The sequence below is a fragment of the Candidatus Zixiibacteriota bacterium genome (genome assembly GCA_040753875.1).
Taxonomy (GTDB): domain Bacteria; phylum Zixibacteria; class MSB-5A5; order GN15; family FEB-12; genus DATKJY01.
The window spans coordinates 1-54,431 of the sequence record JBFMDV010000015.1 but is presented as its reverse complement, the minus strand read 5'-3'; the positions used below and the strand labels follow the sequence as shown (position 1 = coordinate 54,431).

Here is a 54,431-nt window from a genome sequence, read left to right as displayed (position 1 = left end):
AAACTCTGCTTGTGCAAATCAACGCCAACATAGACATTACTCATGGCCGCGTCTCCTCTCCTTACGGTTGGTTTGAGTTACCCGTAAGGTACTGTAGACGTCGGCCTTTTCATAAAGTCAATCTCGGAAATGGACCCCTGGCCTCATATCGAGATTGCTTCGGCGAAGCGCCTCGCAATGACTTGAAGAGAGGTTTTTGGCCACGGGAAACCGCTGCATGCGATCAGACAGACGCCACCGGCATCGTCTGGGGGTCGTCAATCAGGATGCGCTCTTTGATCGTGTAGGCCTCGGCGTAACGGACACCAGCCAATTGCCCCAATTGATGCGCGCGGGTGTGCATGAGATCGTAGATGTTGATACCTGGCGAGAAAATGTTCCTGCCGCCGGTGGAGATGAGATCGTACAGGTTAGTCGTCCCTTTAAGGATATCCTTGAACGATGTGCCACTGCCGAACTGCGACTGGTAGGCGGCCACCGCCTCGCATTTCTGCTCGAATTCATCGGTGATATCGACAAGGAACGAGTAGTCGGTATTACGGAAATATGAGACGTAGATGATTTTTCGCGGACGGAACGGCTCGCCGTCGATTTTCAGCTTCTTCAAGCCCGCCAGGAAGCAGGCATCGTAGCCGAGACGGCTGCAAGCGTTGTGGTCCGGATGGCGCTGTTCCCAATGCGGCAGAATGACCAGTTCGGGCCGCGTGGCGCGGATAGCCTCGGCAATCTTGAGTTTGTTCGGCTGGTTGTATTCGACGGCGGCGTCTTCTATCTGGAGATTGTGTCGGTAGGCTAACCCCATTACCTTGGCCGCGGCAGCCGCCTCGGAGGCACGGCTATTTTCATCGCCATGCGTCCCCGCCTCACCGCGAGTCAGGTCCAGCGCGCCGACAGCTCTCCCCCGCTTGACCATTTTGATAAGCAGACCGCCACAGGTGATCTCAGTATCATCGGGATGGGCGGCTATGGAGAGAACGTCGAGTTTCGGGGCGTCAGCCACGGATGACTTCCTCGTAGTATTGTTCGTACTCGGCGACGATCTTGTCGGCGTTGAATTTCCGGTGTGCCGACTCGGCGGCTGAAGCCTTGAATTCCGCCAATCGCTGTTTGTCTCGAAGGAGCGCAATAGCAGCACGAGACATCGAGACGGTGTCTCCTACCGGCAGCAGAAAGCCATTGCGGTAATCATCGACGACCTCCACCAGGCCTGTTCCGGACGTGCCGATAACCGGCACGCCGCAAGCCAATGCTTCGAGAGCAGCAAGGCCGAATGACTCTTCTTCCGAGGGAAGCAAAAACAAGTCGGCGCACGGCAGGACTGCTTCCACCCGGCTCTGGTTGCCGAGGAAATTGACTTTGTCAGTCAGGCCACGCTTGTTGATCTGGCGTCGGGCGAGAACGGTGTCCGGGCCCTCACCGATCAGCACCAGTTTGGCCGGGAGTTCGGCGGAGATTCGCTCGAAAACATCGATGACGTCCATGGTCCGTTTCACCGGGCGGAAGTTGGAGACGTGCATGACAAGATACTCGTTATCGGCGGCAAACTCGGCCCGTTTGCACTGACTGGAATGTGGTTTGAAACGGGAGGCGTCGAAGAAATTGTGTACGACGCGGATCTCTTTGGTGATTTTGAACACATCGCGCGTCTCGGCGGCAAGATAGTTAGAAACGGCCGTGACGCCATCGGACATGTTGATGGAAAAGCGTGTGATGTCGTAGAAGGACGGATCGGCGCCGACCAGCGTGATATCGGTACCATGAAGCGTGGTGATGATTTTCGGCAAATGGTTGTTCTCCACCGCCAATAGCTGCCGCGCCAGGAACGCCGACGTTGCGTGCGGAATGGCGTAGTGCACATGGAGAACATCAAGCTTGTACGCACGGGCGACATCGGCCATTTTCGATGCCAGCGTGAGTGTGTACGGGGGCTGCTTAAAGAGCGGATAGGCGGTCGTCTCGACGCCGTGGTAGAAGACGTTCCCCTGATACTTGTCCAGACGAAACGGCAACGCGTAGGAAATGAAATGGACCAGATGCCCGCGGGTGGCAAGCTGCTGGCCGAGTTCGGTGGCAACAATGCCGGAACCGCCCGGAACCGGATAACAGGTGATACCGATGACCATCTATTTCTTGAACTCCGCTAATGAAATGAGTTGATGTGCGGTCTGGTTGGCATCCATCCGCTGATGGACAAAAGATACTATCTCCCGACCGTGTTTGGCAACGAAATAGGCGACATTGAGGGTTCGTTCCTGCAAACCGCGATTCGGATACAGGCTTCGGCCGAGTCTATATAGGCGGTCGCGCATCTCTTTCTGCTTTTTCTTATGTCCGGCGAACAGCTTGTCCTCGAATTGCCTTAAGGAGAAGTCTATTTTGCCGAATGTCTGTTTGGCGAACTCACTAACGGAGGGGTCGAATTGGAGTGACTGACTGCTGAATTCCTCGAAGCGTGAAGCCACATCGGCGCGAAGCTGTGAGTACCGTTGCTCCAGATCGGCGGGGAAACTGGCGGTAAGGACCCGGTTGACGACCAATTCGATATCGCCGGTTAACTCGTCGAACGTTATGCCGAACTCATCCATCATCTTCTCGTAACGCGATTCCACGAGTGTCAGGGTTGGACGAGCGAGGCGGACCGGAGCCGGGAGATCGAACAAGGGAAAGAGGGAGGACATTTGAGCGAAATAGGCGATTTCCGATGGCCCACCGAGTTGACCTACCACAGGCAGTAAGTATGACTGCATGACCGGCCGCAGGAGCGCATCGGGTGAGAGGCGCTCGGGTTCCGAATCGATTATCGAGCGCAGTTCGTGCTCGTCATAACTTCGGTCGCCGGCCCGGAATTGACCGCTGTCGCGCGTGACAGGCGTGCGGGCATTTTGGTCAAGGAACAGATGTGTGGCCTGCTGGTCCTTTTCCACCTGGACATGGTAGCCCGATTCCCGAAGGAGTTGGTTGGCGCCATGAATAGCATCCGTGATCGCTACCTGCCGGTCGAGCATCGAGCCGAAAAAGGGAGCGGCGAGGCGTTTGACCTCAGGGTCGGAAGGGTCGAACAGGATCAGCCCGGTATCGGTTGTCAAAGCCGCCATGAACCGACCGAAGGCCGAGACAAATGTCTCGCCGGAAGTGTAAGAGCGGTCGAGCAGGTCATAAAGCCATAAGGTGAACTCGGTCTCGCCGAGACTGGCTCGATACGCAGATATTGCCCGATCGAGCGCCTCCTGGTCCGAAAAACGCGTTTTTCCCATAGAGAGCGCCGATGCGGGGGGGGTGTCATACGATACTCGGACCAGTTCCGATTCTCGGTTCAGGAGCCAGGTGTGATTGGCTTCGGCGAAGTCGTGGTCATCGGCGGCGATCCAGAAGATGGGCACAACCGGTCGCCCGAGTTCCTGGGAGAATTGCCTGGCCCGATTGACAGCACCGAGCGCTTTGATGAGTGTCATCATCGGGCCGCCGAACAAACCGGCTTGTTGACCGGCAAACACGCAGAGAGCCTTCGGATCGAGCAGTTGTTCGATAGCGGCGAGCGTGCGCTCTGAAGCCCCGAAGGCAGTGTTCTGACATCTAAGAATATGGACCATTGAAGGGCGGTGGGCTGCATGCCTGTCCAATTGCTGGGCGACGGCCGGCAAGTCGCCTGATCCATACAGACGTCTGGCCGACGGGAGGTCGGCCAGGAAGTCCAGATAGAGTTTGGAGTAGCCGAGCGCCTTATTTGGGGCGATCAAGTGATTCACCAACGGCAGGTTCCTTTCCGGTTACCGAAGCTGTAACAGCGGAGCGACGCCGAAAGAGCCCGACAAAATCATCAATTAACGTGTAAACCACCGGTACAACCACGAGCGTTAACAGCGTGGAGGAAATGACACCGCCGATAACCGCACGGGCCATGGGGGCCCGGAATTCGCCGCCAGGACCCAGTCCGGTTGCCAGCGGGAGCATACCGAACACCATGGCGAAAGTGGTCATCAGGATGGGGCGGAGCCGGATCGGACCGGCCATGAGAATGGCCTCGGTCCGTGGAATACCTTTGGCGCGTTGCTGCTTAACGAAATCTATCAGCAGAATGGCGTTTTTGGTGACCAGCCCCATCAAGAGGACGATACCGATCAATGATTGAATGGACAAGGATGAGCCCAGCAGTCCAAGAAACGCGCCGATAAGCGACAACGGAAGAGATAGCATAATGGAGAACGGGTCAAAGAACGACTCGTACTGTGAAGCCAGCAACAGGTAGATGAAAATCACCGCCAGGAAGAGTGCCTTACCAATTGCGTTGAATGATTCGCCGCGGATTTTCTCCATACCGGTCGGTTCAATGATGTAGCCGGGCGGCACCTGCATTTTGGCCACTTCGGCCAAGACCAGATTGGAAGTAGTACCAGTAAAAGCGCCGCTGGTCACGTTCCAGTTGACCCGCACTTCACGCTGACGATTGAACCGATCGTACTGGCCAATCTCGGATCGTTTGGTTATGGTGGCGACGCGGTTCAGGGGAACAAGCAGCTTGCCGTTGTCCGGTTTGTCCTTGTTGCTTTCGACAAGGATCCGTCCGATATCTTCGGCAGAGGCCCGGTACGGCTTGTCGAGCCGCATGCGAACATCGTATTCCTCGTTCCCCTCTTTGTATCGCGTGACCACCTCTCCCTCCACCAGGGCGCGGACCGTCATGGGGATGGCCGCCAGATTCAGACCAAGATCATCGGCGGCCTTTCGGTCCACTTGCACGTGCAGCTCAGGTTTTCCCTCGGCCATGCTGTTATCAATATCCACGGTGCCGGGCACACCGGTGACAATTTTCTGTACCTGCCGCGCGAGCCCGCGAACGACGTCCAGATCCTCACCACGAACCGAGAATTCGACCTCTCTATTACTTCCGCCGCCATGCTCACCGCTTGAGACCGATGTCTCGATGCCTGGGATATCCGCAATAAGCGCGCGAACGGAGTCCATCATCTGCTTGGCCGACAGTTTTCGTTCTGCCCGGTCCACGAGCTTCAGCAGAATCTGGCCTTCGGTGACCGGGTCATTGCCGGAACCGATGGTCACATAGGTGGAGGTGACCTCGGGCATTACTCGAACGATTCTTTCGATACTGGCAATAGCATCTGAGGTCTGCTGTAATGTGGAGCCGGGTGGTGTGGAGACGCCAATCGCAAACTGGCCCCGGTCCGATTCGGTGAGGAACTCACTCCCCAGAAACAATGTGGTGCCAAGAGCGCCGGCGAATGAAAGGACGGCAACTACCATGACCACCCATCGTCTGCGTAGAGATGCCGCGAGGAGACCGTGGTATTTGGGTTTGAACCAGTCGAAGGCTCGGTTCCAATAGCCAAGCGCACCGTGAAACCTGCGCCAGAAACCTGACTCCAAGTGTGCGCCAGGTCCGGCGTCACCATGCTTGTGCAACCACCGGGCGGACAGCATCGGTGTAAGCGTAAACGCTACAAACAGCGAGATGATTACCGCAAATGCTACCGACATGCCAAATTGGTAGAAGAATCGCCCGATGATCCCTTCCATAAAGGCGACCGGAATGAACACGACCACGATCGAAAACGTGGTTGCCATCACCGCCAGGCCAATCTCCTTGGTGGCGGTAAAGGCGGCGCTCCAGGCAGCTTCTCCTTCATCGATGTGGCGATAGATGTTCTCGATGACGACGATGGCGTCGTCGATAAGCATTCCGACCGCCAGCGACAGCCCGAGCAGGGTCATGAAATTGACCGTAAACCCGAGCATCTTCATAACCGTGAATGTTGCGATCAACGATATCGGGATGGAAAGTCCGGCGATGATAGTGGGACGAAAATCAAGCAGGAACAAGTACAGTACAATGACGGCCAGCAACATGCCGAAGATAATATTGAAGTTGATCTCGGCGATCGATTCCTCGATGAACTCGGAATCGTCGGCGACAACTTCTATCTTGATGTCGGGCGGCACTTCGCTTTTGAGTTCAGCTATGACCTTACGAGCTTCGTGCGCCAGATCGACCACATTGGCTCCGGATTGTTTGCTGAGGCCGAGTGAGACGGCAGGTTTATCATTAAACCGCGACAACGAGCGCTGCTCGACGGTTGTGTCAACAGCACGGCCGATGTCCTGTAATCGCACCTGCACGCCCTGCCGGTTCTTGATGATCACATTATTGAACTGCGAGACATTGTCGATTCGGCCCATGATTCGGACAAGATACTCGCGCGACTTCTCGTCCACTCTGCCCCCCGGCACTTCGAGGTTGGCAGCACGAATGGCGTCCTGAACATCGGCAACGCTGACATCGTACGATTCCATCCGTTCCGGATTGAGGGCAACGAGCACCTCGCGTTCGGAACCGCCGATGAGCAGCACCTGGCCGACACCGGTAACGGTCTCAAGCCGCTTTTTTATCAGGTTCTTGGCGAGTTCCGTTATCTCGCGCGCCGGGCGAGAGCCGGACACCGTGAGCGACAACACCGGCCTGGCCTGCGGGTCGTACTGGCTGACGACCGGCTCCTCGATCTCTTCAGGAAGGTCCCCTCGGATGCCGGCCACCTTCTCGCGAACGTCGTTAGCGGCGTCATAGACGTCCTTTTCGAGCTGGAATTCGATAAAGACCAGCGAGTACCCCTCCTGCGAGCGCGAGGTGATGTTGCGGACGCCGGAGATCTGGTTGACGGCATCTTCGATCCGCTTGGAGACCTCGGTCTCGATCGTCTCAGCCGCAGCACCGGGATAGACTGTTTGGACAGTTACGTAGGGAAAGTCAACTTTCGGCATCTCCTCGACGGCAAGAGATGTCAGCGCCGTGTATCCAAGCACCACGAGTGCAAGCATCATCATGGTGGTGAAGACCGGACGCTTGATAGCAACTTCTGACAGTGTCATTTGCCTTCGTCTCCAGCCGCCGCCACTGTCACTTTGAAACCGTCTTCAAGATACGTCTGACCCAGTGTGACGAGCGTGTCACCGGCAGTAAGGCCGGACGTGACAACCACCCGGCCATCCAGATCCTCGCCAAGGACGACATCCTGACGCCTGGCCGTACCATTCTGGACCGTGAACGCGACGGTGCGATCGTCCAGAGTTACGACCGCAACTCGCGGTATAGCGATCACATGTTCGAGTCGTTTCTGCACGATATTGACCTTCACAAACATGCCGGGCTTGAAGAGGCGTTCCTGGTTATCGATGAGCGCTTCGACCTGGAAGGCGCGGCTGAACGGGTCGGCCGACTCGGCCACCGACACTACTTTGCCGTGCCCGGTCTGTGAGAGAGCATCTGAAATGACAGTGACATCGGCTCCGACGGAGATGAACCGGATATCATCGGCGTTGACACCGAACTTGATGCGCAGGTTGCGAATGGTGGCAACCGTGGCGACTTTCTGCCCGACCTGAACGAAATCGCCGGGTGATACCGGGATGGACGTCACGGTACCCTCAATTGGGGACGTGATGTCCACCAGCCGTTTGACGGCGTCGAAATTGGCTCTGGCCACCTCGTAGCCGGTCTTGGCCTGATCAAATTCGGATTCGGAGATCGCCCCTTCCTTGAAAAGATATTCCATCTTGGCGAAGTTCTTTTCGGCATTCTGATACAGCGATATGGTCTCGTTGTAACGAGAGCTTGGTCCGAGTTTGTCCAGAGAGATGATAACCTGATCTGTCTGCACAGTCTGCCCTTCGCGGACGTGTACTTTATCGACAGCTTCGGCCAGCTTGGCGTACAACACAGCCTGACGTTCTCCCTCGATTGAGCCGGTGAACGTCTTCACCATGTCTTCGGTGGAAATCCGGACTACCTCAGCGCGCACGGCGACGGTTCGCTCAAGCGTGGTCAACTGTTCGTTACGGCTGCAGGAGGTCAGAGCCAGTCCTGTCAGCACGGCGAGTGTGAGTATTGGCGTTTTCATGGTCACTTCATATCCAAATCAATTGTCGTTGCTTTCTTGAGACCGGCTCTGGCCTGGCGGAAGAAATTGAGCGCCAGGGCATGGGCGCGACGGGCATCGGTGAGTGACGCCTGCGCGGAGAGGACGTCGAGCTGAGTGCCGACGCCGGAAGAATAGCGAAGATTGGCAATGCGCAGGCCTTCCTCGGCCTGCGCGATCGTCTCTTTCTGAACATCGAGAGATTTTTTTGCCTGCATCAACAGGTCGTACGCCTGCTCGACCTCGAGGCGGACGTCGTCCTTCATTTGCTGGTCTGCCAGCAGTGCCTGGTTGTAGTCTGCCCTGCGATAGGCCACTTCCCCCCTGGTTTTTCCTCCCTGGAACAGCGGAATCGACAACGTGAGACCGGCGGTAAGAGAGCGGGTTTGGTTATCGAATTGAAAATCATTTGACTGCGCCTGCCAGCCATAATGAGCGTTGGCGTCAAGGGTCGGCTGGTAATCCCCCTGGGCCACTCGAATCGCCCGCTTAGTCATTTGCGTGAGGTAATGCGAGCGCTGCACCTCCGGTCGATGAGCGAGAGCGGTATCGAGCAGACGGTCGAGGGGCGGGAGCTCGACCAGCGAGGTATCCCCCGCTTCTTCAATGATGACAATGCTGTCCGACAGGTTGAGTCCCAGGAACGATTTCAGGCGCTTCTCCGCCAGGGTGACATCCGACTCAGCGGCCAGAATTCCGGGCATAAGATTGGCCTTCTCCACACGGGCACGGAGCAGTTCAAATTCGGAGGCCATACCTTTCGCATAGAATTTCTCAACAACATCGAGATTGTGGCTGTTGGCTTCGAACGCTTTCTGCAAGACCTCCAGATTGGCACGTTGGAGAATGGTGTTGAAGAACAGCAGTTCAGCGGTGTAGAGGACCGATGCCTCGGTCTGCTCCAGGCCGGCTTGCGTGTACTTGTGGTAGAGTTTTGAAATGGCCCATGCGTTCAGGACTTTGCCTCCCTCCCAGATCGGCTGGCTGACGCTGATACCGGCGCCAAAATTGTTGTCTGAGCCGGTCTTGAATGCAAGTGTGCCGGAATCCGAGAAGATATAAAAGGTTGGCACTAAGAAGTTGCGCGTGTAGCTGCCTTCAGCGCTGATATCAGGAAACAACCCGGCGCGTGCCTGCGTTATCTGCGCACCTGCCTTTTTGACATCTTCTTTTGCCGACAGGAATTGTCTGTTGAAGGTGATGGCGCGGGTACGGGCATCGGCCACAGTAAGCGGGACGGTCTCGGCTGTCGAAGAGACGCCGGCAGCACAAACCGTCAAAAAACAAAACACAGGGAACAGTCTGTTCATGGAAATCATTGTCATCTCGTCCTTCTTGTTCGTGAAGCTGTTCTGTGGGTGTAGGCTGCCCGGCCGCCGTTCTTCGCCCGGGCATGACTTGCCAGGAGCGATTCGAAAAGTGCAATCTGTTGAGGAATCTGGATGGTTCCCGGGTGCAGTACGCGATGGACCGCCAGCCCATCGGCGATCGCTAATACCAGCACCGTGAGTCGCCGGAGTTCCTGCCGCGTGTACCCCAGCGACGGATCGATGAGGTCGCAGAAGTAAGTGACCATCCGACGGTGCGTTTCAGTGATAAACCGGTGTACCCGCGGTATACGGATGGCTTGAACCCAGATATCCATAATGCCGCTGAACTCGCGAATCTGGGTACATTTTTTGTTTTGCAGCACAGCATGTATGATATCCTGTGGTCTGGCTGGTCGCGGCAACACCCGGTCCAGTTCAGCACGATACCCCTCGGTAATGTGTTTGATGAGCGCCAGGAGTATCTCTTCCTTGCTCTTATAATGAAAGTAGAGGGCTCCCTTCGTGAGTCCCGCGTTTCGGGCAATGTCCTCCGTGGAAGTGCCGCGGTAGCCCTGCTTCACGAACAACTCGTGGGCCGATTTGAGAAGTTGTTCACGTCGCAATTCGGCCGGAAGTTTCGGGCTCTGTTTGATCTTAAGTGCGTTACTCATATTCAACCTCTTCAAACCTACCGGGTGGTATGTTGAAGATACCTACCGGTTGGTATTTAACATATCGCCTCATGCGGCGACGTCAAGGCCTTTAACGATAAAACACGACAAAAGTTTTGATCCGTAGGGGATTCTTAGCGAAAAAAATGAAGGCGGTCCAAAATAAGACTACCTAAATAGTATGGATTGATTGTTGTACCCGGCCCGGTTATCTTGGGCACGTTAGTCCATGAATAGCTTGACGTTACGGCGGATAGACAAACCGGGTGCATATCCTCTTTTAGATGAGTGAACCTATGATGGGGCAGTTTACGGTCGCTCTTCTTCGATGAAAGTGCCGTCCTCGGCGATGCGTTGGAAAATCATCTCATCCTCGTGACCTCGTTTGATCTCTTTCAGGGAGACTTTCTCGAAGTGAAAGAATGCAATGCCGAGCAGGATGACGGGCAGGAGGTCAAGCAGGTGCAGAGCGAGGGCAAACAGGACGGCGTCGGTTCGCCCCTGTGAAAAGGCCCCCAAGGAGGCACTGACGGCCACCTCGAACGTACCGGCGTTGCCGGGCGTGATGGGAACCATCAGGACGATCGTATTGATGATCATCACGGCAGCAGCGGCAGCGATGGGGAGTTCGAGCCCAAATGCTTTGAACAGGGCATATATGACGAACATGTGGCAGATCCAGGAGGCAAGCGAATACAGGATGGAGCCGGCCAGATGCTGGCTGGAGCGAAGCAACTCGATCCCTTTGGTGAAGGAGCGCATGAATTTCTTTACGGTGATATAGACGCCCGGCCAGCGCCCAGCCATCCAGCGACGGCCGCACTCTTCCAGCGGCCGCTGGTAATGCAAAATGAGATAGAAACCGGCCAAGACTATCACCGTGATGCCTGCGACTACGAAACTTACCGCTCGGTATTCGCTTGGGAAGACGAACGCCGCCGAGGTGAAGAACATGAAAATGATCAGGCTGACGGCATCGAAAAGAACTTCGAGCACCATAGTGGAAAAAACGAATGTCTTGCGGACGCCGAGTTTTCGGGCGAATAACATGAGCCGACCTACCTGACCGGTCAGCATCGGCATGATCATGTTCACGACCTGAGCGGCTGAATAGAGAGCCACCGCGCGCGGTAGGATGATAGGAGCCTGTCGTTCGACCATGAGTCGCCACCGGAAAGCCCGGAGGACGATGTACGAAAACGCCATGCCGATGGCGAGTAGCAGGTAGTCGTATTGGACGCGTGCGGAGAGTTCGCGGATCTCGCCCGGTTTGATGTCCTTCAGGCAATAGGCCAGCAGGAAGAGTCCAATCAGGGCGCCCCAGAACTGTTTCTTTTTCAGTAATCTCAGCACGAAAAGACGCACTCCGACCGAAGCTTGGCCGGCAAGATAGGACTCATCTCAAAGTGTGTCAATCAAATAACATGGCTGGAACCGACCATAACCGGTCAGACTTCCGCAACCAGACTCTTCTTAATCCAGCCGCGGCGCATGTTCTCAAACACAACGTTGTAATAGTCGTTCGATTCCGAGACAATCTCAACCACCAGACCCGGTGCACCCTGGAGCTCAAGGTCGGACTGGTCGGTTGGTCCGGTACGGACCGGACATTCCTGCGCGACGATGACAGCATGCCGGGTCTGGAATTCGGACCGATATTTGAAGGTGGTCAGTGCCGAGGCGAGAACAAACAATGACAGAGCGACTATCGCCAATGGTCGAATCCGATCATCGATAATACCGATCCCGAATCGGATGATGAGCAGGGAGATGAACGACAAGAATAACAGCGACGACAACCAGGCCAGCGTGGAGAGCCGGAATCGATCGACGATCGATGTGAGCAGACCGCGCACCGGATTCAGTTGGACACCTTCCATCTGCACGCTCGTGAACTTGCGCGCAAACGCCAGGTTACTCTTGATGTCTTCGTCACCGGGGCTAAGACGCGATGCCTTGAGGTAATTGACGATGGCGTGCCCGAGATCCCCTTTCTTGAAATAGGCGTTGCCGAGATTGAAATACAGGTTTGAGGACTCAAGCCCACCGGCGAGAACACGAGAGTAGGACGCGATGGCATCGTCGTATAACTTATTCTCATAGGCGTTGTTGCCAAGCCGGAAATCGTCGTCGAGAGATGCGGCGACCAATGTCGCGCTGAGGAACGAAAGAAACAACACTGAGCAGATGAGCAGGCACCTACGCATATTTGAGCCCCTCCATCTGCATCATGACCTGCTCGGCGCTCTCCAAGGCTTTGGTCAGATCGGTTTCGGTCAGTGAGGCCGGTGCAAACCGCGCGAAATCGCATGTCTGCAGGAAGCCGGAGGCATCGGCAATCAACTTTTCCCCTGCCCCTTTCTCTTTCAGCAGTTCTGTGATGCGAGCCGAAGTGAGGCCATGCGGCGAGATATTCAGTTTGTCGGCAATGAACGAGGTCACAGCCAGGCTGAGCTCGCCGTAGAATTCGCCGGCGGAGTCGAGTTTGGCAAGCGACCGTGCTTTGGCCAATCGCTTCCGAGCGAGGCGCGACGCGCTGCGCGAACGGGCATAGCGGATATCAGTAGCCAGTCGTTCACGGCGTTTGCGCGCGTAGATCAATCCGCCCAGGATCAGTACTGGCACGCCGTTGACCGCCATATAAAGCGGAGTCAAGAGGATTATCCGCCCTGGTCGGCGAAGGTCGCCGGGCGAATCTTTGATATAGCGAATATCCTGCGCTTCATTTCCCACGGTCAATCCGGTACTGGCGTACGGCACATCGGGCGAGCCCACATATCCTTCCGGTTTCTTTACGGTGATGTTCATGGCCCGGGTCGTGGCGGTCTCGTATTTCCCCTTGGACGGATCGAAGTAATTGAACGTAAGGGCGGGAATCTCAAGGAGGCCGGGCCGCTTGGGAATGAATACCTCTTCAAACAGCTTGGTGCCTCCCATACGGTCGCTGTCCTTGGCCACGTTTTCGCTACTTGAGGCGCGATAGACCCGGAAGTCGACCAAATCAGGGATGACCGGCTCGCCGACCGACTTGACATTGCCCGATCCGCTGATCCGCACCTTGACAGTCACCGGCTGATTCACCTCGACTTCGGTCTTGTCGGCATCGGCAGTGATGGCGAATCGGCCAACTGTCCCGGTGAAATCGGCTGGCCGGCCGGCCTGGGGCAACTGACGTACATTGATGGAGATCGACTCCGAATGGGTGCTGACTTTCATTCCCTGAGGAAAGAGGTCGCCGAACATGTCGAAGGGGTCGCGACGCTGTGCGCGCGCCGCCACGGTGGTCGAAATGGTGGCGCGACCAATGGTCAATTCGCCCGTCTGAGTAGGAAACAGCGCGTACTTGCGTTCGATCACCCGATAGTTGCGACCGTTAATCTTCTGAAAATACGGTGTGCTGTTGCCGAGCAGTTCGGTCCAGAACCCGGTGGTGGTCGGTTCATCGAGTTCGGGACTGCTGTAGTATTGGACGCCAATATAGAAACGCAGCGTCAATGTCACTTGTTCGTTAACATAGGGGTTTCGTTTGTCGACAGCCGCTTCCAGAAAGTAATCGCGTGCGTTCCCCTGGGTGTCGGCAGCTCGCTGCTGCAGCTGCGGCGAGGTCGACTGTCCCTTATTGAGGACCGTCAGTGTTACCGCATTCCCCTCATAGCGTTTGTTGTCCTTGACGACGGCGATCCCCTGGATCGGGTAAACGCCGGCCTTGTGCGGGACGATCAGAAAGGTCGTGGTGACGGACGAACTGACTTGCCCATTGACGATGCTGATGTTGCTCGAATGCCCCTGTGAATAGATCTCGAATGCCGGCAGCGACGGCATCTGTATCTCGGGCAGGCTCTGCGATGATCCGGTGACGGTCACTTGGAGACTGGCTTGTTCGTCGAGCCCGATCGTAATCGGGCTGAGACTGACCGAAACGGCGATTTCATCGGCGGCCACGGCAGCGGATGCGGCGAACAGAAGAAACAGAACGCCGACCGCAACCGTCTTGATGTTACCAGTCTTTGCCGGTGTAATCACCCGCCACCACCTCTCGCTTGGCTTTCTTCTGCAGTTTTTGCTCATCATCACGCAACGAGTTCAGTATCCGCTCGGCGTCCTCTTTGGACATTTTCTGTTCCTTGGGGTTATTCTGTTCACGCTGGTCCGGATTCTGACTCTGGTCTTTGTCCTGCTGACTTTGCTTGTCCTGCTGTTGCTGCTTCTGTTGGTCCTGGTTCTGTTTCTGGTCCTGCTTATTCTGCTGATCCTGCTGCTTCTGTTGCTGCTGCTGCGGCTTGGTCTGCTCTTTTAGTTGTTTACGCGCCAGCTCCAGGTTGAATTTGGCATCCATATCACGCGGATCGTCTTTGAGCGCATTCTCATAGCTGGTGATTGCCTTCTCATAATCTCCCATACGGTAGAACGTGTTGCCGAGGTTGTACTGCGCATGTGCTTCCAGGCTGATATCGGTCGATTTGAGCGCTTTTTGGTACTCGGCGACCGCTTCCTCGAACCCTTTTTGCTGGTGCAGTGCGCCGGCGATATTGTAGCTCAGTTCGGGGGATTCGGGAATATCGGTCTCGGCATCGTGGTAATAGTCAAGCGCGGACTTGCTGTCGCCCGTCTTGAGCGCCTCATTCCCCTTTTTCACCTTGGCCACGTATCCTTGCGCCGTGGCGATCTGTACCGATGCGAGGATACAGAGCAACAGACAGCTTATCCGCAGTTTACTCATTGCTACTATCCCCGGCCGTCTTTTTTCGCTCCGACACAAAAAACTCTCCCACAATAAACAAGAGAGCGAACAGGAGCGGCCACTGGTACCGGTCATCATACCGGGTCACCAGCGCGCCTTCAAGTTCCTTCTTTTCCATTTTACCGATATCATCGAAAATTCGATCCAGCTCCATCTCACCGGCTGAAGCGTTGTAATACTTGCCACCAGTAGCGAGGGCGATCTTCTGGAGCGCCATTTCATCGAGCCGTGAAACGATCACTTCACCGTTCTCGTCTTTCTTGAACCCGACCTGGTTGCCGCTTCGATCCAGGATCGGGATCGGCTCGCCGTTCGGGTTGCCGATGCCGACGGTGTATATTTTTATGCCATCCTTGCGGGCTTCTTCGGCGGCGTCCTCGGCGCCCCCCTCCAAATCTTCTCCATCGGTAAGTAGAAGCAGAACCTTGTGTTTTTTCTCACGCTGTTCGAACGATTTCTCGGCCACTTCGATGGCCGAGCGGATCGAGGTTCCCTGTACGGAGACAGAGGTATTGTCCATGACGGACAACAACATCCGGGCGGCGCCATAATCGAGAGTCAACGGACATTGTACGTACGCCTCGCCGGCGAACGCAACAAGCCCGATCCTGTCTCCTTTCAAGCGGTCGATGATAGAGCGGAGTTCCTGCTTTGCCTTCTCCAGACGATTCGGTTTCATATCCTGCGCCAGCATAGAGTTGGAGACATCAAGCGCCACAATGATGTCGATCCCTTCGCGTTTCAGCATCTCCATGTGGGTGCCGAATTGCAGGCGGGCCAGTGTCAGCACAACGAATGTGAGGCCAAGAAGCGTCAGCAGCGCTTTGCTCCGCTGGCGGGCAAACGAAATATAGGGCGCCGTCTTGAGCAGAAGCGGCAGGTCGCCGAATCTTGCCAGGAGCCGTTTCTTGCGTGCCAGCGCCCAAAACATAAAACTGCCCAGCATGAGCACGCCAAGCAACAGGGCGAAATGCAGCGGTTCGGCGAAACGCATCGTCTAATATGCTCCTACGGCAACTTCCTGAAATAGGTGTTGGTCAGTATTAACTCGAGCGCCAGCAGGATGAGCCCGGCATAGGTGAATAATGGGAACAACTCATGATACTGAATGTGCGCCGAGATGTTGATCTTTGTTTTCTCCAAGGCGTCGATCATACTATAGATTTGGTCGAGCTCTTCGCCCGACTTGGCGCGAAAATAGCGGCCACCGGTCTTGGCGGCGATCTCGCGAAGCGAGGCCTCATCGATACGCACCGGCTGGTAGATGTATCGCTTGCCGAACAGCGGGTCCTGATACGGGAACATGGCGTTCCCCGGCTTACCGACGCCGATCGTGTATATTTTGACACCCATAGCGGCCGCCAGATTCGCTGCCGTGAGCGGATCGATCTCACCGGCGTTGTTGTCGCCGTCGGTCAGGAGCACCATGACTTTCGACTTGGAGTCGGACTCGCGCAGCCGGTTTACACCGGTGGCAATCGCCATCCCGATCGCGGTGCCGTCCTCAACATCGCCTACATTCACCTGATCGACAAAATTCATGAGCACACCATGATCGACTGTCAAGGGGCATTGGGTGAAGGCGTAGCGGGAAAAGATTACCAAGCCGATGCGGTCATTCGGACGCTTAGTGACGAATTTCTTGAGCTCCTCTTTAGCCACGGTGACGCGGTTTACCGGCTTGAAATCCTCGGCCAGCATCGAAGAGGAGATATCGAGCACCATCATGATGTCGATACCCTCGGAGTCGATATCAGTGACCTCGGTGCCCAGGCGCGGGCGCGCGAAGGCAAGGACGAACAACGCAACTGCCATGAGCCGAAGGGCCGGCAGCACAAAGCGGTACCGTTGGCGGTTGGACCGGGCGGCACGCTTGACGATGCGGATGTCGGAGTACTTGAGCGTTGCGGATCGAAACCGTTTTCTCTTGAAGTAATACGCCAGCATGGCCGCCAGCACCACGGCGCCGATAAGGAAGATAATCCAGGCCGGGATCACGCTGGTATCGGGGCCGAAGAGATTAAGTCCAAGGCCTCCGAACTCGAGATTGGCCATCATGAGGCACCTCCGGAAGCAGCGGCTCCTTGGGGCGTGCTCGCGCTGTTGTGCACTTGAACCTGATTTTGACGCTCCTGGTCGGCACGGACGATCTCCACAATATCGTGGCCGAGTAGGAAATCTTCATCAGCCTGCTCCCGCTCCGGCTGGAGTTTGGCAAATTTCACCAAGTCGGCGTGATGTAGCAATGTCTCGGTCTTTTCCAGAAGCCCCGTGGGCTGTTGCATGTCGCGGCAACCGGACAGGAATTCTTCGGTGGTCATGTCCAGCACGGCCACGCGGTATACACGCCCGAGATACGCGCGGATGATCTCGGTGAGTTCGATATAGAACTGCTTGTGCTTGCCGTCATCGAGCAGTCTGCTTTCGCGCAGAAAGGCGAGCTTCTCGAACGCGATCTCCCACGGCGCGCGCAGGTCGATTACTTCGGCCACCCCTTTCCCTTTCCGCAGTCGCCTTAAGACCAGAATGGCAATCACCAGAAGCAGCAGGCTGGCGGCCCCGGCAATATAGTAAGGCGTCAGGTTCCGCTTGAATTCATACTGCGGTTTGAGGGGACGAATATCCATCGAGTCACCGGCGTTCTCCAGCAGCGATTTGACTTTGATCGGAACTGCTTCGGAAAGCATGACCTTGCGTGTACTGTCTCTGAGTTCGAACATCATCGGGAGCGGTGGAATGATGTAGTCACCGGTAGTAAAGGTGCTGAGCACGAATTTGGTTTCGCTCTTGATACGTCCGTCGGGAAGCTTCGTCTCGACATCTGGCTCATAATCTTTCACGTCAAAAGCGCCAAGATTGGCGCCGAGTGGCGGCGGGACCAGTCGGATATCGGAGTCATGAATGATGGAAAGCCGATACGTGATCAGATCGCCTACAAATGCCTCGGCGAGGTCGACCGATGTCTGTATTTCGATCCCCGGCAGCGAACCAACAGTATCGGCCGGGTCTTGCGCCGAGCCCGATGACGCTGAGGCCAGAGCAAGTGCCAGGTACAGTGCACTGCAGAGTATGTTGCGTAGACTTAACGGCATCGATCTAATCGGTCATTTGACGTTCTGATCCAGAAACTCAACTTTCTCACCAGCTGCCAGACGGCCGATGTAGTCGTTGAATGCTGTCTGGGCTTTTTCGCTCTGGTAATCCAAGAACACCTGTGCTTTGACGGAATCATACGGCGCCCCCTGGTACCGGGAGCTCTTATTGGCGAGGTAAAAGTTACGCACGTCGGCAGTATCGATATGCACTTCCGGTATGACTTTGTCGACCACATACTTGTCAACAACAAGGCTCTTGAGTAGTTCGTCCCGCTTCTGCTGGATATTGGGGTCCCGGTCGTAGCCTTCGCGTACCGCGGCACGATACATGAGTTCAATACCCACATACTGGCGCACGAACTGGCGTTTACCCTCTGTCGAAAGGAACTGTTGCTGCGCCTTGGGGGGGAGACTCTGCAGTTGCCGTTCGACCTCCGATTTCCAGATCGGGGTGCCATCGATACGCGCGACTTCGACATCGCCGGACTGATGCGGCGCGGCATCGACCGACGTGGTCGCATTCAGCTCCCGCTTGGCATCCGCCAGGTGCCCCATCTTCTCAAAGCAGGCGACCAGGTTACGAGACGCTTCGTCGTTATACGAACCCTGCGGGTCATACTCGCGCGCTCGTACAAAGTAGGCGGCGGCACTGCTGAAATCCTTGAGATCCTCGAAATACACCCGCCCGATGAGATAGCTGATCGTGCCGCGCTGCTTGTTATCCAGATCATCACCGTCAAGAAGCGCCGTGTATTCCTCGATTGCTGCCGTATAGAGCTTGTTGTCACGCAGTTCGCCGGCGATCTTCTTGCGTTGATCCACCGACACGCCGGTCCCCTTCTCACCGCACGAGCCGAACAACGCCACTATCAGGATAGCATAAGCGGCTGCGCCGACGATACCGCCGGCCCGACTGCTGCGAAGTGCCATCAGTGTCTCCTCTCCCTCATGCGGAAGAAATTGATGAGCGGCACGATGTACGACTGGTCGGTCTTGATATCGATGAAATCGAGATTGATCACCTGGAATCCCTTTTTCAGATTGATATAATCTTCCTGCGCCCGGGCAGCAAACTCGCGGCGGAACGCCCGGGAGCCGGTGTCGACCAAAAGCACCTCGCCGGTCTCAGTGTCCTCGAGCTCCAGGAGGCCAAAATCATCGAATACAGATTCCCGCGGGTCAGTGATCTTCATGGCGATGACATCATGCTTGTTATTGGCGATTTGCAACGGCTTGTAAAATCCGGTGGAAAGAAAGTCCGAGATCAGGAACACGACCGACTTGCGCTTGATGACGCGACTGAAATACTCAAGGGCGCCGGCGATATCGGTGCCGATACCGGTGGGCCGGAAATAGAGGATCTCTCGTATCAAGCGCAGCACGTGGGCGCGCCCCTTTTTGGGGGGGACGAACATCTCGATCCGGTCGGTGAAAATGATCAGGCCGACTTTGTCGTTGTTCTTGATGGCGGAGAAGGCCAACAGCGCGCACAGCTCGGCGGCAGTATCGCTTTTGAATCGGTCCCGGGTGCCGAATCGGCCCGACGATGACGCATCGAACAGCAACACCACCGACAGTTCGCGCTCTTCGCGGAACTTCTTGATGTACGGATGGCCGGTGCGGGCGGTGACATTCCAGTCGATCAGCCGAACATCATCCCCCGGCTGATAGAGGCGTACTTCCTCGAACTCCATGCCGTGTCCTTTGAACGTGGAATGGTATTCGCCCGAGAAGAGATCGTTGACCAGTCGCTTGGTCCGGATCTCAATACGCCGGACTTTTTTGAGTACCTCCTTGGGTATCATGGCTCGCTCTTACGGCACCTCGACGGCGTCAAACAGCTTCTTCACAATATCATCAGAGCTGATCTCTTCGGCCTCCGCCTCGTAGGTCAGCAGAATGCGGTGGCGCAGAACATCGGCCCCGATCGCCTTGATATCCTCCGGTGTCACGTAGCCGCGTCCCTTGAGGAACGCATGCGCCTTGGCGGCCAGGTTCAAATAGATGGTGGCGCGTGGCGAGGCGCCGAACGCGATCAGGCTGGTCAGGTCGTTGAGACGATACTTGGCCGGCTCGCGCGTGGCAAAGATGATATTGATAATATATTCCTTAATCTTCTCGTCGACATAGATCGACCGCACCACCTCGCGGGCGTGCACGATATCTTTGGGCGATATTACCTGCTCCACGACGATCGTCTCGACGGCGGTGTTGCGATCCATGATAATGCGTTCTTCGGCGGGGCTCGGGTACGTGATCTTGAGCATCAGCATGAACCTGTCGATCTGGGCTTCCGGCAACGGATAGGTGCCCTCCTGCTCGATCGGGTTCTGGGTGGCCAGGACCAGGAATGGTTCATCCAGCTTGTAGGAATGCTCGCCGATTGTCACTTGGCGCTCCTGCATCGCCTCAAGCAGTGCTGACTGCACTTTTGCAGGAGCACGGTTGATCTCATCGGCTAATATGATGTTGGCAAACACCGGGCCCTTCTTGACCGTGAACTCCGCCTTCTGCGGATTGTAAATCATGGTGCCGATCAGGTCCGCGGGAAGCAGGTCCGGTGTGAATTGGAGCCGCTGGAACTTGAGCTTGATGGCATCCGCCAACGTTTTTACGGACAAGGTTTTGGCCAGCCCCGGTACCCCCTCGATGAGAATATGTCCGTTCGAGAGTATGCCTATCAAGAGCCGGTCGATCAGGTACTTCTGGCCGACTATTACGGAGCTGATCTGGCCGGATAACTTCTCGACAAAGGCGGCTTCTTTTTCTACGGTGGCCTGTATCTGTTGGATATCGGTATGCATCAATCCTCCACATTGCGGGTGGGCGTTATTGTCTCAAAGAAGCGGCGAATCTCCGATTCGAGCCGGACGGTCTCCCCCGGCGCCGGTTCGACCGGGCTGAATTTGACGCGATCGGCCTGGAGCAGCCAATTGCCGATCGCCGCTTTCTGGGCGGTCGGCATGCCGACAGATTCACATCGTTTCACAATCTCTTCTACCGGTTCGTTAGAAAACTGAAGACCAAACTGAGCTGACAAATACCACAACAACTGCTTGTACAGGCCGGTTTGAAACTTCTTGAGGTCGCCCGACGATTCGGTGCGAAGCTGCTCCAATCGTTCCAGAAACAACTCGGCCGGAGTTTGTACAACCGGTTTGGGACGTTTGTTTCGCGCCCGAATAAACAATCCCAACCCTACGCCACCGACCACCACGATCCCGGCAGCAACGGCCAGGAGAATTCGCAGGTTTTCGGTCAGACTGGCCGGTTTGGCGACCTTCCTGGCCGGCGCAATGCTTAGTGTCATGGCTTCGGTCACCAACTCACCGGGCAGGCTGTCCGGCCAACTGGCATAGTTGATAACCATCGGTTCGATGCGGCCAGTACCTGATGAGGTGGGCACCAGTGCATATCGGAACCGCTTGGTGGTTACCTCGTCCGTGCCGCTCCCTTCCGAACTGATAGTCGAGCTGAACTCTCTGACTCTGAGTTTATCGAGTTTCGGCTGCAGTGGCCGGTCGAACCGATAGGCCGCCTGGTTCCCGTGCCAGCTCACGACGATTTCGAGGACTGCTTTCTCTTCGTACGGTATTTCCGAACGATCCAAAGACTGGGAAAGCGATATGTCCCCTGCCTGAGCCGCCCGGTAAACGCCGGCCGCGACCAGTAGGACAAGCCCCAAGAACTTACCAACTCTGCTCACATTGAGTCCCTATCGCCAAGTGGGCAGACAAACTAATTCGACGTAACCTTTTGTCAAGTGTTTAGTTAGCCGCAAGTGCGGACCGTCGGCAGATTATACTTGATTCAATCGGAATTGTTTCAACCCGCTACAATGTTCCGACCACGAGGGCGGCCATCCCAACCGCCATGGCTGTCTTGAGCACCGCAACCGTCAATCGTAGTCTTGCTTCATTGGGACGAAACCATACCAGGTTAAGCATGCCCAATAGCGGGAGGTCTATGAGAACGAGTACGATCACCGCGAAGTACCAGTTGAACCAGTTGGCGAGGACCGGCACAACTGTGGCGGCGACCAGCAGAATACCCAGCCCAAGGCAGATCGCCAACGCGGCGGGCGTTCCGATGAGCTGTGGGAGAGTGCGAACACCGGCGGCCTTGTCCCCGGGGATGTCGAGGATGTCTTTGACAATCTCCCGAACGAGATGCACCAGGAAGGCAAACAGGGCGCCCGCCAGGAGCCGAAACCAAGCGATCTCATCCAGCGTCGTGGCGACCACGCCTCCGGCCAATATGGTGAGTCCGGCCAGAGCGGCGATAATCAGATTTCCCGCCCCAGGCATTCTCTTGAGTAAAGAGTTGTATATGAGCAGAAGCAAAATCGCCCCAAGCGCCATGAACAAGACCGCTGCGTTGACGAGCGACGCCAACGCCACTGCGGCCAGATCGCAGATAATGACGACTGTAATCGCCAATCTGGTGGAAACAACACCCTGCACCAATACGCGATTGGGGTGACTGATACGGTCAATATCAATATCCAGAATATCGTTGTGTGTGTTACCTGCAGCACACACCAGGAAAGTCCCAAGCGCCGCAAACAGCCCGGCTGCCGAAAGAACCATCGCACCGCCAAGATGCACGCCGATCAATACCGCAATAGCAGCCATGATGCAATTGCCAACCCGTGTGAGGCGGAGGATGGCGAGGATAGAATTCACAGATCGACTATACACACTGTCGAGAGAGTTCACAACAACTATAGATCGGTGGCGAGGTCAACCGAGAGGCGAGGCTGGTCAAACCGAACGTCCGGATTCCATCCGAGCGAAATCCTGATGGAGCGTGTCAAGTCGCGAGCACCAAATCCGATTCCGTAGCCGTACCGAAACAGTTCCTCCGTACCGTTGGCCGTGGGCCTGTTCAGATAAGCGAAGTCAATGAAGGTAAACAGATGCCCCGCTGCGAACCGGTAGCGAGGCTCCAGTGTGGCGAGCGCCGTCCGCTGAACGGCGAACTGTTCGGTGCGGTAGCCACGCAGGGTTCCCGGACCACCGACAAATTGAAGCTCCGACATTGGCGGCAGCGACTCTGAGGTTTCGAAGCCGCGATACGCCAGTACCACGCGTCCAACCATTCCCCCCCAGAGCGGCTGAACCATGTCTGCCTCGAATGAAGCGTGTGTTTCACTGAAGTTTGGACCTCCGACGATGTTGGCGGAATCATCGGTATACCGCCGGAACGCATACGAAACAGACGACCGGAGGTTGAGACCGCGCGAAGGGTTTTGCGGGTCATCAAATCCTGCGCGAGTCAGAGTAAGCCCGGCCGCGTAGCGACGGTATCGGTTGGGGCCGAGCGACGGTTCAACCCGTTTGAAGCCGAGATCGAAACCCAGACTCAATGCCTCACCGCTCTGGGCGGTATAGCCGACCAACGCCCCGAGTTCATAGAATTGGTCTCGATAGTCACGAGATTGAACGCCGGCGTTCAACCAACCGATTCCCGCCAGAAACAACGGCTGGCCATAGACAAGGTGCAGAGTATTGCGGTTGGCGTCGCGATGGTCGGCCAGAAAGGAGACAAGTCTCCCGTCGCCGAACAGGTTCCGAAGCGTCATGTCCAGATTAAATAACACCCGACGGTCGTCGTCCGGTTGGTACGCCAGCCCGCCAAACAGCGACACCTGTGGGCGTTCTCGAAAATGCAGGGTGAGGTCAGCCTGGTTGTACCCCGCCCGAGGTCTCACGGTGACAGGAGGCTCGAAACCAACAAACGGCGCACGGGAAGCTCGCGCCTCGGAATGTCGAATATAATCATCAGTGATCGTATCGCCGGCTCGCACACTGACATATCGATCGATAAGGGATGGTCTGCTTCGGGTGAGCCCTTCGTAGTGTATGTCGGACACCGTAACCACTGGACCCGGTGTGAGATTTAACACCACAGTCACCCCAAGATGATACATGTCGACCGAATCTACAGACGCCCGCGCGTAGTAGTGCCCCTGAGAGCGGAAATGATCGAGCACCGAGTCGATCGCCGATTCCAGGTTTTCGCGCGTGAATGGTCTGGCAAGTTCGCAAATCGCCAACGTATCATTCGAAACCCGAACGCACTCGAGCTGAAAACAGGCCCCGGGGTTGATGGCCAATGTATCGGCGGTAGTAGCCACTTGGGCTTCCAGATAACCTTGGCCTACCAACCAGCTCTGAACCGAATCAGTCAACATGGAATCAGGCATGGCAGATGGGGACAGCGTGCGGAGATACCGATCTATTTCGTCGCGTATCGCCGCATCACTTCCGACGACTCGTACCGGTATCTTTGAGGCATCACTGCTTGCGTAATTCAAGAGCGTGAAGAAAATGAGAAACGCGCGTACCATGGTCAGAATCCCGCCACCAGTTCCCCGCGGCTCGTCACGCGCGCCGTGCGATCGTCGGCGTGCCTGCCGGACATCGAGACGTTGATGCGAACACGTTCGCGCGCACCATAGGTAAAGAGGATAGACCAGAGCACGCCGCGCTTCCCAAAATGGTTGTCGATCAGTTGGTACGACGGCACGTCTGATGAACTAATCAAATCCTGGCGATAAAACTCAATTTGTGTCCGGAGCTCGCCTCGCGAATACTGCCGCCAGAGGTGGTCGATTGTAACGGTATATATACGAGACCGTTCGTCGAGCGCTGAGCTTGCATGCCTGAAGCTTCCGCCGACACCGAATTCGACTTGCCGGGTAGTCCGGCGGACGCTGGCCGCCAGGCGGTAGCCATTGACAACGCCTCCACCCGCAAAATAGCTGTCTCGATCATAGCGGAATAGCTCGCCCGTTTGTGTGTAATAATAGTCGCCAGATACCTGCCGGAGAGCGAGACTCCCTTTATGGTCGTTCTTGATGCGGTTGATTCCCACCACCGAGCGCCCTTCCCGGTCTTCAGAATAGGCGAAATTCACCGCGTAGATATCACGCCAGCGAATGAGCCGGAGATCGCCGTTGTACCGACGAACATAGAACAGATATGGCTGCGCGGGATCAGAGTAAAAAGGCAGCGCCCAGAGCACGTTCCGCTTACCGTCATCGAGCAGTTCTTCCTGAATGTCGCTGGAGAAACGAGTTTCCCCCTGCGCCCATCGCTTGCTGATCTGAAAGGACTTTTGGCCTCGGCGCACTGAGGCGCGGTCAGACAGTATCTCCTCGACCTGGATATAGTTGCCGTTTTGGTCCGGTATATAGCGCCCTTCTTCAAGACCGTAATTGCCGCGGCCCGGTTCCACTTCAAGATAGGCGATCCCTCGCGCGCTGCGAAGTTCGTCGGAGATCGAATAGGCGGCCGTCAGACTGAGGTTGTGACGCGAATCCGAATAACCAAACGTCCCGCGCCCGAGAAAACTTCGCTGTTCCCCCAGCGTGTCTGCGATTTGCTGGAGCGACGTTGTAAGACTGTATGTAAAGTTGCCAATCGTGCGGCCGGAGCCCGCCGTAAGACGATCCCGAATGAACAACCGACGCCACTTGTTCACGAGGGTATCTTCGAGATGCCGCTCATATCTGACCGATTCTCCCGCGAACGTTACGGCGCCGAATCCCTGCCAGTATTTGGTACCTCGTTCAGCGATACTGTAACGATTCTTGCGAGAGTCGTATTCAGCGCCCAATTCCACAGTGAGTCGGTCATGCGGCAGAGAACGGAGAGTAGTTGCGTAGGTGTTGGCGACACCGCCGCCGACTGACCGAAGGTCCGAGCTGATATTCTGCGCCTGGGCAACGAAACGCAGCCACGATACTGGTTCGATCTCGGTGGACAGGCGGCCACGGCTGGAATGAAAGCTGTCCCGATAGTCGAGGGTGCCGTACTCCGGCATGAGGGTAAGTCCGGATATTGGCGTTTCGCGAACCATTACTTCATGAATTTTCTCAGTAGCTGATACGATGTATCCTTCGGGCAGGAAGTACGATCGAGCAAGATCGGGTTGCACCAGGCGGTCGCGTTGAAGGAACTTGGCATCACGCGACAATGTCGAGCCGCGAACATAGTTCTCGGTGCCGCGGCTGATCCAGGTCCGGTTCAACCGGATCTGGTAATACAAAGCGTCGTTGTCGTCATCATCGATACGTGAAAACAGATTGCGATCGTTTCGTGATTGCCTGATGTCAGTTTTTAGCTCACCAAGCCAGACCTGACGAATACCGAAAAGGCTCTGATAATAAACGGTTCGCTCAGGACGTGCTACCAGTATAACCGGAAGATAATCGCCCGAATCTGCACCGACATATCGATAGTTGCCGTTGCCAAGAAAACGATACGTTCCGCGCCGTCGCCCCACGAATGAAAACGCGACGCGATAATCGCCATTGGGAGCGCCGACAAACTGAAACACTGAATCGGGAAGGCTGTCGGTGATGAGAATATAGTCACCCGCACTGTCCGGCGTCACGCCGGAGCGAAACAGGTCTGAGTCGCCGGCCATCGCCAGAGTTTGTTCGTCGGCATCGGTGAGTTGGCCGGAGAGCGGCTGCCCCTGGTCGTCCCCCTCACGAATCGCCTCGACGGAGCCAAAGAACAGCGAATCCGCAGAAGCTATTCCGCCGCCCGCCACGAGCAGTTCCTGGCGATAGGCGGCGGCCAGCGGTTCGTAATCGATCTCAACGCGGCTGCGTCGGTCGATCGGGTGATTCACGTTAAATGTTATCTGTCCCGAAGGGTAATCGACCGTGTAATCCTTGTCGGCGCCACGGTCCATCAAGACACCGTCCAGCCAGACCCGCTCCGAACCAGGCACGACCGGTACGGCCCGGTTTTCGTTTCCCATTTGATATGGCCCCTGAAATCCGGCGAGCCCGCTCAGTTTGACCGAGGCGAAACGTCCCTGCGGACGCGCCGCGGTGGCGTGTGTTTCCCATTTGGGAAATGTGAGATTAAAGGTCGCGCCGGAGAGCCGCGTGGACGGCCTTGAACGGAGTCCGGAAAGTGTGATGTCACCAACCTGTGCGACCAACCGGCGAGAGTCCAGCCGAAGATACAGTTTGTCCAGTTCGTTGAGACGGCTGTTGAGGCTCCCATACGACGGATCATAGCCGCGATCCGACACCGCTCCCGTGAGCGTCACGCCGGGTGAAATTTCACCTGCCACTTTGAGGTCGAGCGTTTGGCCAAAATCGGTCTCACCCGAAGTCCCGGCAGAAACGCGAAATGACTTGTAGCCGGAGATCTTCATATTACCGGGAAAAGGAGTTCTTGGAGGCGATGTGGTCAGCGGTGCAGCAGCTTGTATTGCTGCGGGCACGTTTGTCTCAGGGATCGGGCGTCCAAATGACTGATTCAACCAGGCCGGCAACTCAATGAACGTAATGCGAAGCGTGTCGGTGGCATCGACCGGCAAGCGACTCAGATCGAAACAGCGGGATGTGATGTTGTACGAGTATTCAAGACCGCGCGTTACCGGTCGTCCATTGAGAAACAGAGAATCCGAGCCGCTGATCATGCCGGGAGGCTGAAGACAGACTCGGTCAGGGATTTCGGCGCCTACATACACGCGGGCAGTGTGACCACAAAGCGCGGCCGGAGTGATGAAACCAATGGTGGCGGCAACAAGGATTCCAAAGGAATGCCGAACCATGTATGCACCGCCTATGGTTGCTGGTAGACGATTCGGCAAAGAAGCAGGCGGTCGTTGCCAGTGTCGACGATGAGCAGTCGATCATCGTTCAGCAGAGCGATATCCGAGGGGCTTTTCAACGGCACGGCATTTCCCGTAAGCAACGGGCCGGTTTCAAACAGCTTATGCCCTGACGCAGAGAAACACGCCAGAATCCCCCGGCGGTCCAATACCCACAGATCGGCGCCGACAAAAGCACAGGCGACCGGAGTCTTGAGAGCGATGTCCGCGACCTTGCGCAGAAAATTGCCGTAAGAATCGTATATGGCAACCCGCCCATTGCCGGCATCGCACACGGCATAATTCTCCCGGTCAAACAGGACGACCTTCACAGGCTGCGACAACGGTCCGCCACTGGATCCAAAGTCCCCCACGAACTGCTCGAATGTCCCTACGTTGTTGAAGACGGCCACCCGGCTGCGGTCCCGGTCGGCCACCCACAGAGTACCATATTGTGTCGCAGCCACACCGGCCGGGGTGCCGAACTTGAGCAGATCGGAATCGTCGGTGAACTCCAGCGCATCGACAAAGTTCAATTCGCCGTCGAACCGTGAGAGCCGACGGTTGCCGGTCTCGCTGACCCAAAGATTGAGGCTGTTGTCGATCGACATATACGCCGGTGCACTGAAGAGGCCGGGGGCGGCGCCAAACCCGCCATGATCCTTGATCGGTTTGAGCTTGTTGTCGAGCTTGATGATCCGATTGTTGCCGGCATCGCAAATGTAGACGGCACCCCGAAAATCAACGACGACGGACGATGGTCCGCGAAGCGACTGCGACAGCATCGGCCCCGCAATTTCTTGTTCGACGATGAGCGCTTCGGGCACCTGATCTTTGACCGCGCCGGCAGCCTGTCGTGCGATTTGCGGAGGACGCGAGCAGGTTGCAAGGACGGTGGTCAGGCTAACGGCCACAAACAGGCGAATCGTGCGGGACATGGTCAGAACGGTGCGGGCACAGTGACCACAACCTGGCGGGTGGTCGAACCGGGGTCAAGTTGAACTCGAAGGCGATTGGACGATTCCATGGAGCCGGATTCCTCGAACCCCCGTTTGGAACGAATGAGAATCTGGAACACATCGATGACAGAAACGAGGCGATTGACAATCATGGCGCCGATCATGAAATCGGACCGGCGGTACGCCTCGCGACTGCGGTTTTTTATCGCGCGATACGCCGCCTGATCCTCAAGATTCTGCCAACGCCAGTGGTTCTCCGGCGAATCGAACAAGTACGGCCGGTCCGGATCCGCTACTCGGCCGAATGAATTGTACTCGTCAATATCGGTATAGAAACCGACCATATCCTGGAAGAAATCGGACTTGCCGTCGAGCTGTGCGTTGGCCCTTTCCCGGGCAAAGCGGATGAGATCATCTTCGCGCCAATGACCGTACATCTGAAACGACACGTAGCCGATCCAGGACAGAGCCTCGCCCGTGAAGAAAATCCGGGCGCGACCACGGTGGCCGAGATAATACTCTCCTGCTCCGGGAACAGCAGCCGAAAATAGAACGGCTTTCCAGCCATGCTTGCGACCGGGCACGTTGGACTTCGTCCTCGTTTCTTCCTCGAAAGGCGCGGCGGACAGCGCGAACGAAGAAGTGCTCGGTGGCCCACCCATCAGTATCTGGCTCCGAAGTGCCTCCTGGACGGGAGTGGAACGCACCAGGTTCGAACCGCTCGCAGATGCCGTCACAAGCAGCACCATGGCGGCTGGACGAAATAATCGAATGGCGTGCCTGACTCGCATGTTAGAACCTGTATGCAATCCCGACAAAAGGCGTGTCACGGCGAGCGTGGTACGATTTCAGCGACGTTCGAACGCTGATCCGCGAAAACTCTTTGGACCTCTTGCCCGCCTGGGAATTGTGGTGCTTGGCCGCAAACAACGCCTCGAACCCGGATATCATCCGGTTGGCCAGCGCTGCGATCACCATCGCCCGAGCCTGATCGTATTTGTTGTTGGCGTCGTGACGCATGGTCTCATAGGCATTCCGGCGGGCCGATGTGGGAGCAAAGACGGCGTCGGTGATCCGGAGCGGCGGATCATTATTAGGAGGCGGACCGTAATCGTCGATGGTGTTGCCGTTGTACTCGGCATCATCCCAGCCCCAGGCGAACTGGTCGTATTTGCCCGTCATTTCATAGTATTGTTGGGTCTTGGTGTTCGGCAGACGGTGGCTGATCTCCTGTTCGTCAATCAGCTCGTCGTCATTCACTCCGTACGCCCATTGCAGATACTTGTTTTCGTACGTATCGCGGCTCCAGTGCGCGTCATTGAAGGCATTAAATGCGTCCGTCATATCGTCGGCATCGCTCTGCCACTTGAAGTGAAGTACCCACGCGGCGACATCGGCGGTGAAAAACGCCGCGGCTTTGAGCTTGCTGCCGTTATAGAACTGTCCGAGTCCCGGAACTGCCGCGCTCAGCAGGAACGCCTTCGCAGGGCTCTTGTGCCCGGTTACGCGAACGTCGGCATCCGACTTGGAACCGGCCCCTCCGGCCGGCCCTTCCTGGAATTGGGACAGACTCGATGAATATCTGATGCTCATGTGCTCGGCTGTCAGGATCGAGATTCCCTGGGGCGGCTCGGAAGAATTCGACGCCACGGACATGGTCGAACTCGCCAGTATTATGAACAGGCTGACACTGCATTTTGTCACAATTGACAACTCCTTCATCGTATAACCGCCACGTCGGTAAAATCAGTTTTGGCATCGCCGCCGAAATCGACCTTGATGCGGCAACGGTAGACACCCGGGGTAACGTTACTGCAATCCCAGGGCTGCTCGTTGTCGCCGGCTTGCGTCGTACCGGCCAGTGATGCAACCTCCCTGCCGGAAAGATCATACACGGTCAAGGTGACTTTCTGAGCCGGACCGCCAAGAAAATATCTAAAAAACGTGCGGCCATCGGTTGCGGGATTGGGATAGTTATAAAACTGCTCGGCAACGTAATTGTCCGGCCAACTTTGCGGCGCGCCAAGGCGCGCAGACTTCAACTCGTATGAGCCCTCTGGATCGACCCCTCCCATGGGCCAGAAATTATGAACGCTGTCGGCATCGACATCCCACAAGTAGAACCAGCCATCGGCGCCCAGAAAGCCGAGCTTGCCGCCGGTGGAATCACGCAGAATCACCGGTGAACCTGCCCCCTTCTCCCCTGCTGAAAGCGGAAAACCGGATGTCAGCAGATAGCGGGACGAAGGAATGGCGGCGTCCGATTTGCCAAACGAATACAGATTGCCGACATCGGTCGGAAACACCGTCTCAGGCGCAACACCGCGATCGATATCAGCACTGACAGGAGATGCTATGATGTCGGTAGACGGGTAGCGATCATCGACCGCGATTGGGAAATTGGATTTGAGGATTAGATCATGGCCAAAGGCATATATGGTGTTGGGACCAACGATTACAATATCCGGCAGGCCATCGAGATCGACATCGCTGGCTATTGGATTATCGGTGAACTGGTCACCGGTAGCAACGCTCCTGACAACCCCGAACGAGGGAGTCGCACCGGAGGTATCCAACGGCACCGCCGCAAAACGGCCATCGGTACTGGCCACAATAATATCCGCGTTGTTATCTCGGCCCAAGTCCACGCTGATCGGGCCGAGCGTGTAGTAGCTACCAAGCGAGACAGAGTCTATCGCATCGCCATAGACATACAGCTTGGATTCGGTTGAGGTTCCTGCAAATACGAGCAGATTCTCTCCTGCGCGACACAGTCCATGAAATTCAGGCTGGTGAATCGTGTCAATCGGAATGAGCGGCGCCGCCAGATTGTCCAGCCGGTACAGCAGTCCCGTGCAGGAACCGGATGAACCACAGGATGTGTCAACGGTGAGTATCCAGAGTCGCTCACCAAAGCTGAGCGCGACAGGAAAGCCGAACGTCACCAGAGTATCAAGCGCCAGGTCCGCCATACCGTCAAAGTCGTTGTCGGTCGGCGTCAGCACCAAAACGCGCCCGCCGGTAAGGCCGAGACCATAACCAAAAGCCACGAACTTCGACGCAATACCGGCGCCGAAATCACCGGTGACAGGACTGGCGGTGATAGTGGCAGGAGCCAGAAAATACAACGGGACCGCATATGGGACACCGGGGCTGGTGGATGATCTGGCGGTGTCTTCAAAAATCGGACAGGCCAGACAACCGGTCGTTTTGCGGAGGAAGTTCTCGCCGCCAGTTGTAATAGCCGACAACATACGGCCGGACGCAACGACAACTTCATCAGTGCCGTCACCGTCAAGGTCATCGGCGACCAGGTTGAGTCCATACACGGGATAGCCGGCCCGCACCGGAAAGCCGTTCACCAGACCTCTGGTCTCGACGTCAAAGCGCATCACGCTGTCCAGGAAGATCGGGGTCCGCTGACCCGGAAGTGTTATCGTGTCCCGCCTGATGTCGGTGACATAGACGTGCGTGTTATTGCCGCTGTTGTCGATCGATTGCGGGTTCGTGTTCGGCGTGAACGCGGTGTTACGGTCATCGCGATACATATCCTCAGGCCGGCCGTAGCCGGACCGATAATTGCCGCCGAAATTGATCACGCCATCCCCCTCGACCAGACTGATAAATCGCCGTTTGGGGTCCCACTGGAGATCGTTATCGTCGAAATTGTTGAGACCGTCGCTGTCGTAATCCAACCCGGCCACTCCCTCATCGACATGGTAGATGAGCATACCGGAGCCGGGGCAGAGAAAATCGTACTCCCCGTTGAGACGGCGGCTGGCATCGGCCGGACCGAGAATGACATTGGTGTTGGAGTCAACTCGGGCAAACGCCTGCAAACCATCGATATCCTCGATGCGGTTCTCGATGAGATAATATTCGTTCTCGGAAATGGGAACGCGTGCGATCCGTATCCCGGCTGAGGCAACCTCGGCCGCCACCAGCCGGATGTCCGAACCCTGGCGAAAATCGACCACCGGAACATATCCGAGATACGCCCGCGACCAGGCTTCCGCATAGATCGGAATGGCGCCGAATACTTTGCCGACATTAAAGCCGAAATCGATACCGGTGCCGAAGCCGTTGTTATCCATCAGCGCGAAATCACCGAGCTGCGACATGAAGTTGTACGTGCTGTACAGATCGACAAGTCCCAGCTGGTGGCCGAATTCGTGCGCCATGACGGCGTTCAAGGCGGTGGCGCGACCATCCTGACTCGATGTTTCCGGCATCATGACGGCATCGCGCACATACGTAGCGCCGTTATCCACGGAAATCGAATCGCCAAACCGGATAAATCCGGTGAACAGATCGGCACAGGTTTCGGGGAAACCGATATCGTTCTGTCGATCCGAGCCGGCGTGGAAGAGCATGATGGCGTGATACTGCGAAAAATCAATGGCGTTGTCGGTATCGGCGGTTTGGATGCAATCCACAAAGAACCGCTCTAGTCCGACAACCGGCGAATCGCACAGACCGTAGTAGTTCATCGGCTGCGGCAGTTGATAGATCACCTCGCGGCCCGAAGGGAAGATGTCCCACGAGAGAGTTACTTTCTGATCCGAGACAAACTCCCAGTACGTGCGGAGTGCCCTGAGTTGCGCATCAAAATATTCGCTGTCGTGCGGCGGCGGATCGATCCAGTGCCCCACGGCGTTGTAGTAGTCCGCCGAATCCTGTGCCGTCGCCCTGGGCTTCGACAAATCCATCGTGCCCCGGCCGGTGGTGTTGGGATCATCGGTGTTCTCGTACTGGAAATTGAAACGCAGGACAAGGATATGAATAGTGGTGTCAAAATCAGCCGCCAACGCCTGGGTCGGCAGCGACCAGGGGGATTTGCGCGGCAGATCGAAGGCCGGACGGCGAGCTGCCTCCGGCGTCAGACACTGATGCACGACCCGGTTTTCACGACCCGTTGTCTCTGCCGGGACGCGTGTTGCGGGCAGGAGCCCGTCAGCAGCGATGACTCCGGCGGCAAGCGCCGGAGCCATCAAACCCATGTATATGTTCGAAAGAGTCCAATTCTTTCGGGTCACCACTCCATCCCTTCGAAAAGACTACGGCATGACGCTGAACGACAGGCGCAGGATATTGTTCAGAGCCGCGTCCTTCTGGCTCGGGATATAGGCGAAATCGAAGCGGAACCGGTCGAATAAGTGCAACCCGGCGCCCACTGTCCAGACTTTGATCTTGCCTTCATCATCGTAAATATACCCAGCCCGTGCTGCGATCAGGTTGGCGTAAGTAAACTCGGCGCCGCTGTTGATGACAAGCTCTTTTATTTCGCGCTGGATCTTGCCGTCCAGGCCAACCAGCATCTTGTTGACTTCCGTCGTGACGATCAACCGGTTGTATTCGGACTGGATGAGCTTGTAAGAGACCCCGACGGCCAGGTTGCGCGGCAGATCGTCCGCCTGCGCGGCATCGATGTACGAGATTTTCGGTCCGATGTTGGTCACGGCCACACCCACATTCATCCGGTTGGTCGTGTGCCACAGAAGCCCGAGATCGACACCGAAACCGGTTGCCGAGCCCTTTCCCTGTTCGGCACCCGCCCCCTGGTCCGACAGTTTGGAATAAATGAGTTTGACGCCGAGCCCGGCTTTGAGCCGGTTGGTCAACGAGGTACCGTAAGCACCGGTGACGGCGAAATCAAAAGACTCAAATTCTCCAATCGGCTCCGGACTGGTCGAACCGGTGCGGACAAACTTGCCGTAGGATATGAAGGTGATGTCGCCCCCAAACGTGCCCCAGTTCTGGGTATTGATTGTGAAGACGGCGTTGGTGTAGTACAGGTCGTCCGAAAGAGTGGGCAGCCACTTGACGTACATGGTCGAGATCTCGGGACGGCCGCCTCCCTTGAGCACCATCTTCTCGCTGCCGACAAACCAGAGTTCGTTCTTGTGAGTCAGGGTGGCGGTGGATGATCCATGGCCGAGACCTCTGACGTCCGCCCGACCCCACTCCTGGCCGTCGTACTCGAGCAAGCCATCACTGCCGGCAAAGTAGAGCCGGCTGCCGTAGCTGCCGATGTTGTTCACCGGCGCGGATGTCGGATTGCGGTACAGAGTCACGGCCGTTCCTGCCTTTACCGTATCAGTGAGCCCGGAATTGAATACGTACAAGGCCGCTACATAGGCATTGGCGGTGACACTGTCGCGAGCCTGACGGTTTTCGATGAGGGCAGACAGAGACTGATCCTGTTTGAGCGTATCGGTCCTGTACCCGGGAGTAACCCACCGATTCTGCTCGAAATAGAAGACGCCATGCTCGGTCCCGAGCCAGAGCGACTTGTCTAAACCGACATAGATGGCGTTTACTTTCGATTTTAACTCAGCTACATACGGAGCCTTCAACGTGTCGCCGGCCGTGAAGGAGGTCACCGACGCTGGGGCGGCGGAATCCGGACCGGATGGCTTAGCGGGATTCATGGCGGCGAACTTTGCCAGATAGGCCGTTCGCTCCTCGGGCGTGCGGTAAATACCGAACCGATCGGCGATCGTGTCCGGGGTATCGTCGAGCACGGCAGCATATTTCTGCCAGTTCGACCAGGCCTTGCCGTCGAAATGAAACAGGTCATTGCCGACCACAGCGTAAATGTCGGCGTTGGACCGGCCGCCGATGGCGGACACGATACCGACAGGTGCATTCGCCGTGGAGTCAAACGGCTCCACTGTCAATCCGTTGAAACGGGCCGGTCCCTGGTCGGTGCCGACGAGAGTGCTATTGCCTACAGTCTGCAGGCAGGTGATGTTGTTGGACGGCAAACCGGCATCGATAGCGAGCGTCTGCCATGTCTTGCCGGTGTACTTAACCAGTCCATCAGTGGTGCCAACCAGCAGCATTTCTCCGGTCGATGAGATTGCGGTCAGCTCGCCGGTAAAAGTCGTGGCGTAAGGGAGCGTCAATTCTTCGGGGATGAAGCGAGTCTTGGCGTGCTCGCAGGCGAAGCTGATTCGGTCAATCTCGCGCTCGCTCAGCGAACTGTCCTTCATACCGGAAGCGAACAACTCCTGGGCCTGGCTTACTTCGTCCCAATTCAAGCGACACTGCCGATACGCCGTGAGCATCGAATCGATGGCCGACTGCAGTGCGGCCATGCCGCTGTAGTCGGAAGGCGCAGCGGCCAGCACTTTATCGCGCAACTCGACCAAGCTCTCGTAAGATCCCTTGTTGTTCGCGCGTGCCACTTTATCGATCATGACATTCAGCTTGTCCTGATCCGTTACATTGAAGTACTGAGAGACTATCTTCTCGGCTGTCTGGTCGGTCCGGGTTTCAAACAGCTCCCCTTCATGCCAGCGCTTGTTGTCGAAACGATACAGCCCTTTGGACGTAATCGCCCAGACGTCGTATGCCTGATAGTTGCCGCCGCCTCGGGTCTTGAGAACTGCGACACCCTTTAACGGACGGAGGTCCGAACGGATCCCCATCTCGATCCAGGTATCAGCCAGCGGATAGGCACCCAAGCCGGCCGGATTCCAGTGGACAGCCGTGGCATCATCGGCTACCGCCACGAAGGCATCTCCCATACCGGCAGCACGGGCGCTGGAGGAAATGCGAAGGAACAGCGCGGCGGCCTGCGAGATGTTGGCGAAACTCTCGGCGGCGGTTCCCAGTACGAGGAGGAAAGCTACGGAGATGAGTACGGCGAGTTTGACTCTCATGAAGTGTCTCCCGGTCATATTAGTTCACAACTACTACTTTTCCGAATGATTCGACGGTGTCACCGTCCTGCAGCGGCATGGCCGTTGCCCTATATATGTATACTCCGGTCGCGACCCGATCACCATCGGCGTCACGGCCATCCCAGTCAAAGGTTGTCTGACCGTTAGGATAATTATCGGCACCCAGGTCATAAGCCGAATAGGTCCGGATTTTCCGCCCGGAGAGCGTAAAAATGTCCAGGTCGAACTGGCGTACCGGCCGGGTCAGCTCAAAATAGAAGGTCGTCCTCTCTCTCATCGGGTTCGGTACGTTCAGTAGCTCTTGTATGGCGAGAGTTGAGGTCGAGACAACTTTGAGCGAGAATTCTGCGGTCGACGAATTATTGGCGTTATCCCAAGCTTTCAGTTTGAAGCTGTGCTCCCCCGCGGCCAGATCGGCCAGACCATAATCCAGCGATCCTGTCACGTAATCACCAATATCAAAAGAAAACAGATCCGTGACGTTCACGGCATTCTCCGGGCGATTATCGATCTCCAGCGTTATGCCGTGACCAAGTGCCCCGGACAGATTGATACCGGAGGAATCGCTTAGTGTTATCTTCAGATGCTCATCGGGAGTGACTTCGGTCCCATCAACCAGATTTGCACGTGTGCCCACAGTGTAGCGGATCGTCGGGCCGGTTGAGTCCGTGGTTGTTGCGATAGTCGATGCGACGGGCAGGGAATCAACCAGACCGGCGGCATCGATGGAATCAAGCACACCGTAGACGGTGATGCGGGCGCCGACGCCGCCATAGCCGATATCAAGCGGCGACATGAATGCAAACTGGAACTGGCCCGCTTGTATCGAGGCAGTGCCGCGGAAGATGGTCGGGCCGGTCAGCGAGTAGCTTACCTCCTGCTGAACGCTGCCGTTTGAATTCAAGAGCCGATGCACCTTCGTGCGGTCAGAATCGAATACTTCGACCGATAGTTGACCGTCACGAGGCACTGTGCCGCCACCGGCATCGACAACACGCCCAGTCACAACCGTACGCCCAAGCGCCATCAGACTGTCCGGCGTTTGCGTAAACTCGACCTTCAGGCGCGGCAGGCCGAGTCGAAGGTACGGGTCGCCGAAATAGACGTAACTGCGGTCGTTTTGAATCGGATTGGGGAAGCCGCCCGCGTACTGGCGGATCAGCTTGGCGCCATACATTGCCTCCCCGATCGTGAGCGAGTCATTGTATAGAAGAAGATCGAACACCTGACGATTGAACTGCGAATTATCCGACGAAAAGACCAGCCGCATGGCGGAGATGACACCGATGGCACCGCCGGTGCTCATGCCAAGGAGATCCTCCCCCATCGCCTCGCGGGCGGGATCATCGAAAAATCCGATCGCGCAGGAGGCCGCAAACACAAGCGGCAGGTGCGTGTTGTGCAGGCGCGGCAGATCCCCGGTGCGCGTGAACACCCGCTCGTGAGCCCATACGTCGGGATTGCCGTGTCCGACATAATTCACCAGCAGAGTACCGTCGTTGATAGCCTTGACAATGGCATCGTTCACGGCCGGCTTAAAACGATTGACGAACGGATAATCCCACAGGTAGATCTTCTGCCGCGTCAGCAGTGCGGGGATATGCGCCCGCGAGAGATCCTCAGTTTGCGTCGTGTGAAACGTTTCGTTATTGAAATTGCCGAACTCATCATCCGCCACCAGGGTGATGTCGTCCCGCCAGAAGCCAAGGTCGGAAGGGGATTCGTATTGTTTGATCTTCTGCGTCATGACGCCGATCTCGGCGGCGTTCTTGACCGGCCAGCGGGCGATCATCATGTCGTAGCCGCGGTCGGCGCGAAGATAACTGGTGTCGCTGTCGAGCAGCCCATAGACGCCAAAGAAGACATAGTTGTCATCACCGTAACTGTTGCCGAGAGAGACATTCTCGATGGGATTGATATAGGACGGCATCAGGTTTGCCTGGCCGGTCCGGAGGCGATCCAGATAATCGAAATTGGCATCTCCTACCAGGAGGACCGCCGAAGGAGCGGGCGAAGGGAACGACTGATAGGCGTATTTGAGATAGTCGCGCACTGCGGTCGGGTCGGTCAATCCGAAAGAGAAATTGTCGAAGATATCTTCGAGCGCCACAGTTTTCACAGACCGTCCGCCACCGCGGCGGTAATCGACGTAGTCGGACATCGCCGCAGTCAACGATCTCGGCGCGATCACAAACAGGTCGGTCTGGCTCAGGTCGGCGTACATATCCGTCGGCGAAACACGCGTTATGGACAACGGTGCCGCCGCGGTCGAGGCTGTCGCGACGTAGAATCGGTTAACAGCAGTTAAGGCCAGTTGGGCCGAAAAGGTAAGAGTGCCGCCCACATGCGTCGCACCGGTAATTTGAATTGGCCGACGAGGGTCATCGACCAGGAAGACGAGTGGTATCGCTGAGAAATTATCCTGAATGGCTAGGTTTCCAGTGCCATCGTACCCAAGCATGGCAAAGTCAAGTCGGTCATTTTGCGGCTCGAGGCGACTACGGTATGACATTTCAAGGAAATTGAAGTATGGCTTATATGTGCTCGAATTAGGCGAGAGATTAACAGATATGCTGTTGAGCCCGTCGACCAGCGCTTGCGATGTGAACTGACAGTTAAGGCCGTTGAGATTGAACGCCTGGGCTAATGTCGAGTTAACCCGCAGCGACATATACGGCGAACCGGTACGCCCATCCAACGTGATAAGCGCCGTGTCTCCCACCTGTATACCGGTACCATCGACAAAGAAACTGAGCCGGGTGCTGTCGGTCCAGTACCATAGATAGTAGTTGTTGATATGTCCGTCCCCGTCCACCAGGAGGAGGTTATCCTGCTCGACATGCTGATATCGGCGATAATTGCTGTAGGTAGGGTCGCCGCCTGTGGTCGGAGTCCCGTCTATGCTGCCCATGCGGATCGATGCGCCAGTGAAGCTGCCCGATGTCGCCAGCCAATAGACGTTTTTGGAATCGTAGGGGTTGTTGTTCCAGCGAGGCAGACTATCCGCGTAGTACAGCCAACGATTAGCGCCCTCGGCAAAGAAAGTGATCTGATCGCCTATTCCGAACAGACCGTCGCCGCCGTCGTCGACCGTGATGGCTATTTCATCGAACGTTGGTCGAGGCCGTTCATTGCGCATTTCAACCGGCAGACCGCCACCGTTAAACAGGCGGATGGAATCGGACCTAAGGTTCGCAAGCGACAGGCCGGCGGACTGTAGTTGACTCCCAGTGATCCGGCACAGACCGGTCTGGTTGACGATCAACTTGTACCAGGTACCTGTAGCGGTAAAAGGACCTGCCGAGGGAGCCAGTTTGGCCGCATCACGCTCGGGCACAGGCCAGTTCCGAAACTGGTCATAATTGATAAGGACCGATTTGAAGATCCGGTCGAACTGCGGGTCAACCTGAGGCACTCCTTCGGGAAGTGCTCCGGGTCGTTCAAATGCAAGGTCGACTGCAACTTCCCGATATACGGCATCGCCGTACATCGGTGCGATCCGGACCGTGACAATTTGTCTGCCGCGCACGGTCAGTGGCGGGAGCAACGAGACCAGCGGCTCAAGGTTGCTAAGGCGAGTTGCCCCACTCGACATCGAAACGGCCACCGGTTCGAGCATGCGCCCCTCAGCTCGCAGTATGCGCACGCTCGAACCGAATGGAATGCCAATCTGAATTATGCGGATATAGGTCGTCGACGAATCGGTGTTCTGCGCTCGGACCAGACCGCCGAGGTCAGTTGAGTTGTGAACGACAAAACTAATGCTTTGATCGCTGGAGTTCTCCACACGAACATTCTGTGGCGCGGCCGCGACGACAAGCGGCAAGGCGAGAAGCGCGAAGGCAGTAATGCCCGCAACTCTGGCCCGTCTACCTGTGGCTGATTGAAGGGATTTGTCGCCCCGAGGAACGGATATACTTATAGCGCCTACGAAACGTAGTTTCAACTAACGGTCACTTGCCTTTTGTGTCGGTTCAAACAATCGTTAGCGGTAATGCTATAAGCGGGTCTCCTCTTGGTATAAACCGTGAAAGTATATATGGTTCCAGCGGTTTTGTCAAGGGCGGCTCACAACCGCCCGGGGCTTTCTTCTGCAACTATCCGGCCAAAAAATCGGAAGGTCCGGCCCGAATCATCGTAACTTAATGGACCCTATCCTCTTAGGCGAGTATGTATCCGATAGCTGCCCCTACTACCGACATCAAACTGTGCTTCGAGCGCTCAGAAAGGCTGAAAAGGATTTCACTTTGATGAGGTTGGAGTTATGACTTGGCTGGTCAGCGTCGACTGAGGGCACGTTCGAGGTCAAAGCTGTACCGCTGCAGTTCCCCCCTGACTTCGGTTTGGCGCTGCAAGTACTCCTGCACCGTCCCTTTCGGGAAAAACACCGCACTGTAAACCCGATAATACTGGTCGCGAAGCTGCTGAATCGGGTCCAGAATCGTAGCTCCGAACACATTGGTCAGCTTGATCTGGTCCACACCGTACTCGACAATATCATCGTAGGCCTCCAACTGGGGACGCTGGGTCAGGATCCAACGGTCCACTGTCGACTGCATTTCGGTATCGGCAATCGCTGCCCTTCGCCCCTCGTTGCCTTTGCGCCACTCATCGGCAACCGTTGAGCCGTAGCGCAGATATGACTCGGCGGTGGAATCGACGAACATGCGCCAGAGAATGACTTTGTCCTCCGGAGTAGCTGACTGGAACCGCGTGAACCACTCCGCCCGAATCTCTTTGCCGCGGACGCTGGCGGCATCGAGCGCCTCCTCGGTCGTTGGCGGTCCGGTCTGCACTTTGATACAGGCTGTAAAGAGCAGAGGTGTGCTCAGTAGTCCCGCCAATACGAACGCTCTCAGGTTCAAACGCATACCGCTTTCGACCATTACACGTTGGCATGCACCGGCGACACTGCAGCCAGTTCGCACGTGAAATGGCGAAGGAACTGGCTCTCTTTGGTAATCCGGTAGCCGGGGATACTCTCCTTCTTTGACGCTATCTTCTCGGCTACTTCAGCAACATAGTCAATGTGAGAGTTCGTGAAGACCCGCCGCGGAAGCGCCATTCTGACGAGTTCCCGTGGTGCATAGATCGGTTTGCCGGTAACTGGGTCGACCCCGCCGAACATGAGCGAACCAATCTCGACCGCCCGGACCGCGCCTTCGACATAGAACGCAACGGCCAACCCCTGCCCGGGGAACTGTGACGAAGGAATATGCGGCAGAAAGCGGCCGGCATCAACAAACACCGCGTGGCCTCCTGTCGGCTCGATAATCGGGAGGCCCGCCTCTTTTATTTTATCGCCGAAATACCGAACCTGCTCGATCCGGAAATCCAAATAGTCGAAATCCATGACTTCTTCGAGGCCGACCGCGAGAACTTCGAGGTCCCTCCCCGCCAGGCCGCCGTACGTGACATACCCTTCTATAAGAATCATTAACTCAGTAATGCGGCGATAGAGGTCTTCATCGTTGATCGCAATGAAGCCCCCAATGTTGGCCAGGCCATCTTTCTTGGCGGACATCATGACACCATCGCACTGCTCGAACATCTCAGCGGCGATTTCGCGAATCGACTTGTCGTGATAGCCGGGCTCATCGCGTTTAATGAAGTAGCAGTTTTCAGCGAACCGGGCCGCATCGTAGAAGAACGGCAGATGATAGCGGTGGCAGATTTCGGCAGTCTCATGGATATTGGCCATCGAAACCGGCTGACCGCCTGAGGAGTTGTTGGTGACGGTCATGATCACCATGGCGATAGTCTGAGAGCCATGCTCTTTAATAAACTCCTCGAGTTTGGCGGTGTCCATGTTGCCTTTGAACGGGAGCGGGTCGTTCGACCGCGATTGCGGGCATGGCAGATCGATGGGAATGCCTCCTTTATGCAGGACATTTCCCCTGGTGGTATCGAAATGCGTATTGTTCAGTACGAACTGCCCCTTCTTGAGAATCGTGCTGAAAACGAGATTCTCCGCCACTCTGCCCTGGTGGCACGGGATGATTCTCTTTTTGTGAAAGATCGATTGAACCGTTTTCTCGAAATGGCGGAACGAGATTGCGCCCGCGTATGATTCATCCCCCATCATCAGCGCCGCCCATTGCCGGTTGGACATGGCACCGGTGCCGGAATCGGTAAGCAGATCAATGTAAATATCGGCTGAGTCGATCTTGAACAGGTTGTAATGCGCGGCGCGAATCCGTTGTTCACGTTCGGCGCGGTCGAGCAGCCGGATCGGCTCGACTGATTTTATGCGGTACGGTTCCGCCGGCTGGCGACGGTTTTTCATTTTAGTCTCCCTTCGTGCGGTTGGTCCGGTCGAGCCTCTGTGCCCGACACGAACTTTCTCCTGTCCCTCACCCTACCCTCTCCCGGAGGGAGAGGGAATAGCTACCGTAACTTCATTGCCTCTCTCTTTGAAAGAGTGGGACCAGGATTTCGGGCGTTCATTGCCCTTATACAATGGAAGAGATCTCAGGTGACGGCTTTGATACGCCGCCGATGGTAGGTTAGCCCGAGGTGATTCTTTGTCGCTCGGTCGCGCCACATACGATCTATCACGCCTTCTTCAACACGAAATCGGTCTTTATATAACCGGTCAGGAGGCCACGGTTGTTCCGCACCTCCGGCTGTTCATATTTTATAAGATACTCAAAATCGTCCATATTGGCAACTATTCCCAACTGCTTCAGAACCTCGACACAGATCGCCATCAAGGCACGGGCGTTGCCGTCATGGATCTTGATGGCGATTCCGAGCGGAGGGTCGGAGAAACCGATGGCCTGAACCGCTTCGGCGCCCCCCTTGCACACTATCCGGTGCGGGAACGAGTACATCAGCACCAAGTCGGGGCGCTTGTCGCCGGAAAACATGAACGGATGCTCTTGCATGGCGTTGCGGATGCGGTCGAGCGCCTTGCGGATATCTGTGCCGCAGCCGTTTGGGTGCGCCAGCTTCCTGAATCCGAGCGCCAGGTTGTTCATGGGGAGCGAAAAGTTGGGCGCGCTGCAACCATCGATACCGACGGTCATTTTGTCTTCGGGGTACTCACAGATCTCGGCAAGAGTCTTCTTGACCAGCTTTTGGGATTTGCTTTCCGGATTCAGATACTCAGACACGTCCACGCCCATGAATCTGGCCAGCGCGAGAAAGCCGGAGTGCTTGCCGGAGCAGTTATGGCGGACCGGGTCTTTGTCTTCATCATTGCGCGGGTAAATGTTTTCCTGTTGCATGAAGATTGGAGGATGAGCGCCGCACTGAAGCATCTCCGGTTTGTTGCCGGCTTTCTGCAGATTGGACATGACCACCACGCGGTGCGCATCGGTCCCGGAGTGGGAGCCGGCCATGATGGCGAGTTGCTCATTGGAGAACTTATAGTGATCCGCCGCGCCAGTGGTGATGAGCGGCGCAAGCTGGAACGGCTTGATTGAGGACCGGGTCATGAACGGCTGGAACGGGTCGCCGAGATAATGAGTCAGCTTACCTTCGGCGTTGACAATAGCGATGGTGGCGTAATGGATCGCCTCGACGGCGTCCCCCCGGAATACGCGGGCGGCGAGCGCGGGGACGAAGGGTGTGGCTGTATTCTTGTTGTCGTTCATTCGCTTCCAAGGTAATGGATTCTGACAATAGATGGGGATAAAACTCGACCGGCAGCGTCGACGAAAGTCCTCACCCGACCGTCACCAGTCGTTCGGTTGGGTCTTGCGGCCGTCAGTCGTGATACCGTCGGACTTCGACTCCGCTCAGTGCGACGATCATACGAAGTGATCTCGTCGAAGAGCGGCCGTGTGACCCGACCGACCTTGGGGGGGGCGGCATCAGGACCGGCAGTTCACACTCGCCCTCGACACGAAAGCCTCTTGTGCAAATCGCCACTGACCGAATGGTCTCAGGCGAGCAAGAACTGCCGGAACGGACAATACCGATCATTGCGAACAGACAACATTTGACTTGCGAACGCGGATGAAATTGCTCTATTTTCATCACGGGTGGGGTGGCCGAGTGGTCACTACCAAGTAACCGTCACCGGCGCGAGTCGCGGTCGCGCATGGAAGGAGCGAACGATGCGTAAATCATTTCTCGTGATCATGGTCCTGCTTTTTGCGGCGTCGTTTTTGATCGGTGCGTTCACAGCGGACACTCAGGCGGCACCGCCCTGCCGGATTGTCTGCGACGGCCTGAACGGGTATCGCTGTTGTAAGGTCAAAGGTGTGGAGACCTGCACCTATGACCCGTCGATCGACTGCGTCGAACCCCGATAGTGATCGACCGGCCGACCGAAGGAGTCTGGTTGGTCGGATGTTGCTCGAATCGAAGCTGAAAGTCTGCCATGCGGCCCCCCACCCAAGCCGGGCGATGGCGGGCGTGTCTGAAACCCACCGCAGAGCGGTGGGCCACCCGGTCCGCTCGAAACACCGACCTACAACGACATAAGAACCTCATTCATTCGCCATACTCGCCATCAACTGCAGGCTATCAGGTGAACCACTTCTTTCTAAGGAATTCCCCGATTCGATTTATCATTTCCTTCTCGTAGTGCGAGGTGGCGCGGTCAATCTCGATTTCAACGGCACCTACAAGCTTGGAATCTGTTAGACCTTTCGCCGAGGCCGGACCGACAATGGACGTGCTCTGCATTATCCGGCCAAAAAGGTGTTCCAAATAGGCAACGGGTCGATCCTTCCATTCCGAGATGAGATGTCGGTCGACATATCTATGATTAACTCGATAGAACTCTTGCACTTCATCCGAATATTCGCTATGCACTCTCGAAAACGATGACTTACAGACATCAGAAGCTTTGGAAACGCCGCCGTACCACTCCTTTTGAAGGAACCGCCAGAGACGTTCCAGCAACTCCCTTTCCTGCGCGGAGTACGCGTTCTGAGATTCTATTTCATACGCAGCGGCAACTTCCCACCAAGTTAGACCTGATGAGGAGGAAGGCCCCACAAGAGCCGCACGCTTCACGATTTTCTCGAGTAGGAATTCGATGTACGCGATAGACCTTCCTCTCCAAGGAGGTGGTATGTGGGATTCAATGAACTCGCGGTCGTAGTCATAAAAACTCAGAGCGGTGTCTCGGCGCTCTCGGCGCGGAAGCAGGCCGCCAGAGACTTTCACTCCAAGAACGCCCAACCCGACCATACCTACATAACCCACGACTCCTCCAACTATGAATCCAAGTACTCCCCCAATTGCCCCTCCTGCAAGGGCAACTACTACTATCGCGATCCATGGAAGGCACCCACTCATAACAAAACTTCCTCGCGGCTAACAAACGCTCTCGTTTCCATTAACATGCCCAGTTCGTATGGAACAACTTTATCCAATGCGTAACGGAAGCGTGTTTACAACCCGCCTTATGCGTCGCTTTCAGAAATGTGTACTTCCCCAGACGCATGACCTAATTGACTGGAGCGCCGAGTCGGCGCCGCGCACCAGGCGCACATCCCGTACTCTGGGCATTCTACAGCATTTGTCTGTATATCCGTATTCGACGGTTCATTGTTAGGCTTACAATAGAAATAGCTAAAAACCAATATTAGAAAACCTACTATGACACCACTTACTACTGTAACCAGGAAGGATCGGATAATCTTCGCCGGGCCTGCATCAGGACTCAGAACATCGGTGTCTTGAACTTCTTGAGCAATCTTCGCGAGCAAGCAAAGCGCCTTTTCCAGAGCCTTCCCCCGTTGCTCCTTCTCCCACTGACTGCGAACAGCGAAGATCCGTTCAGCACTCGGGCTTGGCCCGTCGCCGCCTGTGAAATTTGGAGCCTGGGGCGAAAAATCTATGCCCACGAATTTGTTGGTCCACGCATGATTGTCACCAAAAACTTGCCGCAAAAATGACTCTGCATTTGTGCGCCATATCTTGAGCCCTTGCGATCCCGCACCGCCTTGTTGTAGGCGCCTTCCCTCGTTAGCAAACCGCCTTACCCTCCACGCAAACCATGTCCTTTGACACCACTTAATCATTTTCTGAACCCAGTCGAATACCCCTTCACACCCCCAGCTTCTTCAGCACCTCCGGGATATCCCGAAACGTCTTGCAGGGGTGGGCGCCGGAGGCGGCGAGCAAGTCGAGTTTTTCTTTGGCGGTGCCCATGGTGCCTTCGACAATCGCGCCGGCGTGACCCATCCGTTTGCCGGGAGGCGCGAAAATGCCGCCGATCATCGCCAGTACCGGTGTTTTCATTTTGGGGATTACACTCGTGGCGCGCTCTTCGTACACGCCGCCGATCTCGCCGCACATTACGACGGCTTTTGTCTTTTCGTCCTGCTCGAATTTCCAGAGGATTTCATCGAATGTTGAGCCGAGCACCGGGTCACCGCCAAGACCAACGCAGGTGGTTTGACCGTAGCCGGTGCGAGTCAGCGTGTCGGCGACATAGTACGTGATGGAGCCGGAGCGGGAGACCGTGCCGACACGACCGGGTGAGAACGCGATCTCCGGCATTATGCCAAGGTTGGCCTCTCCGGGGGTGATGATGCCGGCGGTGTTGCCACCGATTACGGTTGCACCGTGGCGAACTGCTTCCTCGCGGACATAGAGCATGTCGTGAATTGGAATATGCTCCGGCACGACAACAAGGAACTTGATCCCGGCGCGGATAGCTTCGATGGCGGCTTCTTTGACGGCGGGCGCGGGAAGGAATACGACGGAGACATCGGCGCCGGTTTGTTTGACACATTCGGCAACAGTATCGAACACCGGTTTGCCGGAAACAGTGGCGCCCCCTTTGCCGGGTGAGGTGCCGCCGACGATATGCGTGCCGTAGGCGATCATTCGTTCGGTGTGGAATTTGCCGGCGCCGCCGGTGATCCCCTGCACCATGACGTTACTTCTTTTGTCAACCAGGATAGCCATTAGTTGCCTCTCTCCCTCGCCGCCAGCTCGACCGCGCGTTTGGAAATCTCTTCGATGGGGGTTTCGATGCCGTGGAATTCGATTTTCTCGAACAGCTTGGGGCTTTCTTTCTTGGCCTCTTCGAAAATGCGGACTCCCTCCTGCCACATGTTGCCGGTCATACGGAGGACCATCGGTTTGGAGAGACCGTGATTCTTGAGGAAGATCACCACGCCTTTGGCGAAATCATCACAACGGGATATGCCGCCGAACCGGGCGCCGAAGATCGCTTTCACCTGCGGGTTGTCATCAAGCAGCACCAGCATTTGAGCGAGTCGCTCGGGTGTGGGGCCGCCGCCGGAATCCATAAAATTGGCCGGCTTGCCGCCGTAATAATGAATGAAGTCGTTACCCATGATGCCGAAACCGGCACCGCCGGGGAACATGCCGATATCGCCATCGAGATCCAGATACGGGATTCCCCACTCGGTGGCCTGGCTTTCGCGAGGGGTCATCTCCCCTTCTTCATGGCGTTTCTCGATCCCCATCCCCTTCAATTCGGCGTGACGGAACAGGGCATCATCATCGAGAGAGACCCGGCTGTCGGCGGCAATTAGTTTGCTGTCGGCGGTGAGTACGAGCGGATTTATCTCGACCAGCTTGGCATCGTATTTCTTGAACATGTTGTAAAGGCCGACAATAATCTCGGCGCCTGACTTGATCAACTCGGTCGGGATGCCGATCTGCTTGGCCATAGCGAGGGCATCGAAACCGTAGAAGGGTTCTTCGACCGAGAGGGATTTCTTGATGATTTTCTCCGGGTGTTTGGCGGCGGTTTCCTCGATATCGACCCCTCCTTCACCGGAAGCAATAATCACCAGCTTGTAGTTGGTGCGGTCGATCGTGACGCCGATGTAGAATTCTTTCTTGATGGCGAGTTTGGGCTCGATCAGAATCTCTTCGACGGGATATCCTTTGATTTTCAGGGCGAACAGCTCTTTGGCGAGCGTCTTGGCCTGGTCGGGTGTATCGGCCAGTTTGATGCCGCCCGCTTTGCCGCGTCCGCCGATTAGCACCTGCGATTTGAGCACCACCGGGCAGTTCAGATCATTGACGGCGATGAAAACCTCGTCGGTGGTTTTCGCCAAGCGGCTATCGGAAACGGGTATTTTGAATTTCTTGAATAGCTCTTTGCCTTCGAATTCGTATAGTCTCATGCGTTATTACCTCTTCGGCGTGCTGGAATACGTGCGCGTTTTTGTTGTCATCATAGGTTGGGACAATGTAGGGAAACCGACCCCAAAGTCAAACGGAATCGGGACGCCTATACTGTTGACGGATGGTAAGTTGCGGGAGATTTGACCGGAATGTCGAGCGGTGCGCCTATTTTGATGACGCGGTGTCTCCGGTGCTATCGCGGGTGACTGGAGTGGAAACAGAGTCTTTCAGCTGATGGAGAGATTGATATTTGAAAGAGAGGCCGCCGTTGTGGAACTCAATCTGGCGAAGCGGGTGGTTGGGGCGGCTGAGGTTTATACATTGGGACGGTGTCCCTTTGCGGGTGGGAAACAGATTCTCCGGGGACGGCAAATCGACCGGAAAGTAATCGAGCACGTTGTTTGAAACGGAGAGTTTGGTGCCGGACATCCCGGAGACGACGTTGTCGGTGCATTTCTCCCAGAAGAAGAAAATGGCGGTCTCGGTCTCGGGCATTTGCAACACATGTTCGTTCGAGACAACGAGCCTGATGATCGGTGCTTCGCGGTCGAACCCAAAGCAGATCGGCTTGGAAGCGCCCGGCATGGCGCGGGCCAGGCCGACCACATGCCAGAGCACCAACGGCCAGCCGGCTTTGTCGAAGGTGTTGATCCGTTTGGCGGAGAAGTAATCCCACTGGCAGGAGTCATAGACGATGCCCGGCAGAACCGACACGATATCGACGCTGGGGTCATTCCCGGCGATCTTGAAATCGAAACCGGCTACCGGAGTGTCGAAGCTTTCGAGGGTGATGTCGAGAGTATCATTGATTCTTCGATTGACGATATCCACACGTTCAATGCGGACAATGAAGCGGGAGGAGTCCGCTCCGGCGGCGTCTTTGGCGATAAGTTTGATATCGGTAGAGTCTGAATAGGCGGAAGTTGCCGTAAGCACATAAGCGACAACCAGCGACCATCGAAGAGATCTACAGCTCTGAACAATTATCGATTCTTCCGGTTTCATATCGCACGATCACCCACAAAAAAACCCGCCCGAAGGCGGGTTTGATTTTGCGATCGCCTTACTTCACGACCTTGAATGTATAAGGACCGCCCCAGGCCGGTCTGTCGTTGTCGGAAAATTTCCAGTATCCGCCCGGCGGGAAAAATACGGAATCGACAACCAATGTGCCCGCCTCCGGAACTACGAGGTCGAACGAAACCTGTTTGGTGGACGCTTGCGGCTGGAAACGCTGTTTCACCGCCACACCGCCGATACCCACATAGTCCGGCAGCGTGCCATCCCAGTCCCCTTTGTTCACGAGCAGGCCTTTGAGATCCCACACCGAGTTGTCGTTCCAGCCGTTGTGACCTTTGATATCGCCTGTCTCATTCACACCCATGCCCGGATCGGCCGGATGCTCGAGCGTTTTGATATCAGGTGAGCTGAGCTTGAAACCGGTCGTAAACGCCTTCCGCGGTTTGCTGTTGCTAAAGTACAGGTCAATCGACACTTTCTCTCCGACCTTGATTGTGCTGGCATCGACCGCCCCCGGCCCGGAGATCTTTACCGAAATCTCTGATCCCTTGTCGATCGGACCCAAGGTGGCCTTGCCCATACTCTCCGTGGCGCCAATCGATTTTTCCGCTCCCTTTGCGGGCGATTTGGGGGGAGTCTGGGGTTGATCGCCGGCCAATGCCATGAAGGCGATGGCGACGACGACCAGTGACGACAAAATACCCAACAAAACTCGTTTTGACATGATTGCTCTCCAGTCTCTATCGAGTGCTATCGTGAATTCTTATACACAACAGTATGCAAATGTTACCATAGGATGATTCGACCGCGTTGTCAAATACTTTATGTCTTTGCGTTTGCAGAGGGATAGCGCAGGCCAGGCGGAGTTGTTTGATAGACAGAAACATAGACCGGATAGACCAACCCATTTTTCGTTTGACTCGGTCTGTCGCACGGCCTATTTTCGAGGCTCCAATGCGAAAGGGACACCAATGAGTACTGCGGTTACGAGCCGGGCGCGCTCACTTCCCGGCATTCTCATAACATCGTCGGTCGGCAAAAAAATCCTGATGGCGGTGACCGGATTTGTGTCGTTTGGGTACGTGGTGGGACACATGGCTGGGAACCTTCAGATTTTTGTCGGCCAGGACCGTCTGAACGCCTACGCCGAGGCGCTTCACTCGCTGGGCGCGATGCTTTGGCTGATACGGCTATTCTTGCTGGCCTGCATCGTGATCCACATTTGGATGGGGATCCAGCTCAAACTGGAGAACTGGTCGGCGCGACCGGTCGGCTATCGCAAACGGGACACCGTGCAGGCATCGTTGGCTTCGCGCACGATGATCTGGACCGGTTTGTTGATCGGGACATTTGTCGTCTATCACCTCCTGCATTTCACGGTCCGAACGACCGATCCGCGCTTCGCCGATCTGGTGGATTCGCTCGGGCGGTACGATGTTTATTCGATGGTGATATTGGGATTCAGGAATCTCTATATCTCCGGGTTCTACATTGTGGCGGTTGGACTCCTCTGCTATCACCTCAGCCACGGAATCGCCAGCATGTTCCAGACAATTGGCTGGTGCAATGAGCGGGTGAAAACGCCGCTGGAGCGGATTAGCATGGCGGTGTCGACTCTGATATTCCTGGGGTATATCTCGGTACCAATCGCCGTACTCGCCGGTGTGGTGAAACTTCCGGGGGAGGTGTGAGGATATGCAATTGAACTCCAAAGTTCCGTCAGGACCGTTGGCCGAGAAATGGGATAAGCATCGTTATGAGATGAAGCTCATCAATCCGGCCAATAAACGGAAGTATGAGATAATCGTGGTGGGGAGTGGATTAGCCGGGGCATCGGCGGCGGCATCGCTGGCCGAGCTTGGCTATAACGTATCGTGTTTCTGTTTTCAGGATTCACCGCGGCGGGCACACAGTATTGCCGCGCAAGGGGGCATCAACGCGGCAAAGAACTATCCGAACGACGGCGACAGCATCTATCGGTTGTTCTACGATACGGTAAAAGGAGGAGATTTCCGGGCACGAGAAGGGAACGTGTACCGACTCGCGCAGGTGTCCAATTCCATTATCGACCAGTGCGTGGCGCAGGGGGTGCCGTTCGCGCGCGAGTACGGGGGGCTTCTGGACAATCGATCATTCGGCGGAGCACTGGTCTCGCGGACGTTTTATGCGCGCGGTCAAACCGGCCAGCAATTGCTCCTGGGAGCATATTCGGCGCTGTCTCGACAGATCGGACGCGGTCAGGTCAAAATGTACAACCGCTCGGAGATGCTGGACCTGGTGGTGGTTGACGGTCACGCCAAGGGGATTGTCGTTCGCGACATGATCAGCGGCCGGATTAGCTCGCATGCTGCGGACGCCGTTGTGCTTGGCACCGGCGGGTATAGTAACGTATTCTATCTGTCGACCAACGCGAAGGGGTGCAATGTCACGGCGATCTGGCGCGCCTACAAACGCGGCGCTCTGATGGCCAACCCTTGCTATACGCAGATCCACCCTACGTGCATTCCAGTGAGCGGCGATTACCAATCGAAATTGACTCTTATGTCCGAATCGCTTCGCAACGACGGTCGTATCTGGGTGCCGAAGACAGCAGGCGACAAGCGGCCGGCCAATCAGATACCCGAAAATGAACGGGATTACTATCTGGAGCGGAAATATCCGACCTACGGCAATCTGGCGCCCCGTGATATATCATCACGTGCTGCAAAGGATCTTTGCGACAAAGGGCACGGAGTCGGCGAGACCGGCAAAGGTGTATATCTCGACTTTTCCGACTCGATCGGGCGGCTCGGCAAGAGCACGATCGAGGAGCGATATGGAAATCTGTTCGAAATGTATGAGCGGATTACCGGTGAGAATCCATACGAGGTCCCGATGCGCATCTACCCCGCTCCGCACTACACGATGGGCGGGCTCTGGGTGGATTACAATCTGATGTCCAACATTCCGGGTCTTCATGTGATTGGCGAGGCGAATTTCTCCGACCACGGCGCGAACCGTCTGGGGGCCAGCGCGCTCATGCAGGGTTTGGCCGACGGTTATTTTATCTTGCCGTACACGATCGCCGATTATCTCGCGCAGCACGGCAAGGTGAAAGTGAAAGCGGATCATCCGGAGTTCAAGAAGGTTGAAACCGAAGTAGCTGAGCGAACGAAAAAACTCCTGTCGATCAAAGGGAAGCGCTCGGTGGATTCGATTCATCGGGAGCTCGGGCTGGCGATGTGGGAGTTTTGCGGGATGGCGCGCAATGACGCCGGCCTTCGCAAGGCACTGAAACGAATTCCGGAGATTCGCGATGAGTTTTGGAAAAACGTCACGGTGCTTGGAACTGGCGAGGAATTGAATCAGTCGTTGGAGAAGGCTGGCCGGCTGGCGGACTTTCTGGAGTTCGGCGAACTGATGTGTCTGGATGCGCTGGAACGGGCCGAGTCCTGCGGCGGGCATTTCCGCGAGGAGAGCCAAACGCCGGAAGGGGAAGCCCTCCGTGACGACGCCAATTTCTGCCATGTCTCCTGCTGGGAATACCAGGGGGAAGGGAAATCGCCTGTGATGCATAAGGAGCAACTGACGTTCGAGACCATTCAACTGGCCCAAAGGAGTTACAAATAATGAATCTGACACTGCACGTGTGGCGTCAGAAGAACGCCTCCGACAAGGGCCGTATGGAAATCTATCAGGCCCGCGATATCAATCATCATATGTCGTTCCTCGAAATGCTCGACGTGGTCAATGAAGAATTGATCGCCAAGGGGACCGACCCGATCCATTTCGATCACGACTGCCGCGAGGGAATCTGTGGCATGTGTTCGTTGGTGATTGACGGTATCCCGCACGGTCATCAGAAACAGACCACCGTCTGCCAGTTGCACATGCGCTATTTCAAAGACGGGGACCATATCTATGTCGAGCCGTGGCGCGCCAAGGCATTCCCGATTGTTAAAGACCTGGTAGTGGACCGCTCGGCGTTCGACCGGATCATGCAGGCAGGTGGATTCGTGTCGGTCAACGCCGGCGGCGCCCCGGACGGCAACGCCATCCCGATCCCCAAAGACGATGCCGAAAGCGCTATGGACGCGGCGGCCTGTATCGGCTGCGGCGCCTGCGTGGCGGCGTGCAAAAACGCCTCCGCCATGCTGTTCGTGGCGGCGAAGGTATCGCAGTTCGCTTATTTGCCGCAGGGACAAGTGGAACGGGAGCGACGGGTCCGCGCGATGGTGGCGCAGATGGATGCTGAGGGATTTGGCGGCTGCACCAATCAGTATGAGTGCGAGGCGGTTTGCCCGAAGGGGATAAGCGTTTCGATGATCGCCAAGATGAACCGCGAGTTCGGACACGCCTTGGCCAAGGGGGAAGCCAAGCGACGTGCCGGCGGCGCGGGGTGAGATTAATCTGTGTTCTTGACAAAGGCCCTTCGCAAGAGGGGCCTTTTGTTTTTTGCGGTTCATCCATAAACGGCAGACCTCCCGGTCTGCCGACTTCCGGCACACGAGGACGTGTGCCGTTCACAAGCCCAGTTCATTCCCCTCCCCCACTCTGTGGGTTAGGGTGAGGGTCCGTTATTAGTGCCTTACTAACCGGTTCAAGCTGTTCGCCCCCTCTTCCGATATAGAGATAATGAGACTTGTTTCTCTTTCCATAGTCACATCCCTCTGTCTTGCTGCTGGTCTGGCTGCGCAAGACAACGGCGTCGTTCTGGACAGCAACACAGCATATTACGAGGGAGAATCGCTTCGATATGTCTTCCCCGCTCCAAAGGGGTTCCGGATGGTCACCGACGAGGCCGCGGGAGACGGGTACTCGTTTGCTTTCGTGCCGAAAGTGGATGACTACAGCTCGGCTATGATGATGATCGGGGTGAATATCTACAAGATTCGCGGGATCGATTTTGACAGCGTGCTGGTTCAGGACACGCTCTCTATACGGAAACATTACGGTGCCGATATATTGATTCGGCCCGTGGATTCGGTTTTTGCCGGAAGCGGTGAAGCCATCACAGCCTTCTATCTGGACAGTAAGCAACGGTTCATTCCGAACGTGATGCTCTCATATTTCGACGGTAAGACTGAGCTGATCATCTTTGAACTCGTTATCGATCCAAATGCTCTTCGTCCGAAGACGGAGGAGATATATCTGGCCTGCATTCAGGATTTCCGGGCGTTGAAGAGAGGGACGCTGGGGAGGCGGTAGCGGGCCGTTTGTCTAGAACCTATCTCAAAATTGCTTTAGCAGGATGAGGGTACAGGCGAGTTGTACAAAGCCCAGGAAATTAGCGGTGTAGTATTCCCAACGCACGAGGATACGTCGCTGCCACTGGAGCCACGAAAAG

At 56.1% G+C, this 54,431-nt stretch carries 40 protein-coding genes; 5 read left to right on the top strand and 35 right to left on the bottom strand.

Going from position 1 to position 54,431, the window contains the following annotated elements; translation table 11 throughout:
* Positions 1–223: 223 nt before the first annotated feature.
* The 30 genes from bshB1 to AB1644_05805 form a co-directional block, all read right to left on the bottom strand.
* A complete protein-coding gene (gene bshB1 / locus AB1644_05950) occupies positions 224–1,000 on the bottom strand; it encodes a bacillithiol biosynthesis deacetylase BshB1 (protein ID MEW6050589.1) in 777 nt (258 codons plus the stop codon).
* Positions 993–2,123: an N-acetyl-alpha-D-glucosaminyl L-malate synthase BshA gene (gene bshA, locus AB1644_05945; protein MEW6050588.1), complete on the bottom strand. Its 1,131-nt coding sequence runs from the start codon at positions 2,121–2,123 to the stop codon at positions 993–995. Before bshA ends, bshB1 begins: the two co-directional genes overlap by 8 nt.
* On the bottom strand, positions 2,124–3,746 hold the full coding sequence (gene bshC, locus AB1644_05940; GenBank protein MEW6050587.1) for a bacillithiol biosynthesis cysteine-adding enzyme BshC: 1,623 nt from the start codon (positions 3,744–3,746) through the stop codon (positions 2,124–2,126).
* Entirely contained in the window at positions 3,721–6,879 is a 3,159-nt protein-coding gene (locus tag AB1644_05935; GenBank protein ID MEW6050586.1) for an efflux RND transporter permease subunit, read from the bottom strand. The genes bshC and AB1644_05935 overlap by 26 nt, the downstream gene beginning before the upstream one ends.
* Entirely contained in the window at positions 6,876–7,907 is a 1,032-nt protein-coding gene (locus AB1644_05930) for an efflux RND transporter periplasmic adaptor subunit (protein MEW6050585.1), read from the bottom strand. Before AB1644_05930 ends, AB1644_05935 begins: the two co-directional genes overlap by 4 nt.
* 2 nt (positions 7,908–7,909) lie before the next feature.
* Positions 7,910–9,235, bottom strand: a complete 1,326-nt coding sequence (locus AB1644_05925; protein ID MEW6050584.1) for a TolC family protein — start codon at positions 9,233–9,235, stop codon at positions 7,910–7,912.
* 11 nt (positions 9,236–9,246) lie between these two features.
* Positions 9,247–9,906: a TetR/AcrR family transcriptional regulator gene (locus AB1644_05920; GenBank protein MEW6050583.1), complete on the bottom strand. Its 660-nt coding sequence runs from the start codon at positions 9,904–9,906 to the stop codon at positions 9,247–9,249.
* Positions 9,907–10,215: 309 nt separating this feature from the next.
* On the bottom strand, positions 10,216–11,259 hold the full coding sequence (locus tag AB1644_05915) for a lysylphosphatidylglycerol synthase transmembrane domain-containing protein (protein ID MEW6050582.1): 1,044 nt from the start codon (positions 11,257–11,259) through the stop codon (positions 10,216–10,218).
* 95 nt (positions 11,260–11,354) lie between these two features.
* Complete coding sequence (locus AB1644_05910) at positions 11,355–12,113, bottom strand: tetratricopeptide repeat protein (protein ID MEW6050581.1); 759 nt, start codon at positions 12,111–12,113, stop codon at positions 11,355–11,357.
* Positions 12,106–13,929 (bottom strand): BatD family protein, encoded by a 1,824-nt coding sequence (locus AB1644_05905; GenBank protein MEW6050580.1) that lies wholly within the window; start codon positions 13,927–13,929, stop codon positions 12,106–12,108. The genes AB1644_05910 and AB1644_05905 overlap by 8 nt, the downstream gene beginning before the upstream one ends.
* Positions 13,904–14,626: a tetratricopeptide repeat protein gene (locus AB1644_05900; protein MEW6050579.1), complete on the bottom strand. Its 723-nt coding sequence runs from the start codon at positions 14,624–14,626 to the stop codon at positions 13,904–13,906. The genes AB1644_05905 and AB1644_05900 overlap by 26 nt, the downstream gene beginning before the upstream one ends.
* The gene (locus AB1644_05895; protein MEW6050578.1) at positions 14,619–15,641 is read right to left on the bottom strand and encodes a VWA domain-containing protein; all 1,023 of its coding nucleotides are present in this window, start codon (positions 15,639–15,641) and stop codon (positions 14,619–14,621) included. Before AB1644_05895 ends, AB1644_05900 begins: the two co-directional genes overlap by 8 nt.
* Before the next feature lie 14 nt (positions 15,642–15,655).
* A complete protein-coding gene (locus tag AB1644_05890) occupies positions 15,656–16,705 on the bottom strand; it encodes a VWA domain-containing protein (GenBank protein MEW6050577.1) in 1,050 nt (349 codons plus the stop codon).
* On the bottom strand, positions 16,702–17,739 hold the full coding sequence (locus tag AB1644_05885; protein ID MEW6050576.1) for a hypothetical protein: 1,038 nt from the start codon (positions 17,737–17,739) through the stop codon (positions 16,702–16,704). Before AB1644_05885 ends, AB1644_05890 begins: the two co-directional genes overlap by 4 nt.
* A 12-nt stretch (positions 17,740–17,751) precedes the next feature.
* Positions 17,752–18,672, bottom strand: coding sequence for a hypothetical protein (locus AB1644_05880; protein ID MEW6050575.1), 921 nt, complete (start codon positions 18,670–18,672; stop codon positions 17,752–17,754).
* Entirely contained in the window at positions 18,672–19,547 is an 876-nt protein-coding gene (locus tag AB1644_05875) for a DUF58 domain-containing protein (GenBank protein MEW6050574.1), read from the bottom strand. The genes AB1644_05880 and AB1644_05875 overlap by 1 nt, the downstream gene beginning before the upstream one ends.
* 9 nt (positions 19,548–19,556) lie before the next feature.
* Positions 19,557–20,546, bottom strand: coding sequence for a MoxR family ATPase (locus tag AB1644_05870; protein MEW6050573.1), 990 nt, complete (start codon positions 20,544–20,546; stop codon positions 19,557–19,559).
* Positions 20,546–21,448, bottom strand: a complete 903-nt coding sequence (locus tag AB1644_05865) for a BatD family protein (protein ID MEW6050572.1) — start codon at positions 21,446–21,448, stop codon at positions 20,546–20,548. Before AB1644_05865 ends, AB1644_05870 begins: the two co-directional genes overlap by 1 nt.
* Before the next feature lie 127 nt (positions 21,449–21,575).
* Positions 21,576–22,427: a UbiA family prenyltransferase gene (locus tag AB1644_05860; protein MEW6050571.1), complete on the bottom strand. Its 852-nt coding sequence runs from the start codon at positions 22,425–22,427 to the stop codon at positions 21,576–21,578.
* 38 nt (positions 22,428–22,465) lie between these two features.
* Positions 22,466–24,094 (bottom strand): BamA/TamA family outer membrane protein, encoded by a 1,629-nt coding sequence (locus AB1644_05855; protein MEW6050570.1) that lies wholly within the window; start codon positions 24,092–24,094, stop codon positions 22,466–22,468.
* 2 nt (positions 24,095–24,096) lie between these two features.
* Positions 24,097–27,327 (bottom strand): hypothetical protein, encoded by a 3,231-nt coding sequence (locus tag AB1644_05850; GenBank protein MEW6050569.1) that lies wholly within the window; start codon positions 27,325–27,327, stop codon positions 24,097–24,099.
* 11 nt (positions 27,328–27,338) lie between these two features.
* Positions 27,339–28,304 carry an NHL repeat-containing protein gene (locus AB1644_05845; protein ID MEW6050568.1) on the bottom strand — a complete coding sequence of 322 codons (966 nt, stop codon included), beginning with the start codon at positions 28,302–28,304 and terminating at the stop codon, positions 27,339–27,341.
* A 2-nt stretch (positions 28,305–28,306) separates the two neighbouring features.
* On the bottom strand, positions 28,307–29,116 hold the full coding sequence (locus tag AB1644_05840; protein ID MEW6050567.1) for a hypothetical protein: 810 nt from the start codon (positions 29,114–29,116) through the stop codon (positions 28,307–28,309).
* A gap of 1 nt (position 29,117) precedes the next feature.
* Positions 29,118–30,029 carry a DUF5683 domain-containing protein gene (locus AB1644_05835; GenBank protein ID MEW6050566.1) on the bottom strand — a complete coding sequence of 304 codons (912 nt, stop codon included), beginning with the start codon at positions 30,027–30,029 and terminating at the stop codon, positions 29,118–29,120.
* Positions 30,030–30,043: 14 nt separating this feature from the next.
* Positions 30,044–33,361, bottom strand: a complete 3,318-nt coding sequence (locus AB1644_05830; GenBank protein ID MEW6050565.1) for a T9SS type A sorting domain-containing protein — start codon at positions 33,359–33,361, stop codon at positions 30,044–30,046.
* Positions 33,362–33,382: 21 nt separating this feature from the next.
* A complete protein-coding gene (locus AB1644_05825) occupies positions 33,383–35,992 on the bottom strand; it encodes a PorV/PorQ family protein (GenBank protein ID MEW6050564.1) in 2,610 nt (869 codons plus the stop codon).
* Positions 35,993–36,011: 19 nt separating this feature from the next.
* A complete protein-coding gene (gene porU / locus AB1644_05820; protein ID MEW6050563.1) occupies positions 36,012–39,800 on the bottom strand; it encodes a type IX secretion system sortase PorU in 3,789 nt (1,262 codons plus the stop codon).
* A 490-nt stretch (positions 39,801–40,290) separates the two neighbouring features.
* Positions 40,291–40,884, bottom strand: a complete 594-nt coding sequence (locus tag AB1644_05815) for a hypothetical protein (GenBank protein ID MEW6050562.1) — start codon at positions 40,882–40,884, stop codon at positions 40,291–40,293.
* Between the two features lie 14 nt (positions 40,885–40,898).
* Positions 40,899–42,299 carry a tryptophanase gene (locus AB1644_05810; protein MEW6050561.1) on the bottom strand — a complete coding sequence of 467 codons (1,401 nt, stop codon included), beginning with the start codon at positions 42,297–42,299 and terminating at the stop codon, positions 40,899–40,901.
* Positions 42,300–42,567: 268 nt separating this feature from the next.
* A complete protein-coding gene (locus AB1644_05805) occupies positions 42,568–43,611 on the bottom strand; it encodes an asparaginase (GenBank protein MEW6050560.1) in 1,044 nt (347 codons plus the stop codon).
* Positions 43,612–44,076: 465 nt separating this feature from the next.
* Between AB1644_05805 and AB1644_05800 the strand changes: the two genes are divergently transcribed.
* The gene (locus tag AB1644_05800) at positions 44,077–44,274 is read left to right on the top strand and encodes a hypothetical protein (protein MEW6050559.1); all 198 of its coding nucleotides are present in this window, start codon (positions 44,077–44,079) and stop codon (positions 44,272–44,274) included.
* 214 nt (positions 44,275–44,488) lie between these two features.
* On the opposite strand, the gene AB1644_05795 is transcribed toward AB1644_05800, so the two are convergent.
* From AB1644_05795 to AB1644_05775, 5 genes are all read right to left on the bottom strand, one after another.
* Positions 44,489–45,268, bottom strand: a complete 780-nt coding sequence (locus AB1644_05795) for a hypothetical protein (protein ID MEW6050558.1) — start codon at positions 45,266–45,268, stop codon at positions 44,489–44,491.
* Positions 45,269–46,021: 753 nt separating this feature from the next.
* Positions 46,022–46,888, bottom strand: a complete 867-nt coding sequence (gene sucD / locus AB1644_05790) for a succinate--CoA ligase subunit alpha (GenBank protein ID MEW6050557.1) — start codon at positions 46,886–46,888, stop codon at positions 46,022–46,024.
* Positions 46,888–48,084 carry a succinate--CoA ligase subunit beta gene (locus AB1644_05785; GenBank protein ID MEW6050556.1) on the bottom strand — a complete coding sequence of 399 codons (1,197 nt, stop codon included), beginning with the start codon at positions 48,082–48,084 and terminating at the stop codon, positions 46,888–46,890. Before AB1644_05785 ends, sucD begins: the two co-directional genes overlap by 1 nt.
* Before the next feature lie 166 nt (positions 48,085–48,250).
* On the bottom strand, positions 48,251–49,090 hold the full coding sequence (locus AB1644_05780; GenBank protein ID MEW6050555.1) for a hypothetical protein: 840 nt from the start codon (positions 49,088–49,090) through the stop codon (positions 48,251–48,253).
* A gap of 58 nt (positions 49,091–49,148) precedes the next feature.
* The gene (locus AB1644_05775; protein MEW6050554.1) at positions 49,149–49,829 is read right to left on the bottom strand and encodes a hypothetical protein; all 681 of its coding nucleotides are present in this window, start codon (positions 49,827–49,829) and stop codon (positions 49,149–49,151) included.
* A 247-nt stretch (positions 49,830–50,076) separates the two neighbouring features.
* Here AB1644_05775 and AB1644_05770 point away from each other — a divergent pair, with 247 nt between their 5' ends.
* The 4 genes from AB1644_05770 (at position 50,077) to AB1644_05755 (ending at position 54,292) form a co-directional block, all read left to right on the top strand.
* Positions 50,077–50,796, top strand: a complete 720-nt coding sequence (locus AB1644_05770) for a succinate dehydrogenase cytochrome b subunit (protein ID MEW6050553.1) — start codon at positions 50,077–50,079, stop codon at positions 50,794–50,796.
* Positions 50,797–50,800: 4 nt separating this feature from the next.
* Positions 50,801–52,714: a fumarate reductase/succinate dehydrogenase flavoprotein subunit gene (locus AB1644_05765; protein MEW6050552.1), complete on the top strand. Its 1,914-nt coding sequence runs from the start codon at positions 50,801–50,803 to the stop codon at positions 52,712–52,714.
* The gene (locus AB1644_05760) at positions 52,714–53,487 is read left to right on the top strand and encodes a succinate dehydrogenase/fumarate reductase iron-sulfur subunit (protein ID MEW6050551.1); all 774 of its coding nucleotides are present in this window, start codon (positions 52,714–52,716) and stop codon (positions 53,485–53,487) included. The genes AB1644_05765 and AB1644_05760 overlap by 1 nt, the downstream gene beginning before the upstream one ends.
* Positions 53,488–53,719: 232 nt before the next feature.
* Positions 53,720–54,292: a hypothetical protein gene (locus AB1644_05755; GenBank protein ID MEW6050550.1), complete on the top strand. Its 573-nt coding sequence runs from the start codon at positions 53,720–53,722 to the stop codon at positions 54,290–54,292.
* The last annotated feature ends 139 nt before the right edge of the window (positions 54,293–54,431 follow it).

Excerpts from the sequence above, each read along its gene's own strand:
- bshA (MEW6050588.1), bottom strand. The coding sequence starts at position 2,123 with ATGGTCATCGGTATCACCTGTTATCCGGTTCCGGGCGGTTCCGGCATT.
- AB1644_05935 (MEW6050586.1), bottom strand. The coding sequence starts at position 6,879 with ATGACACTGTCAGAAGTTGCTATCAAGCGTCCGGTCTTCACCACCATG.
- AB1644_05930 (MEW6050585.1), bottom strand. The coding sequence starts at position 7,907 with ATGAAAACGCCAATACTCACACTCGCCGTGCTGACAGGACTGGCTCTG.
- AB1644_05925 (MEW6050584.1), bottom strand. The coding sequence starts at position 9,235 with ATGAACAGACTGTTCCCTGTGTTTTGTTTTTTGACGGTTTGTGCTGCC.
- AB1644_05920 (MEW6050583.1), bottom strand. The coding sequence starts at position 9,906 with ATGAGTAACGCACTTAAGATCAAACAGAGCCCGAAACTTCCGGCCGAA.
- AB1644_05910 (MEW6050581.1), bottom strand. The coding sequence starts at position 12,113 with ATGCGTAGGTGCCTGCTCATCTGCTCAGTGTTGTTTCTTTCGTTCCTC.
- AB1644_05900 (MEW6050579.1), bottom strand. The coding sequence starts at position 14,626 with ATGAGTAAACTGCGGATAAGCTGTCTGTTGCTCTGTATCCTCGCATCG.
- AB1644_05895 (MEW6050578.1), bottom strand. The coding sequence starts at position 15,641 with ATGCGTTTCGCCGAACCGCTGCATTTCGCCCTGTTGCTTGGCGTGCTC.
- AB1644_05890 (MEW6050577.1), bottom strand. The coding sequence starts at position 16,705 with ATGATGGCCAATCTCGAGTTCGGAGGCCTTGGACTTAATCTCTTCGGC.
- AB1644_05885 (MEW6050576.1), bottom strand. The coding sequence starts at position 17,739 with ATGCCGTTAAGTCTACGCAACATACTCTGCAGTGCACTGTACCTGGCA.
- AB1644_05880 (MEW6050575.1), bottom strand. The coding sequence starts at position 18,672 with ATGGCACTTCGCAGCAGTCGGGCCGGCGGTATCGTCGGCGCAGCCGCT.
- AB1644_05875 (MEW6050574.1), bottom strand. The coding sequence starts at position 19,547 with ATGATACCCAAGGAGGTACTCAAAAAAGTCCGGCGTATTGAGATCCGG.
- AB1644_05870 (MEW6050573.1), bottom strand. The coding sequence starts at position 20,546 with ATGCATACCGATATCCAACAGATACAGGCCACCGTAGAAAAAGAAGCC.
- AB1644_05855 (MEW6050570.1), bottom strand. The coding sequence starts at position 24,094 with ATGGTACGCGCGTTTCTCATTTTCTTCACGCTCTTGAATTACGCAAGC.
- AB1644_05850 (MEW6050569.1), bottom strand. The coding sequence starts at position 27,327 with ATGGTTCGGCATTCCTTTGGAATCCTTGTTGCCGCCACCATTGGTTTC.
- AB1644_05845 (MEW6050568.1), bottom strand. The coding sequence starts at position 28,304 with ATGTCCCGCACGATTCGCCTGTTTGTGGCCGTTAGCCTGACCACCGTC.
- AB1644_05840 (MEW6050567.1), bottom strand. The coding sequence starts at position 29,116 with ATGCGAGTCAGGCACGCCATTCGATTATTTCGTCCAGCCGCCATGGTG.
- AB1644_05825 (MEW6050564.1), bottom strand. The coding sequence starts at position 35,992 with ATGAGAGTCAAACTCGCCGTACTCATCTCCGTAGCTTTCCTCCTCGTA.
- AB1644_05815 (MEW6050562.1), bottom strand. The coding sequence starts at position 40,884 with ATGCGTTTGAACCTGAGAGCGTTCGTATTGGCGGGACTACTGAGCACA.
- AB1644_05810 (MEW6050561.1), bottom strand. The coding sequence starts at position 42,299 with ATGAAAAACCGTCGCCAGCCGGCGGAACCGTACCGCATAAAATCAGTC.
- AB1644_05805 (MEW6050560.1), bottom strand. The coding sequence starts at position 43,611 with ATGAACGACAACAAGAATACAGCCACACCCTTCGTCCCCGCGCTCGCC.
- AB1644_05800 (MEW6050559.1), top strand. The coding sequence starts at position 44,077 with ATGCGTAAATCATTTCTCGTGATCATGGTCCTGCTTTTTGCGGCGTCG.
- AB1644_05795 (MEW6050558.1), bottom strand. The coding sequence starts at position 45,268 with ATGAGTGGGTGCCTTCCATGGATCGCGATAGTAGTAGTTGCCCTTGCA.
- sucD (MEW6050557.1), bottom strand. The coding sequence starts at position 46,888 with ATGGCTATCCTGGTTGACAAAAGAAGTAACGTCATGGTGCAGGGGATC.
- AB1644_05785 (MEW6050556.1), bottom strand. The coding sequence starts at position 48,084 with ATGAGACTATACGAATTCGAAGGCAAAGAGCTATTCAAGAAATTCAAA.
- AB1644_05780 (MEW6050555.1), bottom strand. The coding sequence starts at position 49,090 with ATGAAACCGGAAGAATCGATAATTGTTCAGAGCTGTAGATCTCTTCGA.
- AB1644_05775 (MEW6050554.1), bottom strand. The coding sequence starts at position 49,829 with ATGTCAAAACGAGTTTTGTTGGGTATTTTGTCGTCACTGGTCGTCGTC.
- AB1644_05770 (MEW6050553.1), top strand. The coding sequence starts at position 50,077 with ATGAGTACTGCGGTTACGAGCCGGGCGCGCTCACTTCCCGGCATTCTC.
- AB1644_05765 (MEW6050552.1), top strand. The coding sequence starts at position 50,801 with ATGCAATTGAACTCCAAAGTTCCGTCAGGACCGTTGGCCGAGAAATGG.
- AB1644_05760 (MEW6050551.1), top strand. The coding sequence starts at position 52,714 with ATGAATCTGACACTGCACGTGTGGCGTCAGAAGAACGCCTCCGACAAG.
- AB1644_05755 (MEW6050550.1), top strand. The coding sequence starts at position 53,720 with ATGAGACTTGTTTCTCTTTCCATAGTCACATCCCTCTGTCTTGCTGCT.